The sequence below is a fragment of the Micromonospora sp. NPDC048843 genome (genome assembly GCF_040649965.1).
Lineage (GTDB): Bacteria > Actinomycetota > Actinomycetes > Mycobacteriales > Micromonosporaceae > Micromonospora > Micromonospora hortensis.
This window is the reverse complement of sequence record NZ_JBEZGJ010000030.1, coordinates 1-52,645: the sequence shown is the minus strand read 5'-3', so window position 1 is coordinate 52,645 and position 52,645 is coordinate 1. Positions and strand designations below refer to the sequence as shown.

General features: G+C 71.5%; 47 protein-coding genes, 1 tRNA gene and 1 pseudogene. 15 read left to right on the top strand and 34 right to left on the bottom strand.

Annotated elements, in window-relative coordinates:
- The 3 genes and pseudogenes from AB0C20_RS10465 to AB0C20_RS10455 all read right to left on the bottom strand — a co-directional run.
- A pseudogene (locus tag AB0C20_RS10465) lies at positions 1 to 135 on the bottom strand (transcriptional regulator); the annotation flags it as partial.
- Positions 136 to 176: 41 nt separating this feature from the next.
- The gene (locus AB0C20_RS10460) at positions 177 to 1,547 is read right to left on the bottom strand and encodes a cystathionine beta-synthase (protein WP_112679028.1); all 1,371 of its coding nucleotides are present in this window, start codon (positions 1,545 to 1,547) and stop codon (positions 177 to 179) included.
- A gap of 73 nt (positions 1,548 to 1,620) precedes the next feature.
- Positions 1,621 to 1,977: a YkvA family protein gene (locus tag AB0C20_RS10455; RefSeq protein ID WP_238683179.1), complete on the bottom strand. Its 357-nt coding sequence runs from the start codon at positions 1,975 to 1,977 to the stop codon at positions 1,621 to 1,623.
- Positions 1,978 to 2,127: 150 nt separating this feature from the next.
- Here AB0C20_RS10455 and AB0C20_RS10450 point away from each other — a divergent pair, with 150 nt between their 5' ends.
- The 3 genes from AB0C20_RS10450 (at position 2,128) to AB0C20_RS10440 (ending at position 5,330) form a co-directional block, all read left to right on the top strand.
- On the top strand, positions 2,128 to 3,180 hold the full coding sequence (locus tag AB0C20_RS10450) for an SGNH/GDSL hydrolase family protein (RefSeq protein WP_357567760.1): 1,053 nt from the start codon (positions 2,128 to 2,130) through the stop codon (positions 3,178 to 3,180).
- On the top strand, positions 3,177 to 3,989 hold the full coding sequence (locus AB0C20_RS10445; RefSeq protein WP_238683177.1) for an SGNH/GDSL hydrolase family protein: 813 nt from the start codon (positions 3,177 to 3,179) through the stop codon (positions 3,987 to 3,989). The genes AB0C20_RS10450 and AB0C20_RS10445 overlap by 4 nt, the downstream gene beginning before the upstream one ends.
- Before the next feature lie 78 nt (positions 3,990 to 4,067).
- The gene (locus tag AB0C20_RS10440; RefSeq protein ID WP_357190474.1) at positions 4,068 to 5,330 is read left to right on the top strand and encodes an acetyl-CoA C-acetyltransferase; all 1,263 of its coding nucleotides are present in this window, start codon (positions 4,068 to 4,070) and stop codon (positions 5,328 to 5,330) included.
- A 12-nt stretch (positions 5,331 to 5,342) separates the two neighbouring features.
- Here the strand turns inward: AB0C20_RS10440 and AB0C20_RS10435 are convergent, their stop codons facing one another.
- The 4 genes from AB0C20_RS10435 to AB0C20_RS10420 all read right to left on the bottom strand — a co-directional run bounded on the left by AB0C20_RS10435 (position 5,343) and on the right by AB0C20_RS10420 (position 7,607).
- Entirely contained in the window at positions 5,343 to 5,663 is a 321-nt protein-coding gene (locus tag AB0C20_RS10435) for a hypothetical protein (RefSeq protein ID WP_357190472.1), read from the bottom strand.
- Positions 5,664 to 5,709: 46 nt separating this feature from the next.
- Positions 5,710 to 6,468, bottom strand: coding sequence for a Bax inhibitor-1/YccA family protein (locus AB0C20_RS10430; RefSeq protein ID WP_357190470.1), 759 nt, complete (start codon positions 6,466 to 6,468; stop codon positions 5,710 to 5,712).
- A gap of 136 nt (positions 6,469 to 6,604) precedes the next feature.
- The gene (locus tag AB0C20_RS10425; protein WP_112671008.1) at positions 6,605 to 7,420 is read right to left on the bottom strand and encodes a Bax inhibitor-1/YccA family protein; all 816 of its coding nucleotides are present in this window, start codon (positions 7,418 to 7,420) and stop codon (positions 6,605 to 6,607) included.
- A gap of 106 nt (positions 7,421 to 7,526) precedes the next feature.
- Positions 7,527 to 7,607 (bottom strand) — tRNA-Leu (locus AB0C20_RS10420).
- Positions 7,608 to 7,708: 101 nt separating this feature from the next.
- On the opposite strand from AB0C20_RS10420, the gene AB0C20_RS10415 reads away from it, so the two are divergent.
- A complete protein-coding gene (locus AB0C20_RS10415; RefSeq protein ID WP_357190466.1) occupies positions 7,709 to 9,568 on the top strand; it encodes a hypothetical protein in 1,860 nt (619 codons plus the stop codon).
- A 111-nt stretch (positions 9,569 to 9,679) separates the two neighbouring features.
- Here the strand turns inward: AB0C20_RS10415 and AB0C20_RS10410 are convergent, their stop codons facing one another.
- The 12 genes from AB0C20_RS10410 to AB0C20_RS10355 form a co-directional block, all read right to left on the bottom strand.
- Positions 9,680 to 11,011 carry an NAD(P)/FAD-dependent oxidoreductase gene (locus AB0C20_RS10410; protein WP_091394234.1) on the bottom strand — a complete coding sequence of 444 codons (1,332 nt, stop codon included), beginning with the start codon at positions 11,009 to 11,011 and terminating at the stop codon, positions 9,680 to 9,682.
- A gap of 102 nt (positions 11,012 to 11,113) precedes the next feature.
- On the bottom strand, positions 11,114 to 11,674 hold the full coding sequence (locus AB0C20_RS10405; protein ID WP_357567759.1) for a hypothetical protein: 561 nt from the start codon (positions 11,672 to 11,674) through the stop codon (positions 11,114 to 11,116).
- A gap of 164 nt (positions 11,675 to 11,838) precedes the next feature.
- Positions 11,839 to 13,281 carry a DUF58 domain-containing protein gene (locus AB0C20_RS10400; RefSeq protein ID WP_357190462.1) on the bottom strand — a complete coding sequence of 481 codons (1,443 nt, stop codon included), beginning with the start codon at positions 13,279 to 13,281 and terminating at the stop codon, positions 11,839 to 11,841.
- Positions 13,281 to 14,288, bottom strand: coding sequence for a MoxR family ATPase (locus tag AB0C20_RS10395; protein WP_091394243.1), 1,008 nt, complete (start codon positions 14,286 to 14,288; stop codon positions 13,281 to 13,283). The genes AB0C20_RS10400 and AB0C20_RS10395 overlap by 1 nt, the downstream gene beginning before the upstream one ends.
- Positions 14,288 to 14,872 carry a hypothetical protein gene (locus AB0C20_RS10390; RefSeq protein ID WP_357190460.1) on the bottom strand — a complete coding sequence of 195 codons (585 nt, stop codon included), beginning with the start codon at positions 14,870 to 14,872 and terminating at the stop codon, positions 14,288 to 14,290. The genes AB0C20_RS10395 and AB0C20_RS10390 overlap by 1 nt, the downstream gene beginning before the upstream one ends.
- On the bottom strand, positions 14,869 to 15,654 hold the full coding sequence (locus AB0C20_RS10385) for a DUF4129 domain-containing protein (protein ID WP_357190458.1): 786 nt from the start codon (positions 15,652 to 15,654) through the stop codon (positions 14,869 to 14,871). The genes AB0C20_RS10390 and AB0C20_RS10385 overlap by 4 nt, the downstream gene beginning before the upstream one ends.
- A gap of 22 nt (positions 15,655 to 15,676) precedes the next feature.
- Complete coding sequence (locus tag AB0C20_RS10380; RefSeq protein ID WP_357190456.1) at positions 15,677 to 16,390, bottom strand: uracil-DNA glycosylase; 714 nt, start codon at positions 16,388 to 16,390, stop codon at positions 15,677 to 15,679.
- A gap of 19 nt (positions 16,391 to 16,409) precedes the next feature.
- Positions 16,410 to 17,096, bottom strand: coding sequence for a dienelactone hydrolase family protein (locus tag AB0C20_RS10375; RefSeq protein ID WP_328650945.1), 687 nt, complete (start codon positions 17,094 to 17,096; stop codon positions 16,410 to 16,412).
- Between the two features lie 200 nt (positions 17,097 to 17,296).
- Positions 17,297 to 17,917 (bottom strand): hypothetical protein, encoded by a 621-nt coding sequence (locus AB0C20_RS10370; protein ID WP_357567758.1) that lies wholly within the window; start codon positions 17,915 to 17,917, stop codon positions 17,297 to 17,299.
- A 129-nt stretch (positions 17,918 to 18,046) separates the two neighbouring features.
- Entirely contained in the window at positions 18,047 to 19,063 is a 1,017-nt protein-coding gene (locus AB0C20_RS10365) for a hypothetical protein (protein WP_357567757.1), read from the bottom strand.
- Positions 19,060 to 19,392: a PadR family transcriptional regulator gene (locus AB0C20_RS10360; RefSeq protein WP_074316865.1), complete on the bottom strand. Its 333-nt coding sequence runs from the start codon at positions 19,390 to 19,392 to the stop codon at positions 19,060 to 19,062. The genes AB0C20_RS10365 and AB0C20_RS10360 overlap by 4 nt, the downstream gene beginning before the upstream one ends.
- A 382-nt stretch (positions 19,393 to 19,774) precedes the next feature.
- Positions 19,775 to 20,119 (bottom strand): hypothetical protein, encoded by a 345-nt coding sequence (locus AB0C20_RS10355; protein WP_357190450.1) that lies wholly within the window; start codon positions 20,117 to 20,119, stop codon positions 19,775 to 19,777.
- 88 nt (positions 20,120 to 20,207) lie between these two features.
- On the opposite strand from AB0C20_RS10355, the gene AB0C20_RS10350 reads away from it, so the two are divergent.
- Positions 20,208 to 20,399: a hypothetical protein gene (locus AB0C20_RS10350; RefSeq protein WP_357190448.1), complete on the top strand. Its 192-nt coding sequence runs from the start codon at positions 20,208 to 20,210 to the stop codon at positions 20,397 to 20,399.
- Positions 20,400 to 20,516: 117 nt separating this feature from the next.
- Here the strand turns inward: AB0C20_RS10350 and AB0C20_RS10345 are convergent, their stop codons facing one another.
- Both AB0C20_RS10345 and AB0C20_RS10340 read right to left on the bottom strand, forming a co-directional pair.
- Positions 20,517 to 21,461: a Ppx/GppA phosphatase family protein gene (locus AB0C20_RS10345; RefSeq protein WP_357567761.1), complete on the bottom strand. Its 945-nt coding sequence runs from the start codon at positions 21,459 to 21,461 to the stop codon at positions 20,517 to 20,519.
- Positions 21,462 to 21,581: 120 nt separating this feature from the next.
- Entirely contained in the window at positions 21,582 to 22,589 is a 1,008-nt protein-coding gene (locus AB0C20_RS10340) for a helix-turn-helix transcriptional regulator (protein WP_357567756.1), read from the bottom strand.
- Between the two features lie 97 nt (positions 22,590 to 22,686).
- Between AB0C20_RS10340 and AB0C20_RS10335 the strand changes: the two genes are divergently transcribed.
- Positions 22,687 to 23,577, top strand: coding sequence for a PHB depolymerase family esterase (locus tag AB0C20_RS10335; protein WP_357567755.1), 891 nt, complete (start codon positions 22,687 to 22,689; stop codon positions 23,575 to 23,577).
- Position 23,578: 1 nt separating this feature from the next.
- Here AB0C20_RS10335 and AB0C20_RS10330 read toward each other — a convergent pair whose 3' ends face one another.
- The 4 genes from AB0C20_RS10330 to eno are packed head-to-tail and all read right to left on the bottom strand — an operon-like array spanning position 23,579 to position 26,658.
- Positions 23,579 to 24,115, bottom strand: a complete 537-nt coding sequence (locus AB0C20_RS10330; protein ID WP_357567754.1) for an amino-acid N-acetyltransferase — start codon at positions 24,113 to 24,115, stop codon at positions 23,579 to 23,581.
- Positions 24,112 to 24,669 carry a DUF501 domain-containing protein gene (locus tag AB0C20_RS10325; protein ID WP_091397196.1) on the bottom strand — a complete coding sequence of 186 codons (558 nt, stop codon included), beginning with the start codon at positions 24,667 to 24,669 and terminating at the stop codon, positions 24,112 to 24,114. Before AB0C20_RS10325 ends, AB0C20_RS10330 begins: the two co-directional genes overlap by 4 nt.
- A gap of 34 nt (positions 24,670 to 24,703) precedes the next feature.
- Positions 24,704 to 25,342, bottom strand: a complete 639-nt coding sequence (locus AB0C20_RS10320) for a septum formation initiator family protein (protein ID WP_357190441.1) — start codon at positions 25,340 to 25,342, stop codon at positions 24,704 to 24,706.
- A gap of 32 nt (positions 25,343 to 25,374) precedes the next feature.
- Positions 25,375 to 26,658, bottom strand: a complete 1,284-nt coding sequence (eno, locus tag AB0C20_RS10315) for a phosphopyruvate hydratase (RefSeq protein WP_238683158.1) — start codon at positions 26,656 to 26,658, stop codon at positions 25,375 to 25,377.
- Positions 26,659 to 26,871: 213 nt separating this feature from the next.
- Here eno and AB0C20_RS10310 point away from each other — a divergent pair, with 213 nt between their 5' ends.
- Positions 26,872 to 27,567: a hypothetical protein gene (locus AB0C20_RS10310; RefSeq protein WP_357190439.1), complete on the top strand. Its 696-nt coding sequence runs from the start codon at positions 26,872 to 26,874 to the stop codon at positions 27,565 to 27,567.
- Positions 27,564 to 28,433 carry an NAD(+) diphosphatase gene (gene nudC, locus AB0C20_RS10305; protein WP_357567753.1) on the top strand — a complete coding sequence of 290 codons (870 nt, stop codon included), beginning with the start codon at positions 27,564 to 27,566 and terminating at the stop codon, positions 28,431 to 28,433. The genes AB0C20_RS10310 and nudC overlap by 4 nt, the downstream gene beginning before the upstream one ends.
- 25 nt (positions 28,434 to 28,458) lie before the next feature.
- On the opposite strand, the gene AB0C20_RS10300 is transcribed toward nudC, so the two are convergent.
- The 4 genes from AB0C20_RS10300 to mfd all read right to left on the bottom strand — a co-directional run bounded on the left by AB0C20_RS10300 (position 28,459) and on the right by mfd (position 35,720).
- On the bottom strand, positions 28,459 to 30,078 hold the full coding sequence (locus AB0C20_RS10300) for a DUF885 domain-containing protein (RefSeq protein WP_357190435.1): 1,620 nt from the start codon (positions 30,076 to 30,078) through the stop codon (positions 28,459 to 28,461).
- Positions 30,079 to 30,228: 150 nt separating this feature from the next.
- On the bottom strand, positions 30,229 to 31,215 hold the full coding sequence (locus AB0C20_RS10295; RefSeq protein ID WP_357567752.1) for a nucleoside triphosphate pyrophosphohydrolase: 987 nt from the start codon (positions 31,213 to 31,215) through the stop codon (positions 30,229 to 30,231).
- A 2-nt stretch (positions 31,216 to 31,217) separates the two neighbouring features.
- Complete coding sequence (locus tag AB0C20_RS10290) at positions 31,218 to 31,970, bottom strand: hypothetical protein (RefSeq protein ID WP_357188317.1); 753 nt, start codon at positions 31,968 to 31,970, stop codon at positions 31,218 to 31,220.
- A 117-nt stretch (positions 31,971 to 32,087) separates the two neighbouring features.
- On the bottom strand, positions 32,088 to 35,720 hold the full coding sequence (mfd, locus tag AB0C20_RS10285; protein ID WP_357567751.1) for a transcription-repair coupling factor: 3,633 nt from the start codon (positions 35,718 to 35,720) through the stop codon (positions 32,088 to 32,090).
- Positions 35,721 to 36,009: 289 nt separating this feature from the next.
- On the opposite strand from mfd, the gene AB0C20_RS10280 reads away from it, so the two are divergent.
- On the top strand, positions 36,010 to 36,924 hold the full coding sequence (locus AB0C20_RS10280) for a cyclase family protein (protein WP_357188320.1): 915 nt from the start codon (positions 36,010 to 36,012) through the stop codon (positions 36,922 to 36,924).
- Positions 36,924 to 37,859: an AraC family transcriptional regulator gene (locus tag AB0C20_RS10275; RefSeq protein WP_357188322.1), complete on the top strand. Its 936-nt coding sequence runs from the start codon at positions 36,924 to 36,926 to the stop codon at positions 37,857 to 37,859. Before AB0C20_RS10280 ends, AB0C20_RS10275 begins: the two co-directional genes overlap by 1 nt.
- Positions 37,860 to 38,107: 248 nt before the next feature.
- Here AB0C20_RS10275 and AB0C20_RS10270 read toward each other — a convergent pair whose 3' ends face one another.
- Both AB0C20_RS10270 and AB0C20_RS10265 read right to left on the bottom strand, forming a co-directional pair.
- Positions 38,108 to 38,758 (bottom strand): response regulator transcription factor, encoded by a 651-nt coding sequence (locus AB0C20_RS10270; protein WP_357188505.1) that lies wholly within the window; start codon positions 38,756 to 38,758, stop codon positions 38,108 to 38,110.
- A gap of 5 nt (positions 38,759 to 38,763) precedes the next feature.
- Entirely contained in the window at positions 38,764 to 39,999 is a 1,236-nt protein-coding gene (locus tag AB0C20_RS10265; RefSeq protein WP_357567750.1) for a sensor domain-containing protein, read from the bottom strand.
- A gap of 207 nt (positions 40,000 to 40,206) precedes the next feature.
- On the opposite strand from AB0C20_RS10265, the gene AB0C20_RS10260 reads away from it, so the two are divergent.
- The 3 genes from AB0C20_RS10260 (at position 40,207) to ppc (ending at position 45,421) form a co-directional block, all read left to right on the top strand.
- Positions 40,207 to 41,379: a serine hydrolase domain-containing protein gene (locus AB0C20_RS10260; RefSeq protein WP_357188325.1), complete on the top strand. Its 1,173-nt coding sequence runs from the start codon at positions 40,207 to 40,209 to the stop codon at positions 41,377 to 41,379.
- A 73-nt stretch (positions 41,380 to 41,452) separates the two neighbouring features.
- Positions 41,453 to 42,505 carry a hypothetical protein gene (locus AB0C20_RS10255; protein WP_357188327.1) on the top strand — a complete coding sequence of 351 codons (1,053 nt, stop codon included), beginning with the start codon at positions 41,453 to 41,455 and terminating at the stop codon, positions 42,503 to 42,505.
- A 129-nt stretch (positions 42,506 to 42,634) separates the two neighbouring features.
- Positions 42,635 to 45,421: a phosphoenolpyruvate carboxylase gene (gene ppc, locus AB0C20_RS10250; protein ID WP_357188329.1), complete on the top strand. Its 2,787-nt coding sequence runs from the start codon at positions 42,635 to 42,637 to the stop codon at positions 45,419 to 45,421.
- 68 nt (positions 45,422 to 45,489) lie between these two features.
- Here the strand turns inward: ppc and AB0C20_RS10245 are convergent, their stop codons facing one another.
- Positions 45,490 to 46,308: a hypothetical protein gene (locus AB0C20_RS10245; RefSeq protein WP_357188331.1), complete on the bottom strand. Its 819-nt coding sequence runs from the start codon at positions 46,306 to 46,308 to the stop codon at positions 45,490 to 45,492.
- A gap of 54 nt (positions 46,309 to 46,362) precedes the next feature.
- On the opposite strand from AB0C20_RS10245, the gene AB0C20_RS10240 reads away from it, so the two are divergent.
- A complete protein-coding gene (locus tag AB0C20_RS10240) occupies positions 46,363 to 47,526 on the top strand; it encodes a DNA recombination protein RmuC (RefSeq protein WP_357188333.1) in 1,164 nt (387 codons plus the stop codon).
- 149 nt (positions 47,527 to 47,675) lie between these two features.
- The gene (locus tag AB0C20_RS10235) at positions 47,676 to 50,972 is read left to right on the top strand and encodes a S8 family serine peptidase (protein ID WP_357567749.1); all 3,297 of its coding nucleotides are present in this window, start codon (positions 47,676 to 47,678) and stop codon (positions 50,970 to 50,972) included.
- 73 nt (positions 50,973 to 51,045) lie between these two features.
- Here AB0C20_RS10235 and AB0C20_RS10230 read toward each other — a convergent pair whose 3' ends face one another.
- Together AB0C20_RS10230 and AB0C20_RS10225 are read right to left on the bottom strand one after the other, a co-directional pair.
- Positions 51,046 to 51,480: a hypothetical protein gene (locus AB0C20_RS10230; protein ID WP_357188336.1), complete on the bottom strand. Its 435-nt coding sequence runs from the start codon at positions 51,478 to 51,480 to the stop codon at positions 51,046 to 51,048.
- Between the two features lie 41 nt (positions 51,481 to 51,521).
- Positions 51,522 to 52,508 (bottom strand): 4-hydroxy-3-methylbut-2-enyl diphosphate reductase, encoded by a 987-nt coding sequence (locus AB0C20_RS10225; RefSeq protein WP_357188338.1) that lies wholly within the window; start codon positions 52,506 to 52,508, stop codon positions 51,522 to 51,524.
- Positions 52,509 to 52,645: the final 137 nt, after the last annotated feature.

Sequence of the window (52,645 nt, the reverse complement as noted above, 5' to 3'; positions counted from 1 at the left end):
CCGCCCCGGCGCAGCTGGAGAAGGATGCTCTCCAGGAACTTCGGCGGGATCTCCTGGGCGCGGGCGCGTTTCTGTCGTGACAAAACGCCGCGTTAGCGACATTCAGGCGACAAGAAGTGCAAGATCGGCGAGGGCTGGGGGCGGGGCGGGGCGGGGCGGGGCGGGGCGGGGTGGGCTTAGTGGGCGCCTAGGTGGGACAGGAGGTCCTGGCGGGTTAGGACGCCCTTGGGCTTGCCGTCGACCAGGACGAGGGCGGCGTCGGACTTCTCCAGCATGCCCACCGCCTCGCTCACCGGCTGACCACCACCGATCATCGGCAGCGGGTCGCCCATGTGCCGCTCGATCGTGTCGTGCAGGTGGGCCTGGCCGGTGAACAGCGCGTCGAGCAGGTCCCGCTCGGCGATCGAGCCGGCGACCTCACCGGTCACCACTGGCGGCTCGGCCTTGAGCACCGGCAGCTGCGAGACGCCGTACTCACGCATGTAGTCGATCGCGTCGCGGACGGTCTCGGTCGGGTGCACGTGCACCAGCTCGGGCAGCCCGCCCGGCTTGCTGGCCAGCGCGTCGGCCACCGTCGGCTCTGCGCCGGAGTTGTCGAGGAAGCCGTACCGGGCCATCCACGAGTCGTTGAAGATCTTGGAGAGGTAGCCACGACCGCCGTCGGGCAGCAGCACCACCACCACGTCGTCCGGGCCGGCCCGGCGGGCGACCTCCAGGGCGGCCACGACCGCCATTCCGCAGGAACCGCCGACCAGCAGCCCCTCCTCGCGGGCCAGTCGCCGGGTCATCTCGAAGGACGCCTTGTCGGAGACCTCCACGATCTCGTCGGCGACACCCCTGTCGTACGTCTCCGGCCAGAAGTCCTCGCCGACGCCCTCCACCAGGTACGGCCGGCCGGTGCCGCCGGAGTAGACCGAGCCCTCCGGGTCGGCCCCGACGACGCGCACCCGGCCGTCGGACGCCTCCTTGAGGTACCGGCCGATGCCGGAGATGGTGCCGCCGGTGCCGACGCCGGTCACGAAGTGGGTGAGCTCGCCGTCGGTCTGCTTCCACAGCTCCGGACCGGTCGTCTCGTAGTGCGAGCGCGGGTTGGCCGGGTTGCTGTACTGGTTGGGTTTCCAGGCGCCGGGGATCTCCCGGGTCAGCCGGTCCGAGACGTTGTAGTACGAGCGCGGGTCCTCCGGCGCGACGGCGGTCGGGCAGACCACCACCTCGGCGCCGTACGCCCGGAGCACATCCTGCTTGTCCTGGCTGACCTTGTCGGGGCAGACGAAGACGCACTTGTAGCCCTTGAGCTGGGCCACCAGGGCCAACCCGACGCCGGTGTTGCCGCTGGTCGGCTCGACGATGGTGCCGCCGGGCTTGAGCAGGCCGGCGGCCTCGGCGTCCTCCACCATCCGCAGCGCGATCCGGTCCTTCACCGAGCCGCCCGGGTTGACGTACTCCACCTTGGCCAGCACTGTGGCCTGGATGCCCTCGGTGACGTTACGCAGACGCACCAGCGGGGTGTTTCCGATCATGTCGACGACGTTGTCGTAGTACTGCACGGTGTGCCCTTCGTTGCGGCGCCGGCGGTGGGCGGCCGGGAAGACGTTTGCTCACCGCCCAGCGTACGTGTCGTCAGGGCACCAACCCCCCGGGGATGACCGAGCTGCGGCGGGCCTCCCACTCCAGGAACCGGTCGGTCTCGGCGAGCACGCTTCCGGCCAACCAGGTGACCATTACCGCGTCGTCGGCCAGCCCGAAGATCGCCAGCGGGATCTCCGGAAGCAGGTCGATCGGCGAGACGATGTACGCCGTCGCCGCGGTCATCAGGGCCAGCCGAAGGCCGCCGTCGTACTCCCCCTTGGTGGTGGCTCTGATCATCCGGGGCAGCGCGGCCAACCGCGTGCCGATCGACGGCCCGTTGCGCGCCCCGGTCGCCAGGGCCCGCGCCAGGGCCGTGAACGCCGCGCTGCGCTTCAGTGTCTTACCCATCGTCGCGCTCCTCTCCGCCGGATCAGCGTGGCGGGTCGGCGCAAGTCGGCCGGCCTCTGGAACCCAGGTACCCCGTCGCGTCGGTTTCCAGGCACCCGGGTGCCGTCACGACGACAGCGGTGTGTCGGGCCAGCGCGATAATGTCGCGGTATGGGGGTGGCACATTCCGTCGTACCCGGTGGTGAGCGCTGGCAGCAGGCCCGGCGGCTCGTCCGGCTGGCCGCCATCGGGACAGGCGCCACCGCGGCGGCCGCGGTGGCGACCGGCGGGGTGCTGGTCGGCCAGGCCCGCCAGGCTCGACGGACCATCCCGATGGCCGAGGCGCCGCCGCCCCGCTGCGACGGGATGTACGGCGCGAAGTTCCCCGGTCCGGCGCTCACCATGGTCGTGCTCGGTGACTCGTCGGCGGCCGGCTACGGGGTGCACCGCCGTCGGGAGACCCCCGGGGCGCTGCTCGCCACCGGCCTGTCCCGTCGACTGCACCGGCCGGTGCAGCTGCACCGCTTCGCGGTGGTCGGCGCCATCTCGGCGGCGCTGCGCCACCAGGTGGAGGCGGCGCTGGAGTGCCGACCCGACATCGCGGTGATCCTCATCGGCGGCAACGACATCACCAACCGCACCCCACGCGGCTTGGCGGTGCGCTACCTGGTCGAGGCGGTGCACACACTGCGCGACGCGGGGTGCGAGGTGGTCGTCGGCACCTGCCCCGACCTGGGCGCGATCCGCCCGATCCAGCCGCCTCTGCGCTGGCTGGCGCACCGCTGGAGCCGCCAGCTCGCGGCCGCCCAGACGGTGGCCGTGGTCGAGGCGGGCGGGTGGACGGTCTCCCTCGGTGACCTGCTCGGCCCCCGGTTCGCGGCCGAGCCGACCCGGATGTTCGCCTGGGACCGGTTCCATCCCTCCGCCGAGGGGTACGCGATGGCCGCCGCCGCGCTCCTGCCGACGATGCTCTCCGCCCTCGGCGCGACCCCGGAACGACGGGCCACACCGACGCGCGGCGACGGCGTACGGTCGCTGCCGAAGGCCGCGCAGGAGGCGGCTCGACACGCCGGCACGGAGGTCAGCGGCGTCCAGGTCCGGGGCCGCGACCGAGGGCCGGCCGGCCGGTGGGCGCAGCTGCGCCGACGGGCGTTCTTCGGTGTCGGCGCGGTGCCGCAGCACGGGTCCGCCTCGGACACCTCGACAGTGGAGGGACTGGCATGAACGAGCGCAGCGCGCGGAGCGTGACCTCCGGCCTCGCCGGCCGACTGGGTCGGGCGGCGGCGATCTCGCTGTTCGCCGGCACCGTCGGGGGCGCCGCCGTCCTCGCAGGTGAGGCCTTCATCGCCCGGCACCGACGCTACGCCGAACCGGAGCTCGGCCTTGCGCTGCGCGCGACGATCGGCAGGGCGGGCGCCTCCCCGCTGCGACTCGTGTTGCTGGGTGACTCGTCGGCACTGGGCGTCGGTGTCGACCGTCTGGAGGACACCATCGGCGGGCAGTTGGCCAACCTGCTCGCCGAGGGCCCGACCGGCCGCCGGGTGCATCTGTCCAGCGTCGGCGTCTCCGGGTCCCGCTCGACGGACCTCGCAACCCAGGTGGCCCGGGCCCTGCTCGGTGAACGGCCCGACGTGGCGTTGATTTTGATCGGCGCGAACGACGCCACCGGGCTGCGCCGACCCTCCGACGCGGCGGCCTATCTCGGCGCGGCGGTGCACCGCCTGCGCGAGGCGCGCGTCGAGGTGGTGGTGGGCACCTGCCCCGACCTCGGGGCGGTGCGTGCCATAGCGCCTCCGCTGCGCCAGGTGGTCGGCTGGTCCGGGCGTCGGGTGGCTCGCGCGCAGACCACTGCCGTGCTGGAGGCGGGCGGCTCAGTGGTCGATCTGGCCACCGAGACCGGGCCGGTGTTCCGGGCCGACGCCGGCACGCTCTGCCAGGACGGCTTCCACCCCTCCGCCGACGGCTACCGGGTGTGGGCGCACGCGCTGCTGCCCGCCATCGTCGCCGCGGCGGCTGCCACGACCCGGCGCTAGATCGTTCCCGGCCAGGGTGACATTTCCCGCCGCGCCGGCTTCTTCCGCGCCATGTTACCGGCGGGTTAACGTTGGTCCATGCCGATTGAGTCGTCCCGCGACGCCGTCATCGTCGCCACCGCCCGCTCCCCCATCGGCCGGGCGCACAAGGGGTCCCTGCGCGACGTCCGCTCCGACGACCTCGCCGCGACCATCGTCCGGGCCGCGCTGGACAAGGTCCCCGCGCTCGATCCGACCACTATCGACGACCTCTACCTCGGGTGCGGCCTGCCCGGCGGCGAGCAGGGCTTCAACATGGCCCGCGTGGTGTCCACCCTCCTCGGTCTGGACACTGTCCCCGGCGCCACGCTGACCCGCTACTGCGCCTCCTCGTTGCAGACCACCCGGATGGCGATGCACGCGATCCGGGCCGGCGAGGGCGACGTGTTCGTCTCCGCCGGGGTGGAGATGGTCTCCCGCTACGCCCGGGGCAGCTCCGACGGGCTGCCGCCCGAGGCACAGGCCCTGGTCGGCGGCGGCTGGGAGAACCCCCGCTTCGGGCCGGCCGGTGAGCGCTCGAAGCGCCGCGCGCAGGGCGGCGCCGAGGTGTGGTCCGACCCGCGCGAGGCCGGCGAGCTGCCGGACATCTACCTGACCATGGGACAGACCGCGGAGAACCTGGCCCAGGTGTACGACGTCACCCGCGCCGACATGGACGAGTTCGGCGTACGCAGCCAGAACCTCGCCGAGAAGGCCATCGCCGACGGTTTCTGGGCCCGGGAGATCACCCCGGTCACCACGCCGGACGGCACCGTGGTGAGCACCGACGACGGGCCCCGGGCCGGCGTCACCCTCGACGCGGTCGCCGGCCTGAAGCCGGTGTTCCGCCCGGACGGTCGGATCACCGCCGGCAACTGCTGTCCGCTCAACGACGGCGCCGCCGCCGTCGTGGTGATGAGCGCCCAGCGGGCCGAGGAACTCGGGCTCACCCCGCTGGCCCGGATCGTCTCGACCGGTGTGACAGCCCTGTCGCCGGAGATCATGGGTCTCGGGCCGGTCGAGGCGTCCCGGCAGGCGCTGCGCCGGGCCGGCATGACCATCGACGACGTCGACCTCGTTGAGATCAACGAGGCGTTCGCCGCGCAGGTCATCCCCTCCTACCGCGAGCTGGGCATCCCGGAGGAGAAGCTGAACGTGATGGGCGGGGCCATCGCGGTCGGCCACCCGTTCGGCATGACCGGCGCCCGGATCACCGGCACCCTGCTCAACGCGCTGGAGTGGCACGACAAGACCATCGGTCTGGAGACCATGTGCGTGGGCGGTGGCCAGGGCATGGCCATGGTGCTGGAACGGCTCAGCTGAGCCGAGCTGCTCTCAGAGCGCGCTGCGGGTCGCCGTCACCTCGGCGGCGACCCGGGCCAGCGCCTCGGCCCCCGGGTCGGCGGCCAGCAGGTCCGCCGCGACGACCCGCAACTGATCGGGTAGGGCCAGGTCGTTGTCGAGCCGGGGCACCACCCGACGGGGCTCCCCCTCGGCGTCGGCGGCCAGGTTGGCGACCTCCTGCACCAGGCGGTGCACCAGGTCGGCGCGGGACACGTTGCCGGTGGTCGCGACCGCCGCCCACCGGGGCTGCTGCCAGTGCGCGATCTGACGGACCAGCAACTGCACGGCCTTGTCCAACTCCGCTGCGCTCATCGCCGCCGAGTCTACGGCCGGCACCGACCACGCCGGGTAGGGCCGGTCAGCGGCGCAGGTAACTGAGCAGCCGCAGCAACTGCCAGTAGAGAAAGACCAACCCGGTGAGCAGGCCGAACGCGCTCAGCCACGCGTACCGACGGGCTCGGCCGTCCCGCACCGAGCGCTCGACGAGATCGAAGTCGAGGATGAAGCTGAACGCCCCGGCGATGATGGCCACGACCGAGAAGGCGTACGGCAGCCAGCCGACCTCCCCACTGACGCTGTAGACCGCCAGGCCCGACCGCCCGGTGATCAGGTACGACACCAGGTTGACCACGCTGAGCACGGCGATGCCGAGCAGGGTGCCGATCACCAGGCGGGCCAGTCGAGGCGTCGCCCGGATCACCCGGGCCCGGTAGAGCGCCGCCATGCCGAGGAAGACGCCGAAGGTGCCGGCCACCGCCTGCACCACGATGCCCGGGTAGACCTGCTCGAAGGTGCGGCTCGCCACCCCCAGCAGCAGGCCCTGGAGGATCGCGTAGCCGACGATCGGCACCGGGTTGGTGATCGCTCGCAACGAGATGACCAGGACCAACGCGATCGAGGCGAGCGCGCTGCCGGCCAACGCGGCGCCCAGCCACACCGCGTCGGGGATCACCGCCCAGGACACCGCCGCGGCCACGCCTGTCACCAGCAGCAACCCGACGGTACGGACCACCACGTCGTCGACTGTCATCGGCTCGACGTCACGGGCGCCGAGCACCCGGGCCTCCACCCGGCCGGTCTCGTCCAGCCGGTTGAGCACCGGGTTGTTGCTGCGCACCGCCGCCTCCTTCGCCCGCGTACCCCCCGAAGTCACTCTGCCCCGGGCGGACCGGCGGCGGCGGGCAAACGGCGCGGACGACGGCGCCCGCCCCCACCGGAGTGGGGACGGGCGCCGGTCGGCAGTGCGGACGAGGTCAGTCGTCGCCCTGGAAGTAGCTCAGCAGGCGCAGGATCTCGATGTAGAGCCAGACCAGGCTGACCAGGATGCCGAACGCGGCCACCCAGGAGTAGCGCTGGGGCAGGCCCATCCGGACGCCGTCCTCGATCTCCTTGAAGCTGAGCACGAAGCTCAGCGAGGCGACCGCGATGCAGACCAGGCTGAACCCGATGGCGAGCGGGCTGCCGTCGCGCAGGCCGGTGTTGACGCCGAACAGCGCGAGCACCAGGTTGATCATCATGACCGCGAAGAGGCCGACCATCACGGCGATCATGCCCTTGACGAAGGCCGGGGTGGCCCGGATGACCTTCGCCTTGTAGAGCATCGCCATCAGGAAGAAGATGCCGAAGCTGGCCACGGCGGCCTGGAGCACGATGCCGTCGTAACGGGTCTCGAACGCCTTGCTGACCATGCCGACGAAGACACCCTCGACGACCGCGTACGCGATCACGAGCGCCGGGTTGGCCATCCGGGAGAACGAAATGATCAAGCCGAGGACCAGGCCGACCACCGCCGCGCCGATCCACGCGGTACCGACCAGCGCGTCGGGCACGAGCACCCAGGCGGCCGCGGCGGTGATGCCGAGGATGCCGAGCAGAGCGACCGTCTTGACGACAACGTCGTCGACGGTCATCGGCGCCACGGTCGGCGGCGCGGCCGGGTAACCGGCCTGGGACGGGTACTGCTGGGGAATGCCGGGCTGTCCGTACGGCCCGGCCGGGGCGTACCCGGCGGAGCGCTCCCGCTCGGCCGCTTGGCCGAGCCGGGCGAGCACCGGGTTCGAGGTCTTCACTGTCTGGCCTCCCTCAGGGGGTCGTTTGCACGTGAACGTGCCCTCCAAGAGTAAACGGCAGAGCCAAGTCCTGGAGATCACGAATGAGAATGTGTGAGTCGACCGGTGCCCGGGGCGGGGGTCGAACCCGCACGCCTTTCGGCAGCCGCTTTTAAGGCGGCCGTGTCTGCCTTTCCACCACCCGGGCGAGTGGCACCGGCGCGCCGACACGCCTGGTGCAATGTCACCGTAGCCGGTCTGCGGCGACCCGGCGTACCCCGCCGGCCCGGCCACATTAGGGTCGATGCCGTGAGCAGCGCAGCCCCCACGGCCCCCGACGCCGCCCCTGAGCAGGCATTCCGCCTCGCCGATCAGGTCAACCGCCGACCCCGGGCCACCCGGCTGCTGGCCGGCGTCCGCCGCCACCGGGCGGACCTGCTGGCCGCTCTGCTCTTCGCGGTGCTGGCCGGCTGGCTCACCAACGGGCTGTGGCCCGACCCGGGCGGCCGCATCCTGGCGCTCAACCCGGAGGACCAGACCCTCTACGAGTGGTTCCTGGCGGTGGACGCCCGCGCGCTGCTCGGCGACTTCGACCTGCTCACCGACCGGCTCAACGCTCCCGACGGTGTGAACCTGATGGCCAACACCACCGTGATCGCCCTCGGCGTCCTCTTCGCGCCGGTCACCCTGCTACTGGGCGCACCTGTCACCTTCGCGCTGATCGCCGCCGGCAACCTCGCCGGCACCGCACTCGCCTGGTACCTGCTGTTCCACCGGACGCTGCGCGTCCGCCGGGTGGCCGCCGCCCTCGGCGGCGGGCTGTGCGGATTCGGACCCGGCATGGTGTCGCAGACAAACAGCCATCTGCACATGACCGCCCAGTGGCTGGTGCCGGTGATCGTCTGGCTGGTGGTCCGGCTGTTGCGGGCGGCCGACCCGGGGCCCGGTATCCCCGACGAGGCCGGCCGTACCCGAGCCACCGGGCCGGACCGTCGTCGCCTGTTCACCTCCGCGGCGGGGCTGGCCGGCGCGGTCAGCGCGCAGGTCTTCATCGGCGAGGAGGTGCTCTTCCTCGCCGCGATCACGCTGCTGGTGATGGCGATCAGCTACGCCGTGGCGGACCGGGACCTGGCCCGTCGGGCGCTCCCCGGGTTCGTCGGCGGGTTGGCGATCGCCGCCGGGCTCGCCCTGCTGGTGCTCGGCTATCCGCTGTGGTTCCAGTTCGCCGGGCCGCAGGGAGTCGCCGACGGGATGTTCACCCCGGCCTACTTCTCCGCCGACCTGAGCAGTTGGTGGGCGCTCTCCCCACTGTCGGTGGCCGGCAGCGACGCATCCGCCCGGCTGACCACCGGCCCCGCCGAGTACAACACGTTCCTCGGCTGGCCACTGCTGCTGGTCGCCGCGGTCTGCGCGATCTGGGCCGGGCGACGCCGGCTGGTCTTCGCCTGCGTGATGGCGGGCCTGGTGATGGGGGCGCTCTCGCTCGGCCCGGAGGTGGTGCTCGGCGGCACCAGGACGGCGATCCCCGGCCCGTACGCAGTGATCGGAGGGCTGCCGGTGGTGGACGGGGCGTTGCCGATGCGGTTCGCGCTGGCGTTGCTGCCGATCGTCGCGACGCTGCTGGCGCTCGCTGTCGACAGGGCAGTGCGCAGCTCCGGTCGGGCGCGGCGGCTGGTGCCCCTGGCCGTCGGCGTGGCGCTGCTGCCGATCTTCCCGACCCCACTGCCGACCGCCGGGCGACCCGCCGTGCCGGAGTTCATCGCCGGCGGCCACTGGCGGCAGTGCGTACCGCCGGGCGGGGTGCTGGTCCCGGTGCCACTGCCCACCCCGAAGGAGCCCTGGCCGATGCGCTGGGCGACCGCCGCCGACGCCGGCTTCGGGCTGCCGGAAGGCTTCTTCATCGGCCCGTACGGGAGGGGTGGCAGCGCGGCGATGGGCACGTTCAAGCAGCCCACCTCCGCGCTACTGGCGGATGTCGCCCGCCGCGGCGACCAGCCGGCCATCGGCGACGAGCAGCGCCGACAGGCCGCCCGCGACGCCGACTTCTGGGACGCCTCCTGCGTGGCGCTCACCGATGACGCCCCCCACGCGGAGAGCCTGCGCGCCACCCTGGAACAGCTCTACGGCCCACCCACCCGCATCGCCGACGCCTGGACGTGGAAGGTCTAGACCAACCAGAAACCCCGCCGATCTTGCATTTTCTGTCCGGACAAGACGCACCAGAAGGCGCATAACAGCATCCGGAAGTGCAAGATCGACGGGGTCAGCGTCGGTCTGTGGTCAGACGCGGGGCGCGCCGACCGGCTGGGAGGCCTCGACGAACTCCTCGCGCGGGTCGTGCAGCTGGCCCAGGGCGACCACCTCGCGCTTGAGGAAGAACGCCAACGACCAGTCCACCACCACGCGGACCTTGCGGTTGAACGACGGGATCCGGCTCATGTGGTACGTCCGGTGCATGACCCACGCCGGCCAACCGGTCATCTTGATGCCGTACACCTGGGCCACGCCCTTGTGCAGGCCGAGGCTCGCCACGCTGCCGACGTGCTTGTGCTTGTAGTTAACCGGCTCGCGACCCCGGATCACGGCCGTGATGTTGTCGGCCATCCGGGCGGCCTGGCGCACCGCGTGCTGAGCGCTCGGCGAGCAGAAGTTGCCCGGCTCCTTGGTCAGGTCCGGCACTGCGGCGCAGTCGCCCGCGCTCCAGGCACCCTCGAGCACCTGGTCACCGTCGACCACCTGGAGCGTGGGCAGGCAGGTGATCCGACGACGGTCGTCACGCGGGAAGTCGGTCGAGTCCAGCATCGGCGACGGCTTCACGCCGGCCGTCCAGACGATCGTGTCCGAGCGGAAGCTGTCACCGTCGGAGAGCTTGACCACCCCGTCGACGCAGGACTCGAGTCGGGTGTCCAGCCGGATGTCCATGTTGCGCTTCATCAGCTGCTGCACGGTGTAGGCGCCCATGTCCCGGTCGACCTCGGGCAGCACCCGCTGGGTGGCCTCGACCAGCACCCAGCGGACCTCGTCCTGCTTGAGCTCCGGGTAGTAACGCAGGGCGTCGCGAGCCATGTCCTCCATCTCGGCGAGCGCCTCGATGCCGGCGTACCCACCGCCGACGAAGGTGAAGGTCAGCGCCGAACGGCGGACGTCCGGATCCGGCGTGGCGGCCGCCACGTCGAGCCGATCCAGCACGTGGTTGCGCAGGTAGATCGCCTCGCCGATGGTCTTGAACCCGATGCCCTGCTCGTGCAGACCGGGGATCGGCAGGGTGCGGGAGACCGAACCCGGGGCCACGATCACGTGGTCGTAGGTGATCTCCCGGGCCGGGCCGCTGATCGGCTGCACGGTGGCCACCTTGCGGTCGTGCTCGATCCGCGTGACCGTGCCGGCCACCATCTTGCACCGGCGCAATTCCCGACGCAGCGGCACCACGGAATGCCGCGGGGAGATGTTGCCCGCCGCCGCCTCCGGCAGGAACGGCTGATAGGTCATGTGGGGTTGGGGGTCAACCACCATGACCTCAGCCTCACGGGAGCTGAGCTTCTTCGACAGGCGCAGGGCCGCGTACAGACCGACGTGCCCGGCACCAACCACAAGGATCCGCTTCGGATTCACGTTGTCTATCTTTCCCCGGCCGGCTCAGGTAATCCCGCTCGCGCCCCCCATCTGTGACGGAGCACAACCCATGTGACCTGCGTAACCCTCAAGTCACAACGGTCACCGACGCCGCAGCAGCCAGCCCAGCAACACTGCCGTCCCCACCGCCACCAGCAGCCCCAGCACTGTCACCCACTGGTATCCGGCACCGCCACCCGTCCCCGTCGCCTGCAACAACAGCACGCCGAGCACTGCGGAACCCAACAGCACGGCGGCCGACCGCACCAACCACCGGGTGATCAACTCGGGGTCCACCATCGCGTCATACGGCAACAGGGCGGCAAGCGCGCAGAGGGTGTGACCCAGGTAGAGCAGGGCCGCGACGGCGAGCAGCCGCCAGAGGGTGACCGGACGGCCGTACCCGTCGGTGGCGAGCAGCCAGCCGCCGACAGTGACCAACGCCGTGAAGGTCGTCCAGACCTTGCGCGGCCCGATTGCGGGCAACAGGGCGGCCACCGCCAGGAAGAAGATCGGCCGCCCGGAAAGCACCTCCGAGGGAAACGCCAGGGCGAACCCGGCAAACACGATGACGAAGATCCCGGCCCGGACCAGCAGCGGGGCCACGCTGACGCGAGCGACGGCGTACTGCGCCGCCCGAACCCGCTCCGCGAAAGCGCTCACCGCACCCGCCCTCCGTTCGCGACTGCGGGGCTCGCAAGCTCACTCCTCGCGCTCACCGCACCCGCCCTCCGTTCGCGACTGCGGGGCTCGCAAGCTCACTCCTCGCGCTCACCGCACCCGCCCTCCGTTCGCGACTGCGGGGCTCGCAAGCTCACTCCTCGCGCTCACCGGCCACCCACCCTTGGGGCGGTCGCCAACCGGGCCACGTCCCGCAACACCTGGTCCAGGCTGCCGGCACCCGCCCAGCGCACCACCGGCACGCCGTGCTCCCGGAGCTGCCCGATCATGATCTCCCGATCCAGGCGCCACAGCCGGTACGCCACCTCGGCCCAACCCCGGTCCTTCGGCGACGCCAGGTCGGTCGGCAGCGTGTCGACAGCCACCACGAACCGCCCACCGCGGGCCAACCGGGCGAGCATCTGCGCCGACCGTTCGTCGAGCAGCGGGGTGAGCACCACCACCAACGCGTCCGAGGAGAGCAACTGCGGGCCGAAGACCTGGTCGTACGGTTCGTGCGCGGACGCGTGGACCCGGACGTCGAGCAACCACTCCAGGACGGTCAGGTACTGCCGCCGTCCGGCGGCCGGCCGGAGCCGGCGGGCAGCCGGCCCGTACTCCAGCAGTGAGACCCGATCACCACGGTGCAGATAGTGCTCGGCGATCGCGGCGGTGGCCCGGACTGTGGTGTCCAGCACCGAGGCGGCGCCGCCCACCCCACCGGAGCGGCCCGCCTCGGCGAGCACGTCGAGCAGCACCACCACCTCCGCGTCCCGGTCGGAGAGGGTGGCGGCCACGTGCAGCTGCCGGGCCCGCAACGAGACGCGCCAGTCGATCCGGCGCAGCCGGTCCCCGGGGGCGAAGACGCGTACGCCGGCAAGCTCGCCGCCCTCTCCCGGGCGACGAGAGTGGTGCGCCCCGACCAGGCCGGCTGCGCGGGGCATCGCCTCGACCGCCTCGAACGGCTCGGTACGGGGGTACACCCGCACCCGTTCCGGCTCGATGATCACCGCCCGGGAGACCAGCAGACCACCGGCGGTGGCGACTCGGGCGCCGGCGGGGCCGACCGGGTGCCGGCCCCAGCGCACTGCCTTGCCGGCCAGCTCCAGGTCCACGGCGGCGCCGATCGGCACCGACGTCACGAACGGCCGGTCCGCGACGGATCGGCGCCCGCCGTTGCCCTGTGCCGTCGCACCGGTTTCCGCCGTGGCGCTCGGCTCCCCGTCGTCGACGGCCCCGTCACGGGCGAAGCCGGCCCGGTCGATCCGCAGCCACGGCGACACGCGGGTACGCATCACCACCAGGTCGTAGTCGACAGTGTCCGGGTTTCCGACGCTCACCGCCGCCGCCACGTCACCGCCCTCGACCAGCGGCCCACCGTCACCCTGGGTGATCCACACCTGGGGCAGCGACGTGGGCCGTCGACGCAGCGCGTACGCGGTGCCCAAGGCGAACGGAGCGGCGAGCACGATGAGGTCCACCCGGCCCAGCAGCACCCCGGCCACCAGCAGCAGGCCGGCGAGCAGCACCGCGCGGCCGAGCGCCGGGGTGGGCGCCCAGCCGGCAGCCGGTTCCGCTTCGGTGGCCGTCGACACTGTCGGTCCGGTCATCAGTGCCGGGGCCCGCCGGCGGCGTAGCTGGGCAGCGCGCCACTGGCCGGGGCGGGAGTCGCCTCCAGCACCTCGCCCACCACGAACGCCGGGTCGACACGGCGCAACCACATCTCCGGGCGCAGGGTGATCCGGTGGGCCAGGGCGGGCGCCGCCACCGACTTGACGTCCTCCGGCACCACGTAGTCCCGGCCGCCGAACACCGCGCGGACCCGGGCCAGCAGCAGCAGCGCCAGCGAACCACGAGGTGAGGCGCCGACCAACACCGACGGGTGCTCCCGGGTGGCCGCGGTGAGCGACACGATGTAGCGGCCGATGGAGTCCTCCACCACCACGTCCTCCAGGGCGGCCTGCATGGCCCGCAGCGTCGCCGCGTCGACCACCGCCTTGATGTCCGCCTCCTCCCGGCGCCGGCTCATCCGACGGCGCAGCACCTCCCACTCCTCTTCGTGCTGCGGGTAACCGAACGAGACCCGCAGCAGGAACCGGTCCAGCTGCGCCTCCGGCAGCGGGTAGGTGCCCTCGTACTCGATGGGGTTGGCGGTGGCCAGCACGTGGAACGGCTCGTCGAGCTTGTAGGTCACACCCTCGACCGACACCTGCTTCTCCTGCATCGCCTCCAGCAGCGCGGACTGGGTCTTCGGCGGCGTCCGGTTGATCTCGTCGGCGAGGAGCAGGTTGGTGAAGACCGGGCCGGCCCGGAAGGTGAAGTCGCCGTTGCGCTGGTCGTACAGGAAGGAGCCGGTGACGTCGGCGGGGAGCAGGTCGGGAGTGAACTGCAACCGACGGAAGTCCAACCCGAGGGCCTGGGCGAACGAGCGGGCGGTCAGTGTCTTACCGAGCCCTGGCAGGTCCTCCAGGAGCACGTGCCCGCCCGCGAGGATGCCGGCGAGGACCAGCTCCAACGCGTCCCGTTTGCCGACCACGACGGTGCCGACCGCGTCCAGGACCGCCCGAGCCAGGTGCCCGACCTCGGCGGGGGCAATGCTCCGGTCCACGTCGTTCATCAGATGCTCTCCAGTTCGGCGACGATCACCGCGAGGTCGCGCGGCGACGGGGTGCGGCGAGGCGGGGTCTCCAGGAACGTCCACAGGCGGTCGCCCAGCAGGACGCGAGCGCGGGCGGGATCCGACTCACGGGTGACGCCGTGTTTCAGCCGCATCCGCTCGTCGGCCAGTTCACCGATCCGGGGTAGGACCACCTCGGTGAAACGTTCGGTTCGGTTCGAGGACCAGTCCAGGGGGCGTTCCCACTGGTTGATCGCGCCACGCAGCGCGTCCCGGGCGTCCCAGTTGTAGCTGCCGTCCTCTTCGCCCGCGCCGGCCTGGCGAGCCGGCGGCGGCGGGGGTGGCGGCGCCAGCAGGGCGGTGACCCGGCGGACCGCCAGCACGGCGAGCACCCCGGCGATCAGTACGGGCAGCGAGACCTGGAGGCCCACAGCGCGGAGGCCGACCAGCAGGACAGCTACCACGGCGGCGGCCCACGCGAGCGAACGCAGCACCGGACGCCATCGGGACGGGCGCGCCTGCGGACCGGCCGGCGCGGCCTCCTCCTCGAACGCGAGCAGATCGTCGATGCTGGTGCTGCTCATGAGGTCACCACCGCGGTGAGCTCTCCGCGCAGCCGGACGAGCGCGGCACGGGCCTGGTCCCGGGTGCGTTCGCCGACCGGGTGGGTGGCGTACCGGGCCTCCCGGTAGACGTGCGCGAACTCGGCCAGCACGTCGGTGCTGGCGATGGCCGGCACGCCCGCGGCAGGGTCACCCTGCAACAGTCGGCTGACCAGGTCGGTCGGGGTGTCTCCGGCGAGCCTCGGCACACCGGCCGCGGCGGCTGTCTCCTCCAGGCGCACCCAGCAGGCGATCACCGCCACCCGGGGGTCGGTGTCCTGGTCGTCGAGTTCCACCAGGCCGGCGTCGAGGGCGGCTACCACCTCGCGGGCGGTGCCCTCGGCGGTACGGCGGGCCCGCTGCGCGGGTAGTGCCCGGGTGGTACGGCGCAGCGCTCCCCGGATCAGGACCCAGCTGAGGTAGCCGAGCGCGGCGAGGATGGCCAGCCCGAGCAGGACCACCGCCACAGTGCCGACCCACTGCGGGATGTGCGCCTGGGTGGCCTCGCCGGCGTCGCGTGGCTCGATCGGGATGGACGGCGACGGCTCGACGGTCGGGTACTCGGGAACCCAGGGAACGTTGTCCGCGGCCGGCGGGATGCGACTGGCCCCTATCGACGAGTGAGCGGACGCCAGCGCGGCACCGGCCAGCAGGGCGGCGACCGCGCCGACCGGCCACCACCGGCGGAGCAGGCCGAGCACCGGCCGCAGCACACCCGGCTCGGCGGACGGTACCGGTGTGGGCGGGCGTGTTCCGTCTGTCATCGCCACCACCCCACGCGTCGTCTCAGTCCACTCCGGCCAGCTGTTTAGCCTGGCCGAAGACGTCGTCCAACATCCCTGGTGTCAACCGCCCGGTGAAGGTGTTCTGCTGACTGACGTGGTAGCAGCCGAGCAAGTCCGGGGCGTTCGTGCCGGACCAGTGTGCCCCATGACCGAACGCCGGTCGCGGGCTGGGCGGGCGCTGCCCGTACACGGCGCGGAGCACCGGCCACCACGCCGCCCAGGCGAACGCGCCCAGCGCGACCACGACCCGCAGCGTGGGCCGGATCAACGTGACCTCGCGGTGCAGCCAGGGTGCGCAGGTGTCCCGTTCCAGTGGGGTCGGCTTGTTGTCCGGAGGCGCACAACGGACGGCCGAGAAGATCCGCAGGTCGCGCAGTGTGAGCCCGTCGTCGGCGGCGACGCTGGTCGGCTGGTTGGCCAGCCCGGCCCGGTGCAGCGCGGCGAACAACACGTCACCCGACCGGTCACCGGTGAAGATCCGGCCGGTGCGGTTGCCACCGTGTGCGGCGGGCGCCAGCCCGAGGACGGCGATCCGGGCGTCACCGGTGCCGAGGCCCGGCACCGGCCGACCCCAGTACTCCTGGTCGCGGAAGGCGGCCCGGCGGGTGCGGGCGACCTCCTCCCGCCATTGGACCAGCCGCGGGCAGGCGAAACAGTCGCTCACCGCCGCGTCGAGGTCGGCCAGGTCGGCCGCCCGCGCTGCGCGGGCGACCACCTGTGCGGGGGTACGCGTCTCAGCCAAGCTTGGCCCGGAAGAGTTCCAGGGTGCGGGCCCAGGCGCTGGCGGCGGCGCGCTGGTCGAACGCCTCCGGCCGGTCGTCGTTGAAGAACGCGTGCGAGGTGCCCGGGTAGTCGTAGAGGTGGCAGTCGCCGCCGGCCTCCTCGATGGCTCGCCGGGCGGTCTGTACGCCGTCGGTGGCCGAGGTGCCGTCCTCTTCGGAGCAGTGGATGACCGCTGCCTTGCCGGCGTAGTCGGCCCAGTCGGGGCGCATCGACTCCCAGGGCAGCACGGGATAGAAGCCGGCGGTCGCGACGATCCGCTCGGAGATGGTGGCCGACCAGAGGGCCAGGCTGCCACCGGCGCAGAAGCCCACGGCACCGACCTTACCGGTGACCTCGGGCCGACCGGCGAGATAGTCGGCCGCTCCGGCGATGTCCTTCGCCGCCTCGTCCATCCTCATCGCCAGCAGGAGCCGCTGTGCCTCGTCCGGCTCGCTGGTCGTCTCACCGTGGTAGAAGTCCGGGGCGAGGGCGACGAAGCCGGCCTCGGCGAACCGGTCCGCCACCGACCGGATGTGCGGGACCAGACCCCACCATTCCTGGATGACGATGACGGCGGGGCTGGCCGTGCCGCTGGCGGGTATCGCGAGATACCCCTCGCTCGTGCCCCCGTTGCTGCGGTAGCTCACCATTTCGCCCATGGGCCGTCCTCCTAGCGGTCAGTCATCGTTGGCTGGTCGCCCAGTGGTCCTACGTGCCGGTAGCCTGCCACGCCACGCGGCCGTCGGGAAGACGCCGGAACAGTGGCATTCACCTCCTGTTCGCCCCCCGGTGACTCCGGGTACGCCGACGGCGGCGGGGTCTGCTCCCGCCGCCGTCGATGCCGAGCTAACCGCTGTGGTCAGACCTTCTTGGTGAGGCAGAGCACGTAGCCCGTCTTGCCCGGCTCGATGCTGGAGAAGATGTACCCCTCCTGGCCCTCCTTGAAGAACTGGGTGCAGGTGGTGTCGGCCTTGGCCTGCGCCTCGGTCTGGCCGTCCACCCGACCGACCACGTTGTACGCCGCGTCGGTGGAGGTGCACTCGACGACCTTGGCGCCGTCGACCTCCTCCTGCTCGGTGCCGGTGACCTCGGGCAGCTCGGCGATGCAGTCGCCGGTCTTGGCGGCTGCCGTCTCGTCCTTGTTGAAGTAGTTGCCGATCGCCGAGGCGACGCCGAACTTCAGGCCGGCGATGACGAGGACGACGACGATCGCACCGACGATGCCGATGGCCTTCTTCGCACCGGACTTCTCCGCCTTCGGCTCGGCCGCCGGCTGCGTCTCGGTGGCCGGCTGCGACTCGGCCTGCTGCGGCGCGGCCGCCTGCGGCGTCTCGGTGGCCGACTCCGACGCGGCCGCTTGCGGCGCCTCGGTGGCCGACTCCGGCTTGGCCTGCTGCGGCACGGCCGCCTGCGGCGTCTCGACGGCCGGCTCAGGGGTTGCGGCGTCGGGCGCGGGGGGCGGTGCGACCTGCTCTGGCACGGGGGTTCCTTCCGAGGGGTTGATGAGCAGACGACACCGTAACGATCATTGATTTCCGGTGCCGTCCCGCTCGCCTCGTCCGTTCAGCTATTTCCCAGCCGCACCCGCATGATCCAGTTCACACCCCGTTCAGCCGGTCGGGGTGGGGGTCGGTGTGCCGCTCGGTGTGGCGCTCGGGCCCGCCGTGGACTGACCGGTGGCAGTTGGCGTCGGCGTCGGCGTTCCGGTCAAGCCGGAGGTGCTGCTCGGGTCGGGCGTGGTCGTGGGTGGCGTCGGCAGGAGAGGCACTCCCGGGCCACGAGGCCCAAAGGGAGCCTGATCCGGGCAGTACGGGTACGGCCGCAGCAACGGCTGGCCATAGACGTCGAGCGGGCTCGGGCAGTCCGGGTGGTAGCCGAGCCGGATCGGATTGCCGTTCTGGTCGAAGAGCCGGGCGTTCTCCACCAGCCGGCCCTCACCGTCGTAGACGAAGACGTCCCGGACCTGGCTGTACTGGCTGTCTACCGAGGTCTGGTCGTAGTAGTAGTCGTTGTCACGCCCGTCCTCCGCGTTGACCAGCCCGGCGAGCGCGAAGACCACAAGCACCGCGCTGCTCACCTGCACGACCGAGCGCGGCCAGCGGGTCAGCTGGGCCGAACGGCGACCGATCCAGATGGAGCCGAGCACGAAGCCGATCAGCATGATCAGGCCGGCGAGCAGCTCACCGCCGAGCCTCGGTAGCAGCCCGAATTCGCCGCCGGTGGTGACCACCGTGACCAGCATCGCCGCCAGATAGCCGCGCAGCACCCACCAGGCCGGGCGCAGCAGTCGGAGGAAGTCGCTGGCCGTCTCGTACCCCAGGGGTGGGCCGAGACGGGTGTCCATGGTGCGCAGCCGGCCGCGGACCCGGGCCATCGCGCTCGCCACCCGCTGGTCGAGGTTGCGCCCGCCGCCCGGCGCGGCGCCGGCAGCGGCGCGCAGCTCGGCGGCGTACGTCTCGGGCTCGCCCAACCGCTCGACCAGGGTGCCCTCGGCCTCGGCGGCGACCTCGGTGAGGTGGTCGGCGAGATCCTCGGTCAACTCGTCGCGTTGCCCCGGCGGCAGGTCGGCCAGAGCGGCCCGGACCCGCGCCACATAGTCGGTGATCTCCTGCTCCGCGACGGTCATGCCGCCATCCCCCGATCGTCGAGCAGACTGTCCATTGTGGTGGCGAACGAGCGCCAGAGCTTGCCGGAGCGGGTGAGCTGGTCACGCCCCGCTGCGTTGAGTGAGTAGTACTTGCGGTGCGGCCCGGATTCGCTCGGCACGACGTAGGTGGTGAGCAGGCCGGCGGCGAAGAGGCGGCGCAGCGTCCCGTAGACCGAGGCGTCACCGACCTCCTCCAGGCCGGCCTCGCGCAGCCGGCGCAGGATGTCGTAACCGTAACCGTCCTCCTCTCGGAGCACGGCCAGGACGGCCAGATCGAGCACGCCCTTCAACAACTGTGTGGTGTCCACGCATTGCACACTACTGCGTATTGCGAAGTAGCGTCAACGGATCGGTCCGACACGCCCGGGCCGGGCGCGAGCAGGGGCAACGGGCGCGAAGTACGGGGCATGGACACGCCTTGATCGTGCTCGATCCAGGATGCAGTGGCCTCGGCGTTCGAGGATGCCACTATTTCAACGATCGAGCGCGATCAAGGGGCGTGCGGCGAGATCAACGAGAGAAATCAGCGCAACATCAGGGATGTTGCTGCCTCCCGCGCTCCGCAGGCCGCAACACCAGGGAAGTTGCTCGGATCTTGGCACGGGGCACGGGGACGGCGATCGATTCGTTCTCAGAAAGTCGGGACAGCAGGGCTGCCCGAAAATCCCGATGACGATGAAGACGAGTTGATCACTCGCCCCGCGAGGGCCATTCCAGGCGTTCCGAGCCGATCGAATCGTGAGCACGCCCCTTGGCGGTCCAGCCCACGAACCTGGCGAACAGGTCGGCCGGGGACAGGGCGGGGTTCGGATTGAGCTTGATCAGATCTTTGGTGGCCTCGAGAAGCAGGCCAGCCATGTAGATGCTCAGACCAACCCGGTCCCGTCGATACTCCAACACCAGCAACAGTCGCGCGGGCTGGCAGGGCCAAGGGGCAGCACACACCCGGCACAGCCACAGCGGCCGCATGGGCAGATGCGGCCGTACCGCCCGACGCTGGCGCTCATGAGCTGGGGGAACGTTCGACGCCGACATCCCCCTATCGTGCTACCGCCGTTGCCGATCGTCAACCTCGATCGCTGTTAACGGTCGTCGAACAATCGACGCTACCTACCGTCAACCCATGGGCGAGTTCGTGGGGATCGCTGAAATACGAGACATGCTCGGCGGAGTGTCCCGCGCCCGGGCTTCCGTAGTTGCGTCCCGGCGCGATTTCCCGGCCCCACATCAGGTGTTGCGGATGGGCCAGATCTGGCGGCGCACCGACGTCGAAGAGTGGATCCGGCAGCACCGGCCTGACCTGCCGACGGACTGAAGCGAAGCCCACCCGGGCCGGGATCGGCCGAGATCGACTCGGTTTTCAGGAAGTCGGGGCATCCGAGGCACTCGGACACCGCGGTTTCAATGAAGGCGAGTTGATCAAGCGCTCTCGCTAGCGCGCCGTGGCCGGCTGGAGACTCCAGGCGATGCCGTCGAGGATGTCGTGCTCCGAGGCGACCACCGACGGCATCCCGGCCCGCTCCATGATCACGCGAAGCACCAGCGCACCAGCGCCGATCACGTCGGCGCGGCCCGGGTGCATCACCGGGTTCGACAACCGCTGCGCACGGGTCTGACCCAGCAGCTCGGCTGTCACCCGGGCGACCTCCTCGTACGACACCCGGGCGTGGTGGATGCGCTCCGGGTCGTACTCCCGCAGGCCCTGCGCGAGGGCGACCACAGTGGTGACCGACCCGGCGAGGCCGACCAGGGTGGCCGCCTCGCGACCGGGCACCACGGCGAGCGCCCGGTCCACCACCGCGGCGATGTCGGCCTGCGCTGCCGCGACCTGCTCGGCCGTCGGTGGGTCACCGGGCAGGTGCCGCTCGGTCATCCGGACGCAGCCGATGTCCACCGAGATCGCCGACCGCACCCCGGCTGCCCGGTCACCGACCACGAACTCGGTGGAACCACCACCGATGTCGACGACCAGGAACGGCTCCTTCGCGTCGGCTGGCAGCCCGCGCACCGCGCCGGTGAACGACAGCCGGGCCTCCTCGTCGCCGCTGACCACCTCGGGCGCGACACCGAGGGTGGCCCGCACCATCTCGGTGAAGTCGGCGGCGTTTGCGGCATCGCGGGAGGCCGAGGTGGCACACATCCGCACCCGCTGCGCGCCCAGCTTCTCAATGTCTGCGGCGTACGACGCCAACGCCACCCTGGTCCGCTCGATCGCCTCCGGCGCCAGTCGGCCGGTGCGGTCCACACCTTGCCCCAACCGGACGATCTCCATCCGCCGGGTCAGGTCGACCAGCGGCGCCTGCGGCCCGGCCGAGGCGTCGGGCAGGTCGGCGACCAGCAGCCGGATCGAGTTGGTCCCGCAGTCGATGGCCGCCACACGCGTCGTCACCCCGCCACCCTACGACAGCGCACCGGCGGTGCCCGCCTGGTGGGCCGAGCAGGCGGCAGCCAGCCTGGCGGGCCCGGTCGCCCTACTGAGCCCGATGACTAACAGGCATCAAGATGACTCAGGGGCATCACGCTCAACAGGACGACCGGCACCCAACAGCTCCGCGCCGAGCACGGTCAGCCGATGTCGGACGGCCCCGCCCTCCCGCTCACTGGCCACCAGACCGGCGGCCCGCAGGGCGGTGGCGTGCTCCGAGGCCGAGGAGAGACTGACCCCGGAGGCCCGGGACAACAGGGTGGTGGTCAACCCTCCGTCGGTCGCCAGTCGGCGCAGCACCAGCGCCCGGGTGACGCCGAGCAGCCGACCGAGGGCATCGTCGTCGGCGGGAGCGCCTCGCGCGGGCATGACCACCGGGTAGACGAGCAGGATCGGGTAACCCTGCTCGACAAGCACCCGGGGCCGCGGCCCGGCCAACGGGGAGGGCAGCAGGATGATCCCGTGGCCGGTGCCGGGCAGATCGCCGTCCCACCACGTCCGTATCTCCAGCACCGGCTCCCGCCACCGGATCCCCGGGTGCAGACCGGCGAAGAGGCTGGCCAGGCCATGCTGCGCCAGCCGCTGGCTGGCAGACGCCACCTGCTGACGGTACGCGGACACCAGCTCGGCCCAGTGCGGTTCGAGCACCGCGTCGAACCAGGTCCGCACAGCCCCGCCGAACAGGTCCAGCACCTCCGGATCGGCCGCCGCGAACCGCCGCCGCAGCGGGCTGGCCGACGTGTCCGCGTACGCCAGGGTGACCTCGGCGCGGACCCGCCGCGCCGGAGTCGCCCGGATCGCCTCCAGCCCGGCCTCCACCGACTCCAGGCCGTCGAAGGGAGTGACGAAGTCCGGCAGACGTCCACGGTCGGGCAGCAGATGCCGGAGGACCGCTGTGGCCGCCTGGGCGGCAGCCGTGCCCTCGGCCGCCGCCACCCGCTCGGCCAGGGTCGGCGCCATCGCCGCGACAGTGGGATCGCGCAGCCACTGACCAGCCAGCAGCGCGATCCCGACCGGATGCAGCCGATCGGCGAACCGCACACGGCACAGGTCGGCCGACCCGAGCTGGAGGCGAAGCATGGCAACAGCCTGCCTGCCTTCGCCCAGGACCGAAAGGGTTGATCCGCCGCTGAATGATCTCCAGTGTGGACCGCGGGGTCGACGGGGGGTGGCCGGCGTGCGGCGAACAGTGGCGGTGTTGACGGGGCTCTGCCTCATGGTCGTTGCCGCAGCTTGTGGTGAGCGGGGGCAACCCTCGTCGGCCCCACCGGCCAAACCGTCCGCGTCGAGCGAACGGCCGGCGGCCGGTGACCACCAGCTCACCCTCCACCACAACGGACTCGACCGCACTTACCTCTTGCACGCGCCACCGGGCTACGACCCGGGCAGATCCTCCGCGCTGGTCATCGCGCTGCACTTCTATCCCGGCCTCGGAACCTCGATGCGGGAGCTGGCGGGCCTGGACGCCAAGGCCGACAAGGACAACGTGCTGGTCGCCTACCCCAACGGGCAGGGCGGCGGCTTCAACGCGCTGATCTGCTGCGGCAGCGAGGACGACGTCGGCTTCCTCAACGCCCTCACCGACCATCTGGTGCAGACCTGGCACGCGGACCCGAACCGGGTGTTCCTCACCGGCATCTCGAACGGCGGCGACATGAGCTTCCGGGCAGCGGTGGAGAGCACTGGCACGTTCGCAGCGATCGGGGTGGTCAGCGGTGGCTACAGCGGAAACTTGACCACCGCCGACAGTTACGTGCCGAAGAGCCCGGTCTCCGTGATCACCTTCATCGGCGGCCAGGACCGCTACGCCTCGAGCTTCCAGGCCGGCATGCGGACCTGGCAGCAGCGGCTCAACTGCCGGCCGAGCCCGAAGGCGTCCAGGGTGCCGGGTGTGACGCACACGGTGGCGGGGTGCGCGGACGGCAGCGAGGTCAGCGTCTACACGATCGCCGACATGGGCCACAGTTGGCCGGGAGCGACAAGGGGCCAACTCGCCGCCTCCTCCGCGGGGCTGTCCGCCACCGACCTGATGTGGGAGTTCTTCGCCGCCCACCCCCGCAAGGCCTGACCTACAGGCGCAGCAGCATCCGGCTGTTGCCGAGCGTGTTCGGCTTGACCCGCTCCAGGTCCAGGAACTCCGCGACACCCTCGTCGTACGAGCGCAGCAGCTGCTCGTAGACCGGCTGCGGCACCGGCGCGCCGTCGATCTCGCGGAAACCGAACGAGGCGAAGAACCGGGTCTCGAAGGTGAGCACGAAGATCCGCGCCACGCCCAGCTCCCGGGCCGCGTCGATCAGTTCACCGACCAGCCGGTGACCGATGCGCTGGCCCCGGCAGGACGGGTCCACCGCCACCGTGCGGATCTCGGCCAGGTCCTCCCACATGACGTGCAGCGCGCCGCAACCCACCACCGCGCCGTCGGCGGGGCGGGCCGCCACCCGGAACTCCTGCACCTGCTCGTAGAGGGTGACTGTCGCCTTGCTCAACAGCCGCCGGTCATTGGTGTAGGTGTCGACGAGCCGTCGGATGCCCCGGACGTCCCCGGTGCGGGCCCGCCGTACGATAATCTGACTCTCGGGTGCCTCGGACCCGGCCGGCGTGCTCATTCGGCCGCCGGCACGTCCACGCACGGCCCCGCCGACCACCAGGGCTCGACCAGGCCCAACGTCTCGTCGCCGAACGGGTTCACCCCGGGGCCCGCGCCCAGCGCGTGGCCCAGGTGCACGTGCAGGCACTTCACCCGGCCCGGCATTCCACCGGCCGAGATGCCGGCGATCTCCGGCACCTCGCCGATCGCCTCCCGGCGGGTGAGGTAGTCCTCGTGCGCGGCACGGTAGTGGGCGGCCAACTCCGGATCCGTCGTCAGCCGGTCCGCCATCTCCTTCATCAGCCCCGCCGACTCCAGTCGGCTGCACGCCGCTGTGGCCCGGGGGCAGGTCAGGTAGTAGAGCGTCGGGAACGGGGTGCCGTCGGCGAGGCGGGGAGTCGTCTCCACCACGTCGGGAAGGCCACACGGGCACCGGTGGGCCACCGCCCGGGTGCCCCGGGGCGTCCGGCCGAGCTGCGCGGCCACCGCGGCCAGGTCGGCCTCGGTAGCCGGCTCGCGCTGCGGCAGGGGAACGGAATCCGCCGCCGGCTCCGACGGTGGTACGACAGTCACGGTGCCCATCTCTCCTGGTGTGCTGGTCGGTGGATCACTGGCCCGGCTGCTGGCTGTCCGCCGCCCGCACGCTCGACCAGAGGGTGTCGTACCAGGTCGACGGCCCCGCCGGGGCGGCCGAACCGGCCGACTTCCCGGCGTCCCGGGCGGCGCCCTCCGGGTCGTGCAGCACCACCATCATCTTCTCGCCCGGCTCGCCCATGAAGAAGCGCTCCCGAGCCTGCGTCTTGATGTACTCGTCGTCTTTCCAGTTGGCGGCCTCGGCGGCGAGCTTCGCGATCTCCCGCTCCTGCACCGCCTGGGCCGCCTCCATCCGCTCGATGTCGGCCTGCTGGTCCAGGTAGACCCGGACCGGATAGGTGTAGGCCAGAGCGAGCGCGATCAGGACCGCGAACAGCACTGTGGCCCGGCCGGTGAAGCGACGGGGGTGGGGTGCGGCGAGCCGCTTCACGACACCAGCGGCAGCGGTACGCCGAGCGGCGGCGGGACGATTCGCGGAGCGCACGCCTTCCGCGCCGCGGGCAGCACCCGGCGCGCGACCGGCGGCGCGCGGCTCGGCGCGCACGCCGGCCTCGCGGACCGATCCCCGCGTGGCGCGCCCACCGCCCGGCCGGCCGGACTGACCCGGCCGGCGGGCGGGACGCTGACCACCCGGTGTGCGGCGCTGCTGCATCGTCACACCCCTCCCCCGAGGCTTCGTGCGTCTCAGGCCGAACGGTAGCGCGGGAACGCGCCAGCGCCGGCGTAGCGCGCCGCGTCGGCCAACTCCTCCTCGATCCGGAGCAGCTGGTTGTACTTGGCGACACGGTCCGAGCGGGCCGGGGCGCCGGTCTTGATCTGGCCGCAGCCGGTGGCCACCGCCAGGTCGGCGATGGTGGTGTCCTCGGTCTCGCCGGAGCGGTGGCTCATCATGCACTTGAAGCCGGCCCGGTGGGCCAGGTCCACGGCGTCCAGGGTCTCGGTCAGCGAGCCGATCTGGTTGACCTTGACGAGAACCGCGTTCGCCGACTTCTCCGCGATGCCGCGGGCGATGCGCTGCGGGTTGGTCACGAACAGGTCGTCACCGACGATCTGCACCCGGTCGCCGATCGAGGCGGTCAGCGTCTGCCAGCCACTCCAGTCGTCCTCGGCCAGCGGGTCCTCGATCGACACGATCGGGTACTCGTCGGCCAGCTTCGTGTAGTAGGTGCTCATATCCTCGGCGGACTTCGCGGCACCCTCGAACGTGTAGGTGCCGTTGTCGAAGAACTCGGTGGCCGCCACGTCGAGCGCGAACACGATGTCGGTGCCGAGCCGGTAACCGGCCTTCTCGACAGCCTCGGCGATCAGGTCCAGGGCCGCCGCGTTTGTCGGCAGGTTCGGCGCGAAGCCACCCTCGTCGCCGAGCCCGGTGGAGAGGCCCTTCTTCTTCAGCACCGACTTCAGCGCGTGGTAGACCTCCGCGCCCGAGCGCAGCGCCTCACGGAAGGTGGGCGCGCCGATCGGCGCGATCATGAACTCCTGGATGTCGACGTTCGAGTCGGCGTGCGCGCCACCGTTGAGGATGTTCATCATCGGCACGGGCAGGAGGTGCGCGTTCGGGCCGCCCAGGTAGCGGAAGAGGCTCAGCTCGGCGCTGCCGGCAGCGGCCTTCGCCACCGCCAGGGAGACCCCGAGGATGGCGTTCGCGCCCAGCTCCGACTTGCTCTCCGTGCCGTCGATGTCGAGCATCTTCTGGTCGATCAGCCGCTGCTCGCTGGCCTCGTACCCGATGATCTGGTCGACGATCTTGTCTTCGACGTTGGAGACCGCCTTCTCCACGCCCTTGCCCTGGTAGCGGTCGGCGTCACCGTCGCGCAGCTCGATCGCCTCGAAGGCGCCGGTGGAGGCGCCGGAGGGCACGGCGGCGCGGGCTACCGTGCCGTCGTCCAGACCGACCTCGACCTCGACCGTCGGGTTGCCCCGCGAGTCGAGAATCTCCCGGGCGACGATTCCCTCGATGGTTGCCACTAAGTCGCTCCTCGTTGTTGTGATCCGGTCCGTGGGTGGGCCGCGACGGTGCGGCTGAGGCAGGTGTTGAACGCAGCGTATCGGGCGACGCGAACGGGCACGGCGTCGCCCGCGCACCCGGGTCACCCCGCGTTGACGGACATTCCCGGATTTCCGGGCGTCAACCGGCAACGGGTTTGCGCTGCGCGGACCAGATCCACCAGGCTGGTCGCCATGCCCGCCGCCTCGACCACCCTCCGCATGCTCGCCGTGTCGGTCATCGCGTCGCTCACGGTCACCGGCTGTCAGACATTCGAGGACGCCGGAGTCGCCATGGGCCGCTCGGAACTCGTCAACGACCTCGCCGCCCGGCTCGATCGGGCACTGGAGTTGACCTACTCGGCCGACTACCAGTTGCCCGGCGGCCAACGCGCCGCGATCGTGCAGGCGCAGGACCCGGCGCGATCCACGTACACCTATCCGGGCGGGCAACTCACAGTCACCCCGGAGGCCATCACCCGGTGCACGACGACCGCCGCGCGCCCGCAGTGCACGCTGATCACCCCGCCCACCCCGGGCAGCAAGCCCACGGTGACGCTGTTCGGCGAGGCCAACCAGCAGGGCCTCGTCACGCCGCCAGTGGTGGTCGGGCTGCTCACCGCCGCAGCGCTCGACCCACAGGCGGTGATCAAGCAGAGTGACACCACAGTCGCCGGGCGCCACGCCGCCTGCGTCGTGGTCGAGAGCTCGTCGTCCGGCGACTTCACCGCCTGCGTGACCACCGAGGGCGTGCTCGGCAGCTTCACCGGACCGGTCGACGGCAAGCCGATGGAGCTGGCGCTGAGCAACTACTCCGCTGCCGTCGACGAGGGCGCGTTCGAACCGCCCGCCGGCGCCGACGTCGTCGACCGCCGCCCCGGCGGCTCGTGACCGATCCACCTGTCGAGCCCACAACCGTCACGCCGCCCGGCGGGTTCCTGCCGGGGGCCGACCGGAGCCGGCCTCCCGGCCCCGGCGACCTGGCCCTGCCGGTGACCGGCGCGAAGCTGCTGACCGGCGTCGACGGCCACCCCCTCCGCGTCGCCGACCTGCCCGCCGACACCGACTGGGTGCCGCTGGGCACGCTCGACGGAGTGCCCGCCTGGGGCGCCGACTTGACCACCACCGCCAACGACCTTGCCGGCCGGGCGCGCGGCTGGGCGTCACTCGCCGCCGAGGTGCCGGAGCCGCACGCCACGCTCGCCGGCCGCGCGCTGGCGGTGCTGACCTGGCGGCGTACCCACAGGTGGTGCGGCGCCTGCCGAGCGGAGCTGACCGACCGACCCAGCGAGACCGCCCGACAGTGCCCCGACTGCGGCCTGTACGTGCCGATGCAGCTCTCCGCCGCCGTACTGGTGGCGATCACCCGGCCCGGTCCGCCCGGACACGTTGACGAGCTGCTGCTGGTCCGGCACGCCACCGGGCCGACCGGGCTGTGGGCGCTGGTGGCCGGCTTCGTCGAGGCCGGCGAGACACTCGAGGCGGCGGTACGCCGGGAGGTCGGTGAGGAGGTCGGGCTGCCCGTCGACGGGCTGGCCTACTTTGGCAGCCAACCGTGGGCGATCTCCGGCCCGGGGGTGCTGCTCGCCGGCTTCACCGCCCGTGCCGCCGACCCGCAGGCCGACCCGGTGGTCGACGGGCGGGAGCTGACCGAGGCTCAGTGGTTCGGCCTGGATGCGCTGCCGGCGCAACTGCCGCCCGCGTACTCCATCTCTCGCTGGCTCATCGACGCGACGGTGACCGCCGGGCGGCGCTGAAACCCGCGCGGCCCGGCGTTTCTCCTCAGAGACCGAGCAGGGTGCGCAGGTGGCGCGGGGGCGGGCAGTCGTGGGCGAGCATCGCGTCGTGCCAGTCGCGGACCGACACCCCGTCCGGGCGGGCGGCGCCGATCTCGGCCACCTCGCTGTATCCGACGAAGTAGGTGGAGAGCTGGGTGGAGGTCAGTTGGGCGCGCCGCCACTTGCCGGCCGCCTCGCCCTCCTCCTGGAAGCCGCGCCCGGTCATCAACGCCATCGCCTCGGCCTCGGGCAGGTCCTCGGCGTGCACCAACTGGTCGAGCAGCGCGTTGATGGTCATCCGCAGTTGCATCTTGAGCTGCTGCAACCGCACCGGCAGACCGCCGAAGCCGAGCCCCGTCATCACCTCCTCCGCGTAGACCGCCCAGCCCTCGATGAACGGGCCGGACTCGGCCAACGCGCGAACCCGCGTGCCGCCGACGTAGCGGCGGGCGTGGGCGAGCTGGAGGAAGTGCCCCGGCATCGCCTCGTGCACAGTCAGGTTGCGGATCATGTGGTCGTTGTATTCGCGGTAGAACGACTCGACCCGCTGCGCCGACCAGTCCGACGGGGTGGGCGCGATGCAGTAGAAAGTCGGCACGACTGCGGTCTCCAGCGGGCCGGGCGCGTCGCAGTACGCTACGGCGACCCCCCTGGCGAACTCCGGCATCTCCTGGATCACGCACCGGTCGTCGACCACTGTGACCAGGTCGTGTGCGCGGACGAAGTCGGTCGCCTCGTCCAGAGTCACCCCGGCCAGCTCGACGATCGTCGCGTCGTTCGGGTGCTCGGCGGCGAGCAGGTCCAACGCCCGGCGTACCGTCGCGTCGTCGGCCGGGCCACCGACCAGCTCGACGGCGGCCTCGCGGATCTCCGCGGTGACCCGGTCCAGGTTGGCCCAGGCGCGACGCTGGATCTCGGCGGCGCCCAACTCGGTGTCGAGGGTGTGCCAGAGCCGGGCCTCCCAGCGGCGCCGGCCCAGTCGTGGGTCACGGCCGGGGCCGGCATCGGCGGCCAGGCCGGTGCGCAGCCAGGCGACGAACTCGTCCAGCGCGGCGATCGCGGCGGTGGCCGCCGGCTCGACGCGGTCGAGGTGGCCCGGCGCCTGGGCGAGCAACGCCGGCAGCTCGTCGCGGATCAGCGCTGCCGTGCCGGTGAACTGCCCGACCGCCGTCTCCGCGTGGATGCGCGGCATGTCCCGCAGCGTCGCGCGGGCGGTGGCGAGGGCGTCCGGTACGGCGGCGAGCCGGCCGGCGAGTTGGGTCAGCCGCACTTCTGCGGGGGCGTACGGGCGGGCCAGCAGCGGGTGCAGCAGCGGGCCGGGGTTGTGCCGCAGCGGATCCCACTCGTGCGAGCGGATCTCGGTCAGCTCGAACAGCTCCCGGTCCACGAATGAGGTGAGCAGCGCGTGGTCGACCTGCTCGTCCACGTCGAGCGAGTCCGGGTCCAGTTCGGACAGTGCGTTGGCCGCGTCGGAGAGCATCGCCCGATCGGCGGTCAGCCCGTCGACTGACAGGTCCGGCAGCCGGTCGTCGAATCGGTGGTCACCCGCCGCGGTGGCAACCCCCGGCCGCGACTCCAGTAGAGCCTCGACAACCCGCTCAGCCAACACCCCAAACGCTTCCACCGCACCACCCTACCGACCCCTCCGTTCCCGGCCGCCGGTTCCGCTCACCGCCCCGCCCCGCCCCGCCCCGCCCCGCCCCGCCCCGACACGGTCGGGTTGATCAAGAGGTTTGCGTCACGCACGAGCCGAGTTCTGACGCAAACTTCTTGATCAGCGCGGGCTGGTGGGTGGGGGTTCGACGTGGCGGATGGCTTCGGCGTGGGCCAGGGTGGTGCGGCGGAGAGCTGCTTCGGGGTCGATGCCCGCCTCGCGGGCTGCCGCCACCGTTGCCAGCAGGTCTGCGCCCAGCCTTGCCTCGGCATCCGCCTGGGTGTCGGCCGGTGGGAGTGGGACGTCGATGCCCCTGCGGGCGGCGCGATCCAGGATCTGCGTTGCCAAGGCCAGCGCGGGCTGGCTCAGGGCCACGCCGTCCAACGCCGAGTGCCGTGCCTTCTCCGCGCGCTTGATCCGCTCCCAGTTCTCGGTGATCTCCTCCAGGGTGCCCGCCTCGGCACCGGCGAAGACGTGCGGATTACGCCGGATCATCTTGTCGACCAGACCACCGGCCACGTCGTCGATGGTCCACCGCTCGCCCTCGGGCAACTCCTCGGCGAGCCGCGCGTGCAGCACGACCTGCAACAACACGTCGCCCAACTCCTCGCGCAAAGCGTCGGTGTCGTCGGCCCTGATGGCGTCGTACGCCTCGTAGCTCTCCTCCAGCAGGTAACCGGCGAGGCTGCGGTGCGTCTGCGCCCGCTTCCACGGGTCGCCACCCGGAGAGGCCAGTCGATCCAGCACGGCCACCGCGTCGAGCAGCCGGGCACCCGGCGGATCCCACGAGCCGTACATCAGCTCCATCTCGGCCAACCCCGGTTGCCGGGCCAGCCGCAGACCCAACTCCCGGGCCAGCGCCTCGTCACCCGCCGGACCGGCCAGCCACACCACGGTGCCGTGTGTCGCCACCGCGTCCAGCAACAGCTGCGTCGCCGGGCCGTCCACCACAGTGACCTCGGCGCCCGCCTGGCGCACGGCCGTGGTCAACTCGCTGTCCGCGCCGGTCAACACCGGGTGCTGGCGTACGACGTCCCACGCCGCGGCCGTCAACAGGCCGGCGGGCAACCGGGGTGAGGTGACCAGGAGGACGATCCGTGCGGTCATGCTCAGCTGGCCGTGCCCTCGGCCTCCGGCGTCCCGGTCGGCCCCTCCGGGGTGGAAATGTCGGTGACCGCGTCGGAGCCCGGCTCACCCAACGGCACACTCACAGCGGGTGCGTCACCGGAGAAGCTGAGCAGCGGGAACTCAAGCGGACGGTACCGAGGGCTGACTGTGACGTCGTAACGACCGACCGCCTCGGCGAGGATCCTCTTGGTCGCCAGCGCGCCGCGTAGCTGCTCGCCGTCGAGCTGCTGGGCGGCGTCGGCATCAGTCACCTCGGCGGGGATCTTGCCGGCCGCACGCCCGGCGGCGATCACGTCGGCGATCTCCTCCTTGGTCGGCTCGACCGGCTCGGCCGGCAAGCCGGACAGGCACGTGAAGAGCTTCGCCACCTCCCGCACGTGCCCGGTCTCCGGGTCGAGACCGAGCTGCTGGGCGGCCTGGTCGGCCGCCACCTGGCCGCGCGGCTGGTAGTTCTTCTCGGCGGAGAGCTTCTCGCACACCTTGGTCAGCACCATGGTCCGAACCACGTCGGCCACCTTGGGCAGGGTCGGTTGCGGCGCCGCGGGCTGCGCACTGGCGGATGACTCCGGCGCCGGGTTCTTCGTCCGCAGGTCCTTCATTGCGGTGGAAACCTGAACGTCGGTGATGCGCTGGTCACCGATGTAAGCGGCGATACCAGGCTCAGCACGGCAACCGGAGAGGGCGACGAGGCCGAGCGCCACAGTGGCGACGGCGGCAAGACGGCGAGCACGCATAGCCGTCACTCTCTCACGCCGTCACCCGGGGTTGTGACACCCCCCACCTTCGCCCAACCCACGACCAGGGACGGCGTCGACGCGCGACCCGTCCCTGGTCGAGAGCACGCCGCCGGCTCAGGCGCTCGCGGCGACGGTCAGTGGGGCTGGAGCACCGAGCACATCGGAGAGCAGTTGCGCGCACCACTGGAGCAGCGCCTGGTCACGCAGCGGCTCGCCACCGATCCGACGGGTGCTCGGTCGGGGGACGCTGACCTGGTCGGTGGCCTGCTTGTAGACGGCATCCGGGTGGTAGCGCTTGAGCCGCATCTGCTTCGAGTCCGGTAGGGGCAGCGGGCCGAACCGAACATGCTTGCCCTGCACGGACACGTCGCTCAGGCCGTAGCGGCGGGCCAGCAGACGGAAACGGGCCACCTCCACCAGGTTCTGCACCGGGGCCGGCGGCTCGCCGTACCGGTCGGTCATCTCGGCGATCACCTCGCCCAGCCGCTCCTCGTCGCGCGCCTCGGCGAGCTTGCGGTACATCTCCAGGCGCAGCCGCTCCACGCTCACGTAGTCGTGTGGCAGGTGCGCGTCGACCGGCAGGTCGATCTTGACGTCGGTCTCCTCCTCCGGCCGCTCACCCTTGAACGCGGAGACCGCCTCGCCGACCATCCGCACGTACAGGTCGAAGCCGACGCCCTCGATGTGCCCGGACTGCTCGCCACCGAGCAGGTTGCCGGCGCCCCGGATCTCCAGGTCCTTCATCGCCACATACATGCCGGCGCCCAACTCGGTGTGCTGGGCGATTGTCGCCAACCGCTCGTGGGCGTGCTCGGTGAGCGGCTTCTCCGGCGGGTAGAGGAAGTAGGCGTACGCCCGCTCCCGGCCCCGGCCGACCCGGCCCCGGATCTGGTGCAGCTGGGCCAGGCCGAGCAGGTCGGCCCGCTCCACGATCAGCGTGTTGGCGTTCGGGATGTCGATGCCCGACTCGACGATCGTGGTGCAGACCAGGACGTCGAACTCCTTTTCCCAGAAGCCGACCATGACCTTCTCCAGGGCGTCCTCGCCCATCTGGCCGTGCGCCACAGCGACCCGCGCCTCCGGCACCAGCTCCCGCAGCCGCCGCGCCGCCCGGTCGATCGACTCGACCCGGTTGTGCAGGTAGAAGACCTGCCCGTCGCGGAGCAGCTCACGGTGGATGGACGCGGCCACCTGCCGGTCGTCCTGCGCGCCGACGAAGGTGAGCACCGGGTGCCGTTCCTCCGGCGGGGTGGCGATGGTGGACATCTCCCGGATGCCGGTGATCGCCATCTCCAGTGTGCGCGGAATCGGGGTGGCCGACATGCTGAGCACGTCGACCGACGCGCGCAGCGTCTTCAGGTGCTCCTTGTGCTCGACACCGAAGCGCTGCTCCTCGTCGACGATCACCAGACCCAGCTGCTTGAAGCGGGTCGCCGTCTGCAACAGCCGGTGCGTACCGATGACGATGTCGACGGTGCCATCGGCAACCATCTCCAGCGTCCGCTCGGTCTCCTTGGCCGTCTGGAACCGGGACAGCTGCCGGATCTGGACCGGGAACTGGCTCATCCGCTCGGCGAACGTGTTGTAGTGCTGCTGAACCAGCAGGGTGGTCGGCACCAGCACCGCCACCTGCTTACCGTCCTGCACCGCCTTGAACGCCGCCCGGACCGCGATCTCGGTCTTGCCGTAGCCGACATCACCGCAGATCAGCCGGTCCATCGGGACGGTCTGCTCCATGTCCCGCTTGACCTCGTCGATCGCGGCGAGCTGGTCCGGCGTCTCCTGCCAGGGGAAGGCGTCCTCCAGCTCGCGCTGCCACGGGGTGTCCGGGCCGAACGAGTGGCCCTTGGACGCCTTGCGGGCGGCGTAGAGCTGGATGAGCTGCGCGGCGATCTCCCGGACCGCCTTGCGGGCTCGAGCCTTGGACTTCTGCCAGTCCGAGCCGCCCATCTTGTGCAGGGTCGGCTGCTCGCCGCCCACGTAGCGGGAGAGCTGGTCGAGCTGGTCGGTCGGAACGAACAACCGGTCGCCGGGCTGGCCCCGCTTGCTGGCCGCGTACTCGATGACGAGGTATTCCCGGCTGGCGCCGTTGACGGTGCGCTGCACCAGCTCGACGTAACGTCCGATGCCGTGCTGCTCGTGCACCACGTGGTCACCGGTCTTCAACTCCAGCGGGTCGATGGTGTTGCGCCGCCGGCTCGGCATCTTGCGCATGTCCCGCGTCGAGGTGCCCCGACCGCCTGTCACGTCATTGCCGGTGAGCAGCACGAAGCGGGACGCCTCGTCGACGAACCCACTGCTCAGCGCACCACAGGTGACCACCAGCTCGCCGGGGACGGGCGCGGTCGGCACCTCCTCGGTCAACCGGGCACCCAGGCCGGCGTCGCGCAGCACCTCCACAGCCCGCTGGGCGGGGCCGTGCCCCTCGAAGACCAGCGCGATCGACCAGCCCTCACCGGCCCAGCGCTTGAGGTCCTCGACTACCCGCGAGGTCTCGCCGTGATAGAGCGGCGCCGGTTGGGCGGACAGGGTCACCGCGATGGCGTCGTCCGGGGTCACCGCGGCCTGCTCGGGCGCGTCCTCCCAGGGCTGCCGCGCCTCGGCCGTCTCCCCCTCGACCAACCCGAACGGGGACAGCGTCCACCACGGCTGGCCGAGCTTGCCGGCGGCGGCGCGTACCTCGCCGAGGGTGCGGAAGGCGGCAGCGCCGACGTCCACCGGGGCCTGGCCGCCGACCGCGGCGGCGGCCCAGCTGGCCTGCAAGAACTCCTCCGACGTACGCACCAGGTCGTGCGCCCGCGTGCGGATCCGCTCCGGGTCGCAGAGCAGGACGTGGGTGCCGGCGGGCATGGCGTCCAGCAGCAACTCCAGTGAGTCGGGGCCGACCAGCACCGGGGCCAGCGACTCCATCCCCTCCACCGGGATGCCCTCGGCCAGCTTGTCGAGGATCTCGGCCAGCTCGGGGTGCTGCTCGGCGAGCGCGGCGGCCCGGTCGCGGACCGCCGGGGTGAGCAGCAGCTCGCGACAGGGCGGCGCCCAGAGCAGCGGAACCTGCTCGATGGTCCGCTGGTCGGCGACGGCGAAGGTGCGGATCTCCTCCACCTCGTCGCCCCAGAACTCGACCCGCGACGGGTGCTCGTCGGTGGGCGGGAAGACGTCCAGGATGCCGCCGCGCACCGCGAACTCGCCGCGCTTGGTGACCAGGTCGACCCGGGCGTACGCCATGTCGATCAGCCGGCGGGCGACCTCTTCCAGGTCCGCCTCCTCGCCGGCGGCGAGCTGCACCGGCTCCAGATCACCGAGCCCTTTGAGCTGCGGTTGGAGCAGCGAGCGGACCGGGGCCACCACCACTCGCAGTGGCCCGGTGCCGCCGTGCGCGTCGGTCGCCTCCGGGTGCGCCAGCCGGCGCAGCACGGCCAGCCGTCGGCCGACCGTGTCGGAGCGGGGGGACAGCCGCTCGTGCGGCAGCGTCTCCCAGGAGGGGAAGACCACCACCTGCTCGGCCGGCAGCAACCCGCCCAGCGCGGAGGCCAGGTCGTCGGCCTCGCGGGTGGTGGCGGTCACCGCCAGCACCGGTCGCCCGGCGCCGTCGTTGTCAGCGGCGACCGCCGCGACGGCGAACGGGCGCAGCGCCGCCGGGGCGGTGATGTCGAGGCCGTCGACCTGGGCGGCACCGGAGCGCGCCAGGTCACGCGCCCGGGTCAGCCCGGGGTCGGCCAGGGCGGCGGTGAACAGACCGGTGAGCAAGGGAATCCTTCCCGGGGAGTCGACGCACACGACGGCGGCCCCTCGTCCAGCGGGACGGGGGGGCACGACAACAAGCCTAGCCCCGTCGACCGACAGTCACCCCCTTCCGCCCAGGTCCGCGCCGCGCGCGTCACCCCTTGTCCCGGCGAGATCGTGCTCGATCCAGGATGTAGTGGCCTCATCGACGCAGCGAGGCCACTACATCCTGGATGTTGCGCGATCTTGGGATCGAGCCCGGCCGCCGCCAGGGGATCTTGACCGGCGTCGGTAGGCGTGGTCGGGTTTCGGTATGGGTGAGCAGTGGAGGGCACAGTTCGACGCGGAGGTGAGCTTCGCCAACGGCGGCGGGCTGCGTACCGAGGGGTTCCGGCTGGACATCCCCGGTCGGGAGATCACCGACGACGACCTGGCGGCGTTGTTCGTCCGGCATCTCGGGCTACTGATGGTCGCCGACGTACGGATCAGCGCCAAGACGATCATCGAGGAGCCGCACAAGGGCGGCCGGGGTGTCGCGGTCGACGAGTCCGGCGCCGGTCGTCGGCTGGTCGAGCTGAGCCACGTGATCAGCGACGGGATGACAACCCTGCCGGGTTGGCCGGGGCCCCGGATCACCGACTGGCTGACCTTCGCGGCATCCCGTGAGCGGTACGCCCCGGGCACCGAGTTCCACGTGGCCCGAATCGACATGATCGCCAACACCGGCACGTACCTGGACACGCCCGCCCACCGGTGGGCCGGGCGGGACGACCTGACCGGAGTGTCGCTGGACCGGCTCGCCGACCTACCGGGGGTGGTGGTCCGGGTGCCGGCCGGCGTCCGCGCGGTGGACCGGCTGATGCTGGCCCCGTACGAGGTGGCCGGGCGGGCGGTGTTGCTGCACACCGGGTGGGACACGCACTTCGGCACCGAGCGGTACAGCGCGCCGGAAGCGCCGTACCTGACCGGGGACGCCGCCCAGGCGCTTGTCGACGCGGGGGCGGCCCTGGTCGGCATCGACTCGATCAACATCGACGACATGAGCCCGGCGGCCGACGGCGTACGCCCCGCGCACAGCGCGCTGCTCGCCGCCGGCATCCCGATCGTCGAGCACCTGACCGGCCTGGACACGTTGCCGCCGAACGGGTTCCGGTTCACCGCGGCCCCGCCGATGGTGGCCGGCATGGGCACCTTTCCGGTTCGCGCCTTCGCCACCGTCAACCCCTGATGCCCGCCGAGGGAACTGGCAGTGATCCGCGTCGCCGCACCACGCCCGCCCAGTGGCGGGTGTTGGGGCACCCGGACCGGATGCTGATTTACCAGGTGCGGTGCATCGTGGAGAACCACGGCTGGACGGAGTCCGTCGCCGAGGACCGCCACAAGGTCATCTTGGGGCGGTCCGGCGTGTACCGCCGTCGGCTCAACGGCGTGGTCGAGCTTTCCGATGCCACGTCCGTGCTGCTCACCCGCCCCGGCGACGAGATGGCCGTGGCGCACCCGTTCGGCTGTGGCGACTCGTACACCTGCATCGAGATCGATCCGACCGTGCTGGCGGACCGGACGGACGCGGCGAGCTGGGTGGACCGGGGCGGTTGGTCCGGGACCTCGGACGCCGCACTGGACCTGGCGCACCGACTACTGGTGGCCGACTTCCGGCGCGGGCTGGACGGGTTCGAGATGGCCGAGCGGCTGCACCGCTTCCTGGCTCGCCTGCTGCACCAGAGCCCTCTCAGCACCGACGACGTGGGCGGCGAGATCGATCGGGCCGTACGTCGGCGACCGGCGACGCTGGCAGCGCACCGCCGGCTGGCCGACCGCGCTCGGGAGGTGCTGGCGAACTCCAGCTTCACCCTCGGATTGGACGAGGTCGCCCGCGAGGTCGGCAGCTCCCCGCACCATCTCAGTCGGGTGTTCCAGCGGATGACCGGCAGCAGCCTGACCGCCTACCGGAACCGGCTACGGGTACGGGAGGTGCTGGACACCCTCGCCGAGCCCGGCGGCCGTCCGCTCGGTGCGCTCGCCAGCGACTACGGCTTCGCCGACCAGGCGCACCTGACCCGGGTGGTCCGGGAGCAGGTGGGCCACCCGCCGGCCCGGCTGCGCCGGCTGCTCACCCCGGTCGACGAAGGCCCGATCGGATCGGCGTCACCGCACGTGGAGTGACCCTGGGGGAGGACGCGCGTCTGCTTGACCGTGCGGCCTCCCCCGGCTCGGGCCGCCTGCGGGCTCGGCCGGGGCATCGGGCCTCCCCGAAAAGGTCCGCGTACCCCGCTCCGCTGCCCGTCCTCGTCGGCGGCGTCCGGATCGACATGAACCATCGTCGGGTCGCCGCGTTCCGCAGTCTTGAAGAAAATTGCTCAAACCGGCCCGGTCCCGCGTGGATCCGAGCAGCCTCGGTCGACAGCGACGCGTCAGCTCCCGGACTGGAGGTAACGCAACACCGCGAGGACCCGACGGTGGTCGGTCTCGGTGGGCGGCAGACCGAGCTTGCCGAAGATGCTGGTGATGTGCTTCTCCACCGCCCCCACGCTGAGGAACAGCGTCGACGCGATCGCCGCGTTCGAGCGCCCCTCGGCCATCAGGGCCAGCACGGTCCGTTCCCGCTCGGAGAGGCCGGCCAGCTCCCCGGGGCCCCGGGCCGCGCCGAGCAGCTGCGTCACCACCTCCGGATCGAGCACGGTCGCGCCGCCGGCGACGCGGGTGAGCGCGTCGACGAACTCGCCGACCTCGGCCACCCGGTCCTTCAGCAGGTAACCGACGCCTCCGGCCCCGCCGGCGAGCAACTGCGCCGCGTACCGGGTCTCCACGTACTGGGAGAAGAGCAGCACCGGCGTACCGGGATGGGCGGCGCGTACGGCGAGCGCGGCCCGCAGCCCTTCGTCGGTGTACGTCGGCGGCATCCGGATGTCGATCACCGCGACGTCGGGCCGGTGCTCGTGCACGGCGGCCCGCAGCGCCTCCGGGTCGCCCACCGCGGCGAGCACCTGGTGCCCTCGATCGACGAGCAGGTAGCTGAGCCCGTCGCGAAGGATCCCGGAGTCCTCGGCGATGACCACGCGCAGGCCGGTCATATCCGCACCGGGAGTTCCAGGGTGACAAGCGTCGGCCCGCCGTGTGGGCTGTCGATCCGCATCGTGCCGTCCACGGTACGGGCCCGGTCGCGCAGCCCGGCCAGCCCGCCGCCGGGCAGCGCGTGAGTCGTCGAACCGAGCGTGGCACCGCCGCCGCCGTCGTCTCCGACCTGCACCCGCAGCAGACCGTCGTGTTGACGTACCTCGACGGTGGCCCCCCGGGCCGTGGCGTGTTTCGCGACGTTGGTGAGCAGCTCGGCGACGCAGTAGTAGACGATCGTCTCGACGGCTGGTGATGGCCGGTCGCGCACCTCGACCCGCAACTGGACGGGTACGGCGCCCCGCGCCACGAGGGTGCCCAGCGCCGCCTCCAGACCGTTGTCGAGCATCGGTGGATGGATGCCCCGGGTCAGGTCACGAAGGTCGGTGATTGCGATTTTCGCGTCCCGGTGGGCGGTCTCCACGAGCGCCCTGGCCTCCGGCGCAGCGTCAACGGAGAGCTTCTCCTTGGCCAGACCGAGTTTCATGGCCAGGGCGACCAGTTGTGCCTGGGTGCCGTCGTGCAGGTCGCGCTCGATGCGGCGCAGCAGCGCGGCGGCGTCGTCCACGGCCAGCGCACGGGCCTCTTCGAGGTCGTCGACCCGCTCGTCGAGGCTGGTCGGGCCGAGCAGGCCACGGATCAGCAGCCCGTCCAGGAGCAGGATCAGACTCAGCAGCCCACGGCCGACGAGAAGCATCCCGGCACCGATCGCCGCCAGCAGGAACGACTTCGGCCAGGTGTCGAAGAAGAAGTCCCCGAGTTGCAGGGCGACCCGGTGCGACCACCAGAGCGGATGGCTGAGCAGGAACAACGGGTAGCAGAGGAAGGCCGCGATCACCGCCGTCGCGACCACTGTCACCGGCAGCTTCACGATCAGGTACGCCAGTGCCCGCCAACCCGTGGCGTCACCGAGGCCGCTGCGCACGTACCCCACTGGACCGGGTCGTCGTCGGACCGGACGGGGGCCCGCGACCCGCAGCCCCAGCGTGGCCCGGGCCAACACGCGGTGCAGCCAGCCCCAACCGCGCGCGCCGAGGACGCCGGAGGACAGCAGCGGCAGGCCGAGCAGCGTCAGCGCGAGCGTGCCGCCGACAACCACCGTGAGGAGGGCGTACGCGAAGCCGACGACCGCCAGCGGCAGGCTGGCCAGCACGTAGCCGACCTGGTTGCGGAGCTGCCGGAGACTCGTCACCTGATCCTCCCGACCGTGCCGGACGACACCGTCCCGGCAGCGAGTGTTCCGGCTCAGCATGCCCGGGTGCGGGCCGTCCGCCCAGCCGGGAGACCCGCCGCGATCCGTCGGGTTAACCCCACCGGATCGGCGGGAGAGCCGCATGTCGCTGCGCCCCGCCCGCCGGCAGGGTCGACGGGAACAACAGTTTCGTCGATTGGAGCAATCATGTCGCGTCTGCTCTGGGCCGTGCTGGTGTCGGCCGGCACGTTGGTCGCCACCCTCGCCGTCCCAGCCCTGCCAGCACGTGCCGAGCATTCCGGGCCGGAACGCCGCGCGCTGGCCGCCGCGCTCGATCAACTGGTCGCGGACGGCTTCCCCGCCGCGGTGGCCTACGGCCGGGTGGACGACCGACGGTGGCAGGTGGCGGCGGGAGTCGCCGATCGGAATACCGGGGCTCGGGCCCGACCGGACGACCGGTTTCGGATCGCCAGCAACACCAAGGCCTTCGTGTCGACGGTGCTGCTGCAACTGGTGGGTGAGGGCCGGCTGACCCTCGACGACCCGGTCGAGCGCTGGCTGCCGGGGGTCGTCCGGGGTAACGGCAACGACGGTTCGACGATCACGGTCCGGCAGTTGCTCAACCACACCAGCGGCATCTGGGACCCGACCGGGCAACGGAGCTTCTGGGCCCCCTACCTCGACGAGCACGACTGGGATCGGGTGATCCCGCCCCGCACGGTGATCGCCGCGGCGATGGCACACCGGCCGGACTTCGCCCCCGGCACCTCGTGGGGCTACTCGAACACCAACTATCTGCTGGCTGGCCTGGTGATCGAGGCGGTCACCGGCCGGGGCGCGGCGAACGAGGTACGGCGGAGGATCATCGGGCCGCTTGGCCTGAGTCAGACCTCTTTCCCGGTCATCGACCCGGAGATCCATGGCCGGCACCTGCACGGCTACGACCTGACCGGCCGGGATGTGACCACGTTCAGCCCGTCGTACGACTGGACCGCCGGGGCGATGATCTCGACGACGGCTGACCTGGCGCGGTTTCATCGGGCGCTGTTCGGCGGGCGGCTGCTCGCGCCGGCTCAGCAGCGGGAGTTGGAGACCGTGGTGCCGATGGACGACTCGCCGGCCGGGTACGGGTACGGCCTGGGCGTGCAGCGGATGACTGTGCCGTGCCCGACCGGCCCCACGCCGGTGTGGATGACCGACGGCGGCGGGCCGGGCTTCACCAGCATCGCGGTGACCAGCCCGGACGACTCCCGGCAGCTCGTCCTCGCCGGCAACGTCTACGACATCGACCGGGACGTCCGGGGGCAGGTTCCGGTGCCGGCGAGCGGGGGTGCGCTGGCCGCCCTGCAGTCGGTTCTCTGCGCCGACGACGTGCGCTGAGTCCGGCGGACCGCAGGGCGACGGCCAATCGGTTCCGCCCTGCGGTCCCCAAAACGGACCATAAGCTAATAAAGTGGACAAAGAATCGCAGGGCACGGCCCGCGACTGGGCGCCTCGCAGCATCGGACTGCTCATCGGCACTCTCGTGCTGGCCACGGCGTTCATCGCGGCCTACGTCGGCGCGTTGCACCAGCCCACACCCCGCGACCTGCCGATCGGCGTCGCCTCCGGCGACCAACGCGCCCGGACGACGCTCGACGCCGTGCGCGGCCAGACCACAATCCTCAAACCCATCGAGTACGACGACCCGAGCGCCGCCGAGCACGGGCTGCTCAGCCGAGCGGTGTACGCCGTGCTCAGCACCGGACCCGACAACGGTCTGCTCCTCACCGTGGCGAGCGCCTCCGGCCCCTCCGCCACCAGCGCGATCAAGGAGGTCCTCGGCACCGCCACCAGCCGCACCGGCACCCCGCTACAGATCGTCGACAAGGTGCCGGTCCCCTCGGCCGACCCGCGCGGGGTGGTGCCCTTCTACCTGAACGTCGGGTACGTGCTCGGCGGCTACCTCGCCTCGACAGTGCTGGGGATATCCGCCGGCACCACCCCGCGTACGGCGCGCCGGGCCGGACTGCGCATCGCCTCCCTGGCGGTGTACAGCGTGCTGCTCGGCATCGCCGGCGCGGTCGTGGTCGGACCCGTCCTGGACATCTGGCACCACGACGTGCCGACGATCGCCGCCATCGGCGCGCTCGCCGTCTTCGCCGCCGCCATGTTCGCCAGCGCCATTCAGGGCTGGCTCGGCGTCGCGGGCACCGCGCTGGTCATCCTGCTGCTGGTGGTGCTCGGCAACCCGGGCTCCGGCGGCATCTACGCGCCCGAGTTCCTGCCCGGGGTGCTGCGCGGTATGCACCGCTGGAACATCCCCGGGCTCGCCAACGACCTGACCAAGGCCGCCGTGTACTTCGACTGGCGATCGGCCGGCTGGCCGGCTTCCGCCCTCGGAATCTGGACGGTGCTCGGCGGGCTCGGACTGGTCAGCGCGAGCCTGGTCCGGGGTCGCCGGGCCGCCTCCTCCGGCTCTGGAACGACCCGCTCCGGCCCCTCGCCGGACCGCGACGGTGGTTGAGATCACCCCGGAAAACAGCCTCCCGAGGGCAGTGGATCACCAGGGGGCCCTCCAGACATCCTCTGCGCGCGGATACCATCCAGTAAGTCGGACAGCGCTGTCCTTCGTATCCACGTAAGGGAGCGCATCGTGACCGACCAGCACGACCATGACGGCCCGGACGCCGCACTGCGCGCCGACATTCGCCGACTCGGCACCCTGCTCGGCCAGACCCTGGCCCGCCAGGAGGGTCGCCCGCTGCTCGACCTCGTCGAGGAGATCCGCGCCCAGGTTCGCTCCGACGCCCCCGCTGCCGCCCAGCGCCTCGGCGGGCTCGACGTGACCACCGGCACCAAGTTGGCTCGCGCCTTCTCCACCTACTTCCACCTGGCCAACATCACCGAGCAGGTGCACCGTGCGCGGGACCTGCGCCGCCGCCGCGCGGTGCAGGGCGGCTGGCTGGACCAGGCCGCCAAGATGATCGCCGAGCGCGGGGTGCCGGCCGAGGAGATCGCCAACGCGGCGCGCCGGCTGGCGGTGCGACCGGTCTTCACCGCGCACCCGACCGAGGCAGCCCGGCGCTCGATCCTGTCCAAGCTTCGGGCGATCGCCGACGAGTTGGACACCGAGACCGCCAACGCGATCCTCTACGGCGCCAGCGACGAGGGCCCGGCCAACCGCCGGCTGGCCGAGTTGTTGGACCTGATGTGGCAGACCGACGAGCTGCGGCTCGACCGGCCGGACCCGACCGACGAGGCCCGCAACGCCATCTACTACCTGCGCGACCTGTACGCCGAGGCCGCCCCGCAGGTGCTCGACGACCTGGCCGACACGTTGCGCACGCTCGGTGTGGAGACCTCACCGACGGCCCGGCCGCTGAGCTTCGGCACCTGGATCGGCGGCGACCGCGACGGCAACCCGTTCGTCACCCCGGCGGTCACCCGCGAGGTGCTGACCATCCAGCACGAGCACGGCATCGCGGCCACCGAGAAGGCGATGGACCACCTGATCAACGAGGTCTCGGTGTCGCGCCGGCTGCGTGGGGTGTCCCTGGACCTCTCCGCCAGCCTCGCCGCCGACCTTGACGCGCTGCCCGAGGTGGCACAGCGCTTCCGCCGGGTCAACGCGGAGGAGCCGTACCGGCTCAAGGCGCGCTGCGTGAAGGCGAAGCTCGCCAACACCCGGCTGAGGTTGCGCCAGGGCACCGCGCACGTACCGGGCCGGGACTACCGGGGCTCCGCCGAGCTGATCGCCGACCTGGACCTGCTGCGCGCCTCGCTGGCCCGCAACTCCGGGCAGCTCACCGCGGTCGGCCGGCTGGCCTCCACCATCCGTACGGTCTCCGCGTTCGGCCTGCACCTGGCCACCATGGACGTCCGGGAGCACGCCGAGGCGCACCACGCGGTGCTCGCGCAGCTCTACGAGGCGGTCGGCGAGGTCTCCGACTACCCCGCGCTGACCCGGCTGGAACGCACCAAGCTGCTCGCCGACGAGCTGACCGGTCGCCGTCCGCTGTCGACAGCGGACACCTCGCTGTCCGAGCCGACCCGCAAGACGTTCGACGTGTTCAGCACCATCCGGGAGGCGCAGGACCGGTTCGGCGCCGAGGTGATCGAGTCGTACATCATCTCGATGACCCTGGGTGTCGACGACGTGCTGGCCGCCGTGGTGCTGGCCCGCGAGGCCGGCCTGGTGGACGTGCACAGCGGGCGGGCCCGGGTCGGGTTCGTGCCGCTCCTGGAGACCCCGGCCGAGCTGAACTCCGGCGGCGAACTCCTCGACGAGCTGCTGTCGCTGCCCGCGTACCGGGCGCTGGTGACGGCCCGGGGTGACGTGCAGGAGGTCATGCTCGGCTACTCCGACTCGAACAAGGAAGCAGGAATCACCACCAGCCAGTGGTCGATCCACCGGGCGCAGCGCGCGCTGCGCGACGTGGCCGCCCGGCACGGTGTGCACCTGCGGCTCTTCCACGGTCGGGGCGGCACTGTCGGGCGCGGTGGCGGGCCGACGCACGAGGCGATCCTGGCGCAGCCGTACGGCACCATGGACGGCGCGATCAAGGTGACCGAGCAGGGCGAGGTGATCTCCGACAAGTACACCCTGCCCTCGCTGGCCCGGGAGAACCTGGAGCTCACCCTCGCCGCGGTGCTCCAGGCGACCCTGCTGCACACCGCGCCCCGGCAGCCGGCCGAGATGTTGGAGCGCTGGGACGCGACGATGGACGTGGTCTCCGAGTCGGCGTTCCGGTCCTACCGTTCGCTCGTCGAGGACCCGGACCTGCCCGCGTACTTCTGGGCGTCCACCCCCACCGAGCTGCTCGGCGCGCTGAACATCGGCTCCCGGCCGGCGAAGCGCCCGAACACCGGCGCCGGGCTCTCCGGGCTGCGGGCCATCCCGTGGGTGTTCGGCTGGACGCAGACCCGGCAGATCGTGCCGGGCTGGTTCGGCGTCGGCTCCGGGCTGGCCGCCGCCCGCGAGGCCGGTCTCGCCGACGTCCTGGCCGAGATGCACCGCAACTGGCACTTCTTCCGCACGTTCCTGTCGAACGTCGAGATGATGTTGACCAAGACCGACCTGAGCATCGCCCGCCGGTACGTCGAGACGCTGGTGCCGAAGAAGCTGCACCCGATCTTCGAGCAGATCGAGCAGGAGTACGAGCTGACCAAGCGGGAGGTGCTGGCGGTGACCGCCTCACCGGCCCTGCTGGAGAACTCGCCGGTGCTCCAGCGGACGCTGGCCGTCCGCGACACCTACCTGGAGCCGCTGCACCATCTCCAGGTGGCGCTGCTGCGGCAGTACCGGGAGTCGGGGGCCGCCGGGCGAGCGATAGCCACCGCACCGGGCGGCCGACGCGCACCGAGCGACGGCACCGCCCTGGAAAGGGCGCTGCTCACGACTGTGAACGGCATCGCCGCCGGGATGCGCAACACCGGCTGATCGACTGGTACGAAAAACGGGCCCCGGTCGCTGCGACCGGGGCCCGTTCCCGTAGGAATGAACGACGGTCAGAAGTCGCCGCCCCCGAAATCGCCGCCGCCGAAGTCGCCGCCGCCGAAGCCACCACCGCCGAAGTCCCCACCGGCGTAGTCGCCACCACCGACGTCCCCACCCTGGTCGCCACCGCCGAAGTCGCCGCCCTGGTCGCCGCCGTCGCCGCCCTGGTCGACACCGTCACCGAAGCCCTCCTGGTAACCGGCGTCGTAGCCGTACCCCGGGTCGGCGAAGGCGGGCGAGAAGAGCGCGTCGGCGATCAGGATGCCGCCGAGCACACCAGCACCGGCACCCAACGCCGTCTTCCACCAGGGCGTCGAATACCAGCCGGCGGGCACCGGTCGACCCTGATAACGCCCACCGGGGTAGTAGTAGGGCGTTTCCCGGCCGGGCTGCGGCCCGGCCCGGAAGGTCTGCCCCTGCACATCGACCTCGCGCTCCTTGGTGAGCTGCCCCACACCGCGGGCGGCGGCCAGTGTCGGCACCTCGGGGCCCGGATCGATGCCCAGCGCCGTACGTGCCGCCCGGATGTACGCCAAACCCTCCAGCGCGGTCTCCCGGGCCAGCCCGAACTGGTGCGGCGTGGACGCCTGCTCCAGCTGGGAGCCCGCCGCGTTGTACCGCTCACCAGCGTCGGCCAGCGCCTGTCGTACCGCTGGGTCGTCGCCCTGCAGGTTCATCAACTGGCCGCCGAGACGCTCGTACCACCGCTGCGCCTCCGCGCGGGCGTCGCCGAGCTCGGTGCGCCGACGGGCACCGGCCTGAGCGCGGACGAGCGCGGCGACGCCCAGCGCGCCGACCAGCACAACGGCGAGGCAGAGCACAAGTTCCATGTCATCGAACGTACCCCCGGGTCGCACGTCGTATCCGTCTGGCAAGCTCCGGTGATGGACGTCTCGACACTGCTCCTGGTGATCGTGTGCCTCGGTGCCGGCGGGGCGGTGGGCTGGCTCGCGGCCCGGTCCCGGTCGGCGGCCGACATCGCCCGCCTGGATGCCACACTGGCCGCCACCCGGGAGGGTGAGGGTCGGCTGGAGCAGTCCATGCGGGCGTTGAGCTACGAGGCCACCGCACAGTCCCAGGAGGCGGTGGCCCGGGCGGTCGCGCCGCTGCACGACACCCTGCGCCGCTACGAGCAGCGGGTGGCCGAGCTGGAGCACGACCGCGTCGACGCGTACGCCGAGCTGCGTGAGCAGGTCCGCTCGATGACCGCAGTCTCCGGTGAGCTGCGCACCGAGACCAAGCAGTTGGTGGCGGCGCTGCGCGCACCGCAGGTGCGGGGCCGCTGGGGCGAGCACCAGTTGCGCCGGATCGTCGAGGCTGCCGGCATGTTGGAGCACTGCGACTTCTCCGAGCAGGTCACCGCCGCCACCGACCAGCAGGTCGTCCGACCGGATCTGGTGGTCCGTCTGCACGGTGGTCGCTCGGTGGTGGTGGACGCCAAGGCTCCGTTCGATGCGTACCTGACAGCCATGGAGGCCCGCGACGAGCGCGGCCGGGACACCCACCTCGACGCGCACGCGCGGCACCTGCGGGGGCACGTCGACGCCCTGGCCGCCAAGTCGTACTGGTCGGCGTTCGACAACTCACCCGAGTTCGTGGTGCTGTTCGTCCCGGCCGACCCGTTCCTCGACGTCGCGCTCCAGCGGGACCCGACGCTGCTGGAGCACGCCTTCACCCGCAACGTGGTGCTCGCCACGCCGGCCACGCTGGTCGCCCTGCTCCGCACTGTGGCCTACTCCTGGCGGCAGGAGGCACTGGCCCGCAACGCGCTCGCCGTGCACACCCTCGCCCGGGAGCTGTACGGCCGGCTCTCCACCCTGGGCGACCATGTGGGCAAGCTCGGGTCCTCGCTGGCCGGTGCGGTGACCGCCTACAACAGGGCGGTCGGCTCGCTGGAGGCCCGGGTCCTGGTCAGCGCCCGCAAGCTCGCCGAGTTGGGCGTCTCCGACGACGAGTTGGCCACCCCGGCGCAGGTCGAGTTGACGCCCCGACAGCCGCAGGCCCCCGAGTTGGCCGATCCGGCCGACGACGAGGTCTCGGCCCGTTAGCCATTTATGTGACAGTGCGTATGCCTGCATATCACGAACTGGTCACAAGGGACTGACCAGTAGTGACAGTGCTTGTCGATACCGCGAAAGATTCTGCTCACCCGAGCGCCCTTCTCTGAAGGGCCCTGTTCTCTGGAGGTAAAGAGAACGTGAGCAGACTCCGAAATTTGAGCCGGCGCACCTCAGCCGCGCTCTTCGCGTCGGTCCTGGCGGCGAGCGCCGTGACGACCATGGGTGGTGCCGCCACCGCGGCCGCCGCTCCCGCCACCACACCGGACGCTTCCCCGGCCACCGCCGCCGAGACGCTGGGCGCCCACGACGCCAAACTGCTCAGCGAGGCCCGCGCCAAGAAGGCCACGACCGTCACGTTGATCGTCGCCACCGAGAAGGGTGAGGCGGGGGACGTCGCCGACAGCCTCACCAAGCTCGGCGGCACTGTCAGCCAGCGGCAGGACCGGGTCGGCTTCGTGCTGGCCAAGGTCCCGACCGACAGTGTCCTCAAGGCGGCGCGACTGCCCGGCGTCTCGGCCGTCGACCTGGACGAGGTCATCCAACTGCCGGACCCGGCCCCGGAGCGCACCGCCACCGGCACCGCCGGCGCGCGGCAGGCCACCGTCGGGGCGCCGGGAGAGACCACCCCGGCCGACAACGCCTACATGCCGACGAACGAGACCGGCGCTGTGGCGTTCACCGCGGCCCACCCCGAGTGGGACGGCCGGGGCGTCACGATCGGCATCATGGACTCCGGTGTGGACCTCGCCCACCCGGCGTTGCAGCAGACCACCACGGGCGAGCGCAAGATCGTCGATTGGGTCACCGCCACCGATCCGCTGGAGGACGGCTCGTGGCGGCGGATGCAGGCCGAGGTCGCAGGCCCGTCGTTCACCATCGCCGGCGGCACCTGGACGGCACCGGCCGGCACGTACCGCTTCAACCTGTTCAGCGAGTCGGTCACCGCCGCGAGCGACGCCCGGGGTGACGTCAACCGCGACGGCGACACGACCGACACCTGGGGTGTGCTCTTCGACCCGGCCACCAACAACATCCGGGTTGACGCCAACCAGAACCTCAACTTCACCGACGACCCGGTCATGCGGCCGTACAAGGAAAAGTACGACATCGGCTACTTCGGTACCGACAACCCGGCGACCCCGGTCGCCGAACGGCAGCCGTTCGTCGTCGAGTTCCGCAAGAACGTCAACACCACGCCGATCGGGCTGCCGGGCACCTACGACTACGTCAGCATCGGCATCGTCGAGAGCACCCACGGCACCCACGTCGCCGGCATCACCGCCGCCAACGACATGCTCGGCAACGGAGCCTTCGACGGCGCCGCGCCAGGTGCCAAGCTGGTCTCCGCCCGCGCCTGCTCCTGGGGCGGCGGCTGCAGCGCGGCGGCCCTCACCACCGGCATGATCGACCTGGTGGCCAACCGTGGCGTCGACATCGTCAACATGTCGATCGGTGGCCTTCCCGGCCTGAACGACGGCAACAACGCGCGGACCAACCTCTACAACGAACTGATCGAGACGTACGGCGTGCAGTTGGTCATCTCGGCCGGCAACTCCGGCCCGGGTCTCAACACCGTCGGCGACCCGTCGGTGGCCAGCAACGTGATCAGCGTTGCCGCCAACATCAGCAAGGACACCTGGCTGGCCAACTACGGCTCGGTCGTCAAGAAGAAGAACGCCCTGTTCAACTTCTCCTCCCGTGGCCCGCGCGAGGACGGCGGCTTCAAGCCGAACATCGCCGCCCCCGGCTCGGCCATCTCCACCGCACCGACCTGGCAGCTCGGCGCCCCGGTCCCCGAGGCCGGATACGCGCTGCCCCCGGGCTACGCGATGCTGAACGGCACCTCGATGGCGTCTCCGCAGACCGCCGGCGCCGGCGCGTTGCTGCTGTCGGCCGCCAAGGCCACCGACCGGGGCGTCAGCCCGGCGGCGTTGCGGCGGGCGCTGTTCACCTCCGCCAAGCCGATCGCTGACGTGCCGACGTACGCGCAGGGCTACGGCATGGTCAACGTTCCGGGCGCCTGGCAGTTGCTGCGCCAGGGCGTCGAAACCCGGTCGTACGTCTCCGACGCGCCGGTCTGCAGCCCTCTGGCCGAGCAGCTGACCATCTGGAACGGTGTGAAGTTCGTGCCGAACCCGGGTCGGGGCACCGGCGTCTACAACCGCTGCACCTCGTCCGAGGGTGGCCACAAGGTCGGCCAGAGCAAGACGTACCCGGTCAAGCTCACCCGCACCAGCGGCCCGACCGGCACCATCAAGCACAACATCACGCTCCAGGGCAACGACGGCACCTTCAAGGCACCGAAGACCGTCGCGTTGCCGCTCAACAAGGCCGTCACCATCAGCGTCACCGCCAAGCCGGCCAGCGAGGGCGCGCACGGCGCGATCGTGCGGATCGACGACCCGGCCACCAACGTTGTCGACTTCGAGGTGTCCACAGTGGTGGTGGCCTCGAACGACGTGAAGAAGCCCAACTTCTCGTACACCAACGAGGGCTCGGTCGACCGCAACGGCTTCACGTCGTACTTCGTCACGGTGCCCGAGGGCGCCAAGGCCCTCCAGGTGAACCTCTCCGGGATCGCGACGGGTTCGCAGACCCGGTTCATCGCCATCAACCCGTTGGGTGTGCCGGTGGAGGCCACCACCAGCACCGTCTGCTACACCAACTTCTCCGACGTCAACGTCTGCAAGCCGCAGGAGCGTGACTACCAGAACCCGCTTCCCGGGGTCTGGGAGATCGAGGTGGAGTCGCGGCGGACGTCCCCGGCGCTGAACAACCCGTTCAAGCTCCAGGCGCGGGTGCAGGGCCTGACTGTCGAGCCGGCCCTGGTCGAGCTGCCCAGTGTCGAGGCCGGCGAGCCGACCCCGGTGAGCTGGGAGGTCACCAACGCCTTCGGTCCGGTCTCGGTCAGCGGCCGCAGTGGCGCGCTGACCGGTGTGCGGACCGAGCGTCCGACCATCACCGAGGGCGGTCCCAACCAGGAGTGGACAGTCGAGATCCCGGCGGGTACGTCGACGTTCACCGCCCGGATCGGCAACCCCGCCAACGCGGGCGCCGACCTGGACCTGTTCGTCTACCGGGGTACCACCGAGGTCGGTCGGGCCGCGGACGGCGACTCGGAGGAGGCGGTCACGCTGACGAACCCGGCCGCCGGCACCTACCGCGTCGTGGTGGAGCCGTACGGTGTTGACGGGCCGGGCACCAGCACCGCCTACGACTACTACGACGCGTTCGCGTCGGCGTCGCTGGGCACGATCACCGCTCCGGCCGTCGCGGTGCCGCTGATGCACGGCGAGTCGGCCACCATCACCGGCACTGTGACGGCGGTGGCCGTTCCGGCCGACGGGCGTCAGCTCTCCGGTGAACTGGCGATCGTCACCAGCGAGGGTGCGATCGTGGGTCGCGGCAACGTGTCCATCGGTGCCGTGAACTGATCCGTCCGTAACGCCAGCGGAAGCCCGTCCCCAGGTCCGGGGGCGGGCTTCCGCGCGTGAGGGGGGCGAAGGGTCAGGACCGGTGGGCGGCCGTCACGACGAACGGGGTGCCCTGCTGGCAGGTGGTCATCATGCCGGGCTCCACCCGACCGGTGACCTCGACCCGGGCGCCCGGCGTCAGCACCTCACGCGGGCCGCCGAGCAGCAGGTAACCGTCGAGCAGTACGCAGCCGGGCTCCACACCGCCCTGCACGGTGCCGCTCAGTGTGGTGGCCCCGACGCCCGGCGGAGTGCTCGGGCCACCCGGTTTCGGAGTTTTCAGCCCGGGCGGCACGGACCGGGTGACGGTCTCTGGCGAGGGCGTCGGGTCGGGCGTGGGCTGGCTGGTCACCGGCTGCGCTCCCGTCGGTGTCGCTGTGGGTGTGCCGCCCCCGACACCCTGGCCGCCGCAGGCGCTCAGCGCCACGCAGACGGCCAGCGCGGGGACGGCGAGCCGAAGAGTCCTCATGCCGAATCTGACGTACGCCGACCCGAGTTCGTTCCCGCGCTTCAGCCGCGCGCCGCCGCGGCCTTCATGTCCCGCCTCAGCTCCTGCGGAAGCGAGAACGTGAGCCGCTCGTTGGCGGTGGTGATCTCCTCGACGTCGGCGAAGCCGCGGGCGGCGAGGTGGACCAGCACCTCCTGGACCAGGTCGTCCGGGACGCTCGCGCCCGAGGTCAGGCCGACCGTGGTGGCCCCCTCCAGCCAGGCGTCGTCGATCTCGTGCGCGAAGTCGACCAGGTGACCAGCGCGGGCGCCGGCGTCCAGGGCGACCTCGACCAGGCGCACCGAGTTGGAGGAGTTCGTCGAGCCGACCACGATCACCACGTCACAGTCGGCGGCGATCTCCTTGACCACGTGCTGCCGGTTGGAGGTGGCGTAGCAGATGTCGTCGCTGGGCGGGGACTGCAACAGCGGCAGCCGCTGCTTGAGGCGGGCCACCGTCTCCAGCGTCTCGTCGACAGAGAGCGTGGTCTGGGAGAGCCAGACCACCTTCTCCGGATCACGTACGGTGATCTTGTCGGCGCCGTCCGGACCGTCCACCAGTTGGATGTGCGCGGGGGCCTCACCGGCGGTGCCGACGACCTCTTCGTGCCCCTCGTGGCCGATGAGCAGGATGTCGTAGTCCTCGGCCGCGAAGCGCCGTGCCTCGTGGTGCACCTTGGTGACCAGCGGGCAGGTCGCGTCGATCGCCTTCAGCGAACGCGCCTTGGCCTGCTCGTGGACCTCCGGCGCCACACCGTGCGCGGAGAAGACGACTGTGGCGCCCTCCGGCACCTCCTCGTTCTCCTCCACGAAGATGGCGCCCTGGGCCTCCAGGGTCTGCACCACGTGCTTGTTGTGCACGATCTGCTTGCGCACGTAGATCGGGGCGCCGTAGAGCTTCAGCGCCTCCTCCACGGTCTGCACCGCGCGGTCGACACCCGCGCAGTAGCCGCGGGGCTTGGCCAGGAGCACGCGCTTGCCGGTCCGGTGAGTCGCCTGAGCCTCAGTCACCACCCCATCGTACGTGCCACCCCTCCACCCGCCACCGGGCCGCAACCCACCCCCAACCCCACCCCCAACCCCACCCCCAACCCCGGGTGATCAAGAGGTTTGCGTCAGAAACGCGCCCAGCGCCGACGCAAACCTCT

Coding starts and splice junctions, on each gene's coding strand:
- AB0C20_RS10455 (WP_238683179.1), bottom strand. CDS start 1,977: ATGGGTAAGACACTGAAGCGCAGCGCGGCGTTCACGGCCCTGGCGCGG.
- AB0C20_RS10450 (WP_357567760.1), top strand. CDS start 2,128: ATGGGGGTGGCACATTCCGTCGTACCCGGTGGTGAGCGCTGGCAGCAG.
- AB0C20_RS10445 (WP_238683177.1), top strand. CDS start 3,177: ATGAACGAGCGCAGCGCGCGGAGCGTGACCTCCGGCCTCGCCGGCCGA.
- AB0C20_RS10440 (WP_357190474.1), top strand. CDS start 4,068: ATGCCGATTGAGTCGTCCCGCGACGCCGTCATCGTCGCCACCGCCCGC.
- AB0C20_RS10435 (WP_357190472.1), bottom strand. CDS start 5,663: ATGAGCGCAGCGGAGTTGGACAAGGCCGTGCAGTTGCTGGTCCGTCAG.
- AB0C20_RS10400 (WP_357190462.1), bottom strand. CDS start 13,281: ATGACCGGACCGACAGTGTCGACGGCCACCGAAGCGGAACCGGCTGCC.
- AB0C20_RS10395 (WP_091394243.1), bottom strand. CDS start 14,288: ATGAACGACGTGGACCGGAGCATTGCCCCCGCCGAGGTCGGGCACCTG.
- AB0C20_RS10390 (WP_357190460.1), bottom strand. CDS start 14,872: ATGAGCAGCACCAGCATCGACGATCTGCTCGCGTTCGAGGAGGAGGCC.
- AB0C20_RS10385 (WP_357190458.1), bottom strand. CDS start 15,654: ATGACAGACGGAACACGCCCGCCCACACCGGTACCGTCCGCCGAGCCG.
- AB0C20_RS10375 (WP_328650945.1), bottom strand. CDS start 17,096: ATGGGCGAAATGGTGAGCTACCGCAGCAACGGGGGCACGAGCGAGGGG.
- AB0C20_RS10365 (WP_357567757.1), bottom strand. CDS start 19,063: ATGACCGTCGCGGAGCAGGAGATCACCGACTATGTGGCGCGGGTCCGG.
- AB0C20_RS10355 (WP_357190450.1), bottom strand. CDS start 20,119: ATGTCGGCGTCGAACGTTCCCCCAGCTCATGAGCGCCAGCGTCGGGCG.
- AB0C20_RS10350 (WP_357190448.1), top strand. CDS start 20,208: ATGGGCGAGTTCGTGGGGATCGCTGAAATACGAGACATGCTCGGCGGA.
- AB0C20_RS10340 (WP_357567756.1), bottom strand. CDS start 22,589: ATGCTTCGCCTCCAGCTCGGGTCGGCCGACCTGTGCCGTGTGCGGTTC.
- AB0C20_RS10330 (WP_357567754.1), bottom strand. CDS start 24,115: ATGAGCACGCCGGCCGGGTCCGAGGCACCCGAGAGTCAGATTATCGTA.
- AB0C20_RS10320 (WP_357190441.1), bottom strand. CDS start 25,342: ATGCAGCAGCGCCGCACACCGGGTGGTCAGCGTCCCGCCCGCCGGCCG.
- AB0C20_RS10310 (WP_357190439.1), top strand. CDS start 26,872: ATGCCCGCCGCCTCGACCACCCTCCGCATGCTCGCCGTGTCGGTCATC.
- AB0C20_RS10295 (WP_357567752.1), bottom strand. CDS start 31,215: ATGACCGCACGGATCGTCCTCCTGGTCACCTCACCCCGGTTGCCCGCC.
- AB0C20_RS10290 (WP_357188317.1), bottom strand. CDS start 31,970: ATGCGTGCTCGCCGTCTTGCCGCCGTCGCCACTGTGGCGCTCGGCCTC.
- AB0C20_RS10280 (WP_357188320.1), top strand. CDS start 36,010: ATGGGTGAGCAGTGGAGGGCACAGTTCGACGCGGAGGTGAGCTTCGCC.
- AB0C20_RS10275 (WP_357188322.1), top strand. CDS start 36,924: ATGCCCGCCGAGGGAACTGGCAGTGATCCGCGTCGCCGCACCACGCCC.
- AB0C20_RS10260 (WP_357188325.1), top strand. CDS start 40,207: ATGTCGCGTCTGCTCTGGGCCGTGCTGGTGTCGGCCGGCACGTTGGTC.
- AB0C20_RS10245 (WP_357188331.1), bottom strand. CDS start 46,308: ATGGAACTTGTGCTCTGCCTCGCCGTTGTGCTGGTCGGCGCGCTGGGC.
- AB0C20_RS10240 (WP_357188333.1), top strand. CDS start 46,363: ATGGACGTCTCGACACTGCTCCTGGTGATCGTGTGCCTCGGTGCCGGC.
- AB0C20_RS10230 (WP_357188336.1), bottom strand. CDS start 51,480: ATGAGGACTCTTCGGCTCGCCGTCCCCGCGCTGGCCGTCTGCGTGGCG.